The 53142-nt window shown below is 60.2% G+C and carries 45 protein-coding genes; 25 read left to right on the forward strand and 20 right to left on the reverse strand.

Features of this window, described 5'->3' with window-relative positions:
- Window positions 1-1924: retention module-containing protein (locus tag KGB07_RS18880; protein ID WP_223466230.1), on the reverse strand; the 1924-nt coding region annotated here is incomplete at its 3' end.
- A 588-nt stretch (window positions 1925-2512) separates the two neighbouring features.
- Here KGB07_RS18880 and KGB07_RS18885 point away from each other — a divergent pair.
- The 3 genes from KGB07_RS18885 to KGB07_RS18895 all read left to right on the forward strand — a co-directional run bounded on the left by KGB07_RS18885 (window position 2513) and on the right by KGB07_RS18895 (window position 7551).
- Complete coding sequence (locus KGB07_RS18885; RefSeq protein WP_223466232.1) at window positions 2513-3877, forward strand: TolC family outer membrane protein; 1365 nt, start codon at window positions 2513-2515, stop codon at window positions 3875-3877.
- 149 nt (window positions 3878-4026) lie between these two features.
- Window positions 4027-6186, forward strand: a complete 2160-nt coding sequence (locus tag KGB07_RS18890) for a type I secretion system permease/ATPase (protein WP_223466233.1) — start codon at window positions 4027-4029, stop codon at window positions 6184-6186.
- A 9-nt stretch (window positions 6187-6195) separates the two neighbouring features.
- Window positions 6196-7551, forward strand: coding sequence for an HlyD family type I secretion periplasmic adaptor subunit (locus KGB07_RS18895; RefSeq protein ID WP_046043728.1), 1356 nt, complete (start codon window positions 6196-6198; stop codon window positions 7549-7551).
- A 152-nt stretch (window positions 7552-7703) separates the two neighbouring features.
- On the opposite strand, the gene KGB07_RS18900 is transcribed toward KGB07_RS18895, so the two are convergent.
- Both KGB07_RS18900 and KGB07_RS18905 read right to left on the reverse strand, forming a co-directional pair.
- Window positions 7704-8297: a tRNA-uridine aminocarboxypropyltransferase gene (locus KGB07_RS18900; RefSeq protein WP_223466234.1), complete on the reverse strand. Its 594-nt coding sequence runs from the start codon at window positions 8295-8297 to the stop codon at window positions 7704-7706.
- A 5-nt stretch (window positions 8298-8302) separates the two neighbouring features.
- Window positions 8303-9196, reverse strand: coding sequence for a LysR family transcriptional regulator (locus tag KGB07_RS18905; RefSeq protein WP_007972518.1), 894 nt, complete (start codon window positions 9194-9196; stop codon window positions 8303-8305).
- 376 nt (window positions 9197-9572) lie between these two features.
- Here KGB07_RS18905 and speB point away from each other — a divergent pair, with 376 nt between their 5' ends.
- From speB to KGB07_RS18935, 6 genes are all read left to right on the forward strand, one after another.
- Entirely contained in the window at window positions 9573-10523 is a 951-nt protein-coding gene (gene speB, locus KGB07_RS18910; RefSeq protein ID WP_046043724.1) for an agmatinase, read from the forward strand.
- A 9-nt stretch (window positions 10524-10532) separates the two neighbouring features.
- On the forward strand, window positions 10533-10955 hold the full coding sequence (locus KGB07_RS18915) for a YybH family protein (protein WP_046043723.1): 423 nt from the start codon (window positions 10533-10535) through the stop codon (window positions 10953-10955).
- Window positions 10956-11010: 55 nt separating this feature from the next.
- Window positions 11011-12522, forward strand: a complete 1512-nt coding sequence (locus tag KGB07_RS18920) for a purine-cytosine permease family protein (RefSeq protein ID WP_223466235.1) — start codon at window positions 11011-11013, stop codon at window positions 12520-12522.
- 190 nt (window positions 12523-12712) lie between these two features.
- Window positions 12713-14092: a sodium:solute symporter gene (locus tag KGB07_RS18925; protein WP_046043720.1), complete on the forward strand. Its 1380-nt coding sequence runs from the start codon at window positions 12713-12715 to the stop codon at window positions 14090-14092.
- A gap of 84 nt (window positions 14093-14176) precedes the next feature.
- Window positions 14177-14902 carry an MBL fold metallo-hydrolase gene (locus KGB07_RS18930; RefSeq protein WP_223466239.1) on the forward strand — a complete coding sequence of 242 codons (726 nt, stop codon included), beginning with the start codon at window positions 14177-14179 and terminating at the stop codon, window positions 14900-14902.
- A 70-nt stretch (window positions 14903-14972) separates the two neighbouring features.
- On the forward strand, window positions 14973-15224 hold the full coding sequence (locus tag KGB07_RS18935) for an acyl carrier protein (protein WP_046043717.1): 252 nt from the start codon (window positions 14973-14975) through the stop codon (window positions 15222-15224).
- Between the two features lie 86 nt (window positions 15225-15310).
- On the opposite strand, the gene KGB07_RS29515 is transcribed toward KGB07_RS18935, so the two are convergent.
- Both KGB07_RS29515 and ptrR read right to left on the reverse strand, forming a co-directional pair.
- Window positions 15311-15439, reverse strand: coding sequence for a PA1414 family protein (locus tag KGB07_RS29515; RefSeq protein ID WP_007972508.1), 129 nt, complete (start codon window positions 15437-15439; stop codon window positions 15311-15313).
- Window positions 15440-15574: 135 nt separating this feature from the next.
- On the reverse strand, window positions 15575-16468 hold the full coding sequence (gene ptrR, locus KGB07_RS18940) for a putrescine utilization regulator PtrR (RefSeq protein WP_046043716.1): 894 nt from the start codon (window positions 16466-16468) through the stop codon (window positions 15575-15577).
- 104 nt (window positions 16469-16572) lie between these two features.
- Between ptrR and KGB07_RS18945 the strand changes: the two genes are divergently transcribed.
- Entirely contained in the window at window positions 16573-17754 is a 1182-nt protein-coding gene (locus tag KGB07_RS18945) for an MFS transporter (RefSeq protein WP_223466240.1), read from the forward strand.
- Here KGB07_RS18945 and KGB07_RS18950 read toward each other — a convergent pair.
- On the reverse strand, window positions 17705-18631 hold the full coding sequence (locus tag KGB07_RS18950; RefSeq protein WP_223466241.1) for a DMT family transporter: 927 nt from the start codon (window positions 18629-18631) through the stop codon (window positions 17705-17707). The two genes, KGB07_RS18945 and KGB07_RS18950, sit on opposite strands and share 50 nt — an antisense overlap.
- A gap of 197 nt (window positions 18632-18828) precedes the next feature.
- Window positions 18829-19665, reverse strand: a complete 837-nt coding sequence (locus tag KGB07_RS18955; RefSeq protein ID WP_223466242.1) for a S1 RNA-binding domain-containing protein — start codon at window positions 19663-19665, stop codon at window positions 18829-18831.
- 351 nt (window positions 19666-20016) lie between these two features.
- Here KGB07_RS18955 and KGB07_RS18960 point away from each other — a divergent pair, with 351 nt between their 5' ends.
- The 5 genes from KGB07_RS18960 (at window position 20017) to KGB07_RS18980 (ending at window position 23313) form a co-directional block, all read left to right on the forward strand.
- Complete coding sequence (locus KGB07_RS18960; protein ID WP_015096330.1) at window positions 20017-20205, forward strand: hypothetical protein; 189 nt, start codon at window positions 20017-20019, stop codon at window positions 20203-20205.
- Between the two features lie 208 nt (window positions 20206-20413).
- Entirely contained in the window at window positions 20414-21136 is a 723-nt protein-coding gene (locus tag KGB07_RS18965) for a TorF family putative porin (RefSeq protein ID WP_046043710.1), read from the forward strand.
- A gap of 77 nt (window positions 21137-21213) precedes the next feature.
- The gene (locus KGB07_RS18970) at window positions 21214-22083 is read left to right on the forward strand and encodes a DUF6279 family lipoprotein (RefSeq protein WP_223466243.1); all 870 of its coding nucleotides are present in this window, start codon (window positions 21214-21216) and stop codon (window positions 22081-22083) included.
- A 190-nt stretch (window positions 22084-22273) separates the two neighbouring features.
- The gene (locus KGB07_RS18975) at window positions 22274-23008 is read left to right on the forward strand and encodes a DUF899 domain-containing protein (RefSeq protein WP_046043708.1); all 735 of its coding nucleotides are present in this window, start codon (window positions 22274-22276) and stop codon (window positions 23006-23008) included.
- 71 nt (window positions 23009-23079) lie between these two features.
- A complete protein-coding gene (locus KGB07_RS18980) occupies window positions 23080-23313 on the forward strand; it encodes a hypothetical protein (RefSeq protein WP_223466245.1) in 234 nt (77 codons plus the stop codon).
- Window positions 23314-23359: 46 nt separating this feature from the next.
- Here KGB07_RS18980 and KGB07_RS18985 read toward each other — a convergent pair whose 3' ends face one another.
- The 3 genes from KGB07_RS18985 to KGB07_RS18995 all read right to left on the reverse strand — a co-directional run bounded on the left by KGB07_RS18985 (window position 23360) and on the right by KGB07_RS18995 (window position 26375).
- On the reverse strand, window positions 23360-24130 hold the full coding sequence (locus tag KGB07_RS18985; protein WP_223466246.1) for an IclR family transcriptional regulator: 771 nt from the start codon (window positions 24128-24130) through the stop codon (window positions 23360-23362).
- 95 nt (window positions 24131-24225) lie between these two features.
- Window positions 24226-25437 carry a CaiB/BaiF CoA transferase family protein gene (locus KGB07_RS18990; protein WP_223466247.1) on the reverse strand — a complete coding sequence of 404 codons (1212 nt, stop codon included), beginning with the start codon at window positions 25435-25437 and terminating at the stop codon, window positions 24226-24228.
- Window positions 25434-26375 (reverse strand): hydroxymethylglutaryl-CoA lyase, encoded by a 942-nt coding sequence (locus tag KGB07_RS18995; protein ID WP_046043704.1) that lies wholly within the window; start codon window positions 26373-26375, stop codon window positions 25434-25436. Before KGB07_RS18995 ends, KGB07_RS18990 begins: the two co-directional genes overlap by 4 nt.
- A gap of 268 nt (window positions 26376-26643) precedes the next feature.
- On the opposite strand from KGB07_RS18995, the gene KGB07_RS19000 reads away from it, so the two are divergent.
- The gene (locus KGB07_RS19000; RefSeq protein ID WP_046043702.1) at window positions 26644-27930 is read left to right on the forward strand and encodes a CitMHS family transporter; all 1287 of its coding nucleotides are present in this window, start codon (window positions 26644-26646) and stop codon (window positions 27928-27930) included.
- A 61-nt stretch (window positions 27931-27991) separates the two neighbouring features.
- Here KGB07_RS19000 and KGB07_RS19005 read toward each other — a convergent pair whose 3' ends face one another.
- Complete coding sequence (locus tag KGB07_RS19005; protein ID WP_046043701.1) at window positions 27992-29332, reverse strand: DEAD/DEAH box helicase; 1341 nt, start codon at window positions 29330-29332, stop codon at window positions 27992-27994.
- 192 nt (window positions 29333-29524) lie between these two features.
- Between KGB07_RS19005 and KGB07_RS19010 the strand changes: the two genes are divergently transcribed.
- Window positions 29525-30823, forward strand: coding sequence for a mechanosensitive ion channel family protein (locus tag KGB07_RS19010; protein ID WP_223466248.1), 1299 nt, complete (start codon window positions 29525-29527; stop codon window positions 30821-30823).
- Window positions 30824-31026: 203 nt separating this feature from the next.
- Here the strand turns inward: KGB07_RS19010 and KGB07_RS19015 are convergent, their stop codons facing one another.
- Window positions 31027-31671, reverse strand: coding sequence for a hydrolase (locus tag KGB07_RS19015; RefSeq protein WP_008018228.1), 645 nt, complete (start codon window positions 31669-31671; stop codon window positions 31027-31029).
- A 158-nt stretch (window positions 31672-31829) separates the two neighbouring features.
- On the opposite strand from KGB07_RS19015, the gene KGB07_RS19020 reads away from it, so the two are divergent.
- Window positions 31830-32717 carry a LysR family transcriptional regulator gene (locus KGB07_RS19020; protein WP_046043699.1) on the forward strand — a complete coding sequence of 296 codons (888 nt, stop codon included), beginning with the start codon at window positions 31830-31832 and terminating at the stop codon, window positions 32715-32717.
- A gap of 45 nt (window positions 32718-32762) precedes the next feature.
- Here the strand turns inward: KGB07_RS19020 and KGB07_RS19025 are convergent, their stop codons facing one another.
- From KGB07_RS19025 to KGB07_RS19035, 3 genes are all read right to left on the reverse strand, one after another.
- The gene (locus KGB07_RS19025; protein ID WP_046043698.1) at window positions 32763-33629 is read right to left on the reverse strand and encodes a carboxylate/amino acid/amine transporter; all 867 of its coding nucleotides are present in this window, start codon (window positions 33627-33629) and stop codon (window positions 32763-32765) included.
- Window positions 33630-33970: 341 nt separating this feature from the next.
- Complete coding sequence (locus KGB07_RS19030) at window positions 33971-34570, reverse strand: FMN-dependent NADH-azoreductase (protein ID WP_046043697.1); 600 nt, start codon at window positions 34568-34570, stop codon at window positions 33971-33973.
- Between the two features lie 228 nt (window positions 34571-34798).
- Window positions 34799-35113, reverse strand: a complete 315-nt coding sequence (locus KGB07_RS19035) for a hypothetical protein (protein WP_046043696.1) — start codon at window positions 35111-35113, stop codon at window positions 34799-34801.
- A gap of 49 nt (window positions 35114-35162) precedes the next feature.
- Here KGB07_RS19035 and KGB07_RS19040 point away from each other — a divergent pair, with 49 nt between their 5' ends.
- The 5 genes from KGB07_RS19040 to aqpZ all read left to right on the forward strand — a co-directional run bounded on the left by KGB07_RS19040 (window position 35163) and on the right by aqpZ (window position 40286).
- Window positions 35163-36086, forward strand: a complete 924-nt coding sequence (locus KGB07_RS19040; RefSeq protein WP_007972479.1) for a LysR family transcriptional regulator — start codon at window positions 35163-35165, stop codon at window positions 36084-36086.
- A 14-nt stretch (window positions 36087-36100) separates the two neighbouring features.
- A complete protein-coding gene (locus KGB07_RS19045; protein ID WP_046043695.1) occupies window positions 36101-36904 on the forward strand; it encodes an alpha/beta fold hydrolase in 804 nt (267 codons plus the stop codon).
- Window positions 36905-36907: 3 nt separating this feature from the next.
- A complete protein-coding gene (locus tag KGB07_RS19050; RefSeq protein ID WP_046043694.1) occupies window positions 36908-37471 on the forward strand; it encodes a peptidylprolyl isomerase in 564 nt (187 codons plus the stop codon).
- Window positions 37472-37565: 94 nt separating this feature from the next.
- A complete protein-coding gene (locus KGB07_RS19055) occupies window positions 37566-39398 on the forward strand; it encodes an ABC transporter ATP-binding protein (protein ID WP_223466249.1) in 1833 nt (610 codons plus the stop codon).
- Between the two features lie 189 nt (window positions 39399-39587).
- Window positions 39588-40286: an aquaporin Z gene (aqpZ, locus tag KGB07_RS19060; protein WP_046043691.1), complete on the forward strand. Its 699-nt coding sequence runs from the start codon at window positions 39588-39590 to the stop codon at window positions 40284-40286.
- A gap of 11 nt (window positions 40287-40297) precedes the next feature.
- On the opposite strand, the gene KGB07_RS19065 is transcribed toward aqpZ, so the two are convergent.
- The gene (locus KGB07_RS19065) at window positions 40298-41422 is read right to left on the reverse strand and encodes a GNAT family N-acetyltransferase (protein ID WP_046043732.1); all 1125 of its coding nucleotides are present in this window, start codon (window positions 41420-41422) and stop codon (window positions 40298-40300) included.
- 280 nt (window positions 41423-41702) lie between these two features.
- Here KGB07_RS19065 and KGB07_RS19070 point away from each other — a divergent pair, with 280 nt between their 5' ends.
- Entirely contained in the window at window positions 41703-43034 is a 1332-nt protein-coding gene (locus KGB07_RS19070) for a putative porin (protein WP_223466250.1), read from the forward strand.
- A 338-nt stretch (window positions 43035-43372) separates the two neighbouring features.
- Here KGB07_RS19070 and KGB07_RS19075 read toward each other — a convergent pair whose 3' ends face one another.
- The 3 genes from KGB07_RS19075 to aceK all read right to left on the reverse strand — a co-directional run bounded on the left by KGB07_RS19075 (window position 43373) and on the right by aceK (window position 50538).
- Window positions 43373-44494 carry a beta-ketoacyl-ACP synthase III gene (locus tag KGB07_RS19075; RefSeq protein ID WP_046043688.1) on the reverse strand — a complete coding sequence of 374 codons (1122 nt, stop codon included), beginning with the start codon at window positions 44492-44494 and terminating at the stop codon, window positions 43373-43375.
- 277 nt (window positions 44495-44771) lie between these two features.
- Complete coding sequence (hrpA, locus tag KGB07_RS19080; protein WP_223466252.1) at window positions 44772-48683, reverse strand: ATP-dependent RNA helicase HrpA; 3912 nt, start codon at window positions 48681-48683, stop codon at window positions 44772-44774.
- A gap of 136 nt (window positions 48684-48819) precedes the next feature.
- Window positions 48820-50538, reverse strand: coding sequence for a bifunctional isocitrate dehydrogenase kinase/phosphatase (aceK, locus tag KGB07_RS19085; protein ID WP_046043686.1), 1719 nt, complete (start codon window positions 50536-50538; stop codon window positions 48820-48822).
- A 159-nt stretch (window positions 50539-50697) separates the two neighbouring features.
- Between aceK and KGB07_RS19090 the strand changes: the two genes are divergently transcribed.
- Window positions 50698-51606 carry a DMT family transporter gene (locus KGB07_RS19090; RefSeq protein WP_046043685.1) on the forward strand — a complete coding sequence of 303 codons (909 nt, stop codon included), beginning with the start codon at window positions 50698-50700 and terminating at the stop codon, window positions 51604-51606.
- Window positions 51607-51722: 116 nt separating this feature from the next.
- On the opposite strand, the gene KGB07_RS19095 is transcribed toward KGB07_RS19090, so the two are convergent.
- Window positions 51723-52586, reverse strand: coding sequence for a DMT family transporter (locus tag KGB07_RS19095; protein ID WP_046043684.1), 864 nt, complete (start codon window positions 52584-52586; stop codon window positions 51723-51725).
- Window positions 52587-53142: the final 556 nt, after the last annotated feature.

A 53142-nucleotide genomic window follows, 5' to 3' on the forward strand; every position in this document is an offset into this window, starting at 1 on the left:
TGCCGTTGGCATTCAGCACCAGGGTGCCGTAGGTGCCGGTGAAGGTGCCGGGGGTGATCGGGCCGCTGTTTTCACCGAGCGGCACCCGATCGGCGCCTTGCACATCGTTGCTCAGCACGTTGCCGTTCAGCGTCAGCAGGGTTTCCGAAGCGGTACTGGCGTTGCTGTCGCCCACGGCGTTGGGCAGGTCGTCGACGATGCTCACGTCGAGTGAACCGGTCGCGGTGGTGCCGTTGTCGTCGACCACGGTCACTGCGAACTGTTCAGGCAGGGTGTTGGTGCCGTTGGCGGTCGGGTGGGCTTCGTTATCGTTCAGGGTGTAGCTGTAGCTCACCACGCCGGTCGCCGCGTTGAACCCGGTGATGGTCAGCGTGCTGCCCAACGGGGTGGTGATCGATTGCGGGAAGCCCGCCGCCACGCCAGCAGTGACCACGGCAATGCCGCCCACGGTCAGGGTCGTGACGCCGTCGAGGGCGGCGACGGTGAAGGTGCCGTTCTGGGTCAGCGCGGTGGCATCCGGTGCGCTGCCGTCGCTGAGGTTTTTCTCGAAGACGGTCAACTCGCCGCCCCCAGTATTCAAACCGCCAATCGTGATCGGGTCATCGTTGTTGTGGATTTGCAGTACCAGGTTCGCGGTGCTGCTATCGCCGTCCGAATCGGTGAGGGTGTAGGTGAAGGTTTCGGTGCCGTCACCGCCGCCATGCAATGCCTTGAAGTCCGCATCGCTGGTGTTGAGGGTGTAGGTGTAGGTGCCGTTGGCATTCAGCACCAGGGTGCCATAGGTGCCGGTGAAGGTGCCGGGAGTGATCGGGCCGCTGTTTTCACCGAGCGGCACCCGGTCCGCGCCTTGCACATCGTTGGTCAGCACATTGCCGTTGAGGGTCAGCAGGGTTTCCGAGGCGATGCCATTGTTGTCATCGACTGCTTTCGGTACGTCGTCGATGATGCTGATATCCAGCGTACCGGTAGTGCTGTCGCCATTGCTGTCAATGGCCACCACGGTGACGTGTTCGACAAGACTGTTGGTACCCTCGCCGCTCGCTTGGGATTCGGCACGGTTGAGGGTGTAGCTGTAACTGACCACGCCCGTGGCCGGGTTGTAACTGGTGACGGTCAGCGTGCTGCCCAGCGGGGAGGTGATCGTCTGCGGGAAACCTGCCGCCACGCCGCCGCTGATCAAGTTGATTGCGCCGATGCTGAGACTGGTCAGCCCGTCTGGCGCGTTGATGGTGAAGGTGCCGCTTCGCGTCAACGAGCCTTCGTTCCGCGCCGAACCGTCGGCCAGGTTGGCTTCATTGACGGTCCGCTCGCCGTTCTGCGCCGACAGGCCTTCGAAGGTGACCGGATTGTTCGGTACCTGCACAACCACCGGCGGAACCACAGGGGCATCGGCCGCTACAGCGTTGTCCGGATTAGCGTTCAGGCGTTCTTCGGGAAGTTCGGGAATGCCATTGAACCCGGCTGTGGGGAAGCCGATGATCGGATCGACACGCCCGCCCACTTCTTCGAGCAGGACAAAACTATGGCCGCTGCCCGCGATGCCACCCGGTACACCGGCAGTCGTGGCCGGCCCGGCAGCGGTGGCTTCAGCGGTTTGGGTCGGGTCGTCGCCCGCCGCAATGGCTTTTTGCAGCTGTTCGACATCGGTCAGTTGCGCTTCGCTCGGCGTCAGGGCTTCAGGCGAGTCCACATGGGGAATCTGATTGGCGAGCAACTGCGGTGTCATCTGCATGCTGCTGTCGCGCCCGAGGGTCAGTTCCTGGCCATTTTGCAGATGCACCGCCACCGCGCCTTCAGCGCCAGTGGTCAGTTGGTCGCCAGCGAACAGCCGGTCCCCCTCGACTAAAGCACGCCGGGTGCCGTCGCTCGCAACTGCGAACACCTGACCGATGACCTTACTGACGATTCCGATGAGCGTTGCCATGTGCACTTCCTCCGCTGCCAACCGCTGTCGGCACCTTGATTGTGCGAAGAACGTGCTCATGGCTCGAGCGGGTTGTCTGGCGGATCGTGTTCCGGGTGCCGGTTTACTTGAGTAAGCCGTGGCCCCGGCACCGATCTCGCCCAGCCAGTCGCTCACGGCGCTGTTTACGATTTCGGGAAAACCCCTCTGCAATCAATGGCATCGGATCCCTGTGCGCAACAACGTTGCCTGTGAGCGATGCGTAACGATCTTGAATCACTCGAGTGACAAAAAACCGTCACTACCAGATCGCTCGCGTCCCTCCCCTCCAGCACTTCTCCGCTCTTTGTCGATAAGTGGATTGGAACTTTCCTCAAGCCCTCGATGAGCGCCCTAGAGCTCGTAAAACAAGGGTTTTCGAGTTGAACAATGTGCTGGATTTTGCAGAGCGCATAAGTTTTTTTTGGCATAAGCGTTATGAAAAAAATTTCTTAGCTACGCTTCAAAATGTTCTTAGCTCTTGTGTTAAAGATGTGAAACAACTTTACCTATAAATGTCGTCAAATAATTGGCGACGGATAAGCACCATCAGGAATCAGGGAGATGTACATGCGCCTATTAACCCCCCTCTGCAGCGCGGTTCTTTTGGCCATGGCCTGCTCATCCCAGGCTCAGGCCATGACGCTGACCGAAGCGATCCAGAGCACCATTGCGACTCACCCGGAACTGGCATCCCGTGTGGACAGCCGACTGTCGGCGGATGAGGACGTGAAGGTCGCCAAAGGGGGCTTTTATCCATCGGTTGATTTGAACGCTGCCTACGGGCGCGGGTACAGCGATAACACCAATACCCGGGCGCTCACCCCCGGCGGGCACAACACCGAAACCTTGAACTACACCCAGTCGGAATTGCGCCTGCGGCAAATGCTCTTCGACGGGTTCAACACTTCCAATGAAGTCGAACGCACCAAAGGCGTGGTCAACTCGCGCGCCTATTACGCTCAGGGTACGGCTCAGGATCTGGCCCTGCGCACCACCGAGGTTTACCTGGATGTCCTCAAGCGCCGCGAACTGGTGACACTGGCCAAGAACAACCTGCAAGCGCACTTGCGGGTCAACGACCAGATCGGACTGCGCACCCAGCGCGGCGTGGGCAGCAACGCCGATGCCGACCAGTCCAGCGCTCGCCGGGCACTGGCGGAAAACAACCTCGACACTGCCGAAGTCGATCTGGCCGATGCCGAGTCGAATTTCTATGCCGTCGTGGGGCGCATGCCCGATGAACTGGAAGCCCCGCCGTCGATTCGCGGCGAAGTCCCTGCCTCCCTGCCGGAAGCCCAGCAGAGCATGGTGGAAAACAACCCTTACCTGAAATCGGCCCAGGCCGACGTGCAATCAGCCGAAAGCCAGTACGAAGTCGCCAAGTCGCCGTTCTACCCGCGTTTAGACGGCGAGGCGGCAGTGGGCGCCAACAACAACGTGCAGGGGGATGAAGGCCACGACAACGAATGGCGAGTCGGCGTGGTGATGAACTACAACCTGTTCCGCGGCGGCAGCGACAAGGCGCGCCTGGCCTCCGACGCGCACAAGATCAACCAGGCCATGGACATCCGTAACAATGCCCTGCGCCAGCTCAACGAGAACATTCACCTGGCCTGGAACGCCATGGTCAATGCCAAGAAACAAACCCCGACCGCCCGTGAATACGCCGACACCAGCAAGCGCGTACGCATCGCCTATCAGGATCAGTTCGGCCTCGGCCAACGGACACTGCTGGACCTGCTCGACAGTGAAAACGAGCTCTACAACGCCAACCGTCGCTACACCGAAGTGCGCTACACCGAAGAGTTCTCGATGTACCGTGTCCTGGCGAACATGGGCCAGTTGCTGAGCAAGCAACGGGTCGTACTGCCCGCCGACGCGATCGCCCAGACCGAAGTGAAAAACGAAGCCCGTCTGCCTGAAATGAAATAACGAAGTACCCGTGCAGGAGCTGCCGCCGGCTGCGATCTTTTGACTTTGCTTTTGAGCAAACAAGATCAAAAGATCACAGCCGGCGGCAGCTCCTACAGTGTGATACGCAGATATCTGTCAATTGCCGTAGAGCAACGGGAGCAATCAATTTGACCAGCATGGAACCCGGCAACACTGGTGTCGATCCGCGCCTGAGCTTCGATGACCCGCTTCTGGACGGTCTGTTGATCCTCTGCAAACTCCACGGCGCGACGGTCAGCCGCGCCAGCCTCAGTGCCGGGCTGCCAATGGCACACCAACGCCTGAGCCTGGACCTGCTGCCTCGTGCAGCGGCCCGGGCCGGTTTGCAGGCGCGCTTGCTGCGCCGCGACCTCAAAGACATCTCCGCGCTCAACCTGCCCGTGCTGCTGTTGCTCAACAACGGCCGCACGGCCGTGCTGCGCCGTTATGGCGAGGACGGCAAGGTGCTGATCCTGCCCAGCGAAGCCGACGGCGGCGAACAATGGCTCAGCCCCGAGGAGCTGGCCGAACACTACAGTGGCCAGGCGTTGTTTGCCCGGCCACGCCACGAACTCGAAGACTTGCGCTCGCCGCTGGTACCTCGGGTCCAGGCATGGTTTCGCGATACGCTGAAGCTGTCGAAATGGCTGTACAGCGATGCGATCCTGGCGAGCTTCCTGATCAACCTGCTGGGGTTGATGGTGCCGCTGTTCGTGATGCAGACCTACGACCGCGTGGTGCCGAACCAGGCCACTTCGACCTTGTGGGTGCTGGCGATCGGTCTGCTGATCGGCACCGTTTTCGAACTGGTGCTGCGGGTCGTGCGCGCGCACTTGCTCGATACCGCCGGCAAGAAAACCGATGTGATCCTGTCGGCCACCCTGTTCGAGCGCATCACCGGCATGGCGATGAAAGCGCGACCGGCGACCATCGGTGGCTTCGCCCAAAGCATTCATGACTTCCAGGGCCTGCGGGAATTTCTCACCGCCGTGACCCTCACCAGCCTGATCGACTTGCCCTTCTGCTTGCTGATGCTGCTGGTGATCGGCCTGCTCGGTGGCTGGCTGGTGGTGATCCCGATTCTGGCGTTTCCCATCACCATCATCTTCGCCATGGTGATCCAGGTGCGCCTGCGCGATACCGTACAGAAAAGCCTCAGCCTCGGCGCCGAACGCCAGGCACTGCTGATCGAAACCCTCAGCGGCCTGGAAACCCTCAAGGCCTGCAGCGCCGAAAGCGAACGCCAGCACAAATGGGAAAGCACCCACGGCGCCCTCACCCGCCTCGACAGCCACGCGCGCAACCTCTCGGCCCTCGCCACCAACGGCACGCTGTTCATCCAGCAACTGTCCGGCATGGCAACCATCGTCGCCGGGGTCTACAGCATCATCGCCGGCAACCTCAGCGTCGGTGCCCTGGTGGCCAGCTACATGCTGGGCAGCCGGGTGCTTGCACCACTGGGGCAGATCGCCGGCCTGATCACCCGCTACCAGCAAGCGCAACTGACCATGAAAAGCACCGACGCACTGATGGGCCTGCCCCAGGAGCGCGACGCCAGGCAACGGCCGCTGGAGCGCACCCAACTGCAAGGCGCGCTGGATGTTGTCGGCGTGACCTTCCACTACAACGGCCAGAGCTCTCCCGCCCTGGCCAATGTCAGCTTCAGTGTGAAACCCGGCGAGCGCGTCGGCATCATCGGCCGCAGCGGCTCAGGCAAAAGTACCCTGGCGCGACTGGTGATGGGCTTCTACGAACCGGATGAAGGCCAATTGCTTCTCGATGGCCTGGACCTGCGGCAACTGGACGTCGCCGACCTGCGCCATCAAATCGGTTACGTCGCCCACGACCTGCCGCTTTTGGCCGGCAGCCTGCGCGACAACCTGACCCTCGGCGCGCGCTACATCAGTGACTCACGCATGCTTGAAGTGGCGGAAATGACCGGCGTAACCGAACTGGCCCGACAGCACCCGCAAGGCTTCGACCGGCCCGTGGGCGAGCGCGGGCAACTGTTGTCCGGCGGCCAGCGCCAAGCCGTATTGATGGCCCGGGCGATGTTGCTCGACCCGCCCATCATGCTGCTCGACGAGCCCACCAGCGCCATGGACAACAGCAGCGAAGACGTCCTGCGGCAAAAACTTCACGGCTGGGTCCAAGGCAAAACCATCCTGCTGGTGACCCATCGCACCTCGATGCTGAGCCTGGTGGACCGGTTGGTGGTGCTGGACAACGGACGGGTCGTCGCCGACGGTCCGAAAGAAGCAGTCATCGATGCACTGCGCAAGGGCCGTGTCGGCTCTGCGGCCGTCTAGGAGTAGCCCATGTCTGCCGATCAAGGATCCCGTGGCTACTTCGACAGTTTCAACAAAAGTGCCGAAACCGAGTTCATGCCGGAAACCGCCGGCGCCTCCTTGCAGGACTCACCGCGCTGGTCGCGAATCACCGTGTGGCTGGCCGCCGGGCTGGTGGTCAGTGCGCTGGTCTGGGCCAAATTCGCCGTGTTGCAGGAAGTGACCATGGGCGAAGGCAAGGCGATTCCCTCGAGCAAGGTCCAGGTGATCCAGAACCTGGAGGGCGGCATCGTCACTGAAATTTTCGTCCGTGAAGGACAAATGGTGAACAAGGGCGACACCTTGCTGCGCCTGGATGACACCCGCTACCTGTCGAACAAGGGCGAAAGCGAAGCCGATCGCTATGCCTTGACCGCGCAGGTCGAACGGCTTTCGGCCGAGGCCGAGGGCCGGCCGTTCAAGCTGTCAGAAGAAGTGATCGCCAAGGCCCCGCAAGTGGCCGAAGACGAGCGCTCGCTGTACGACCAGCGGCAACGTCGACTGGCCAGCGAGCAGCGCACCCTGAGCGAGCAACTTCGGCAAAAAACCCAGGAACTTGCAGAGTTCCGCTCAAAACAGGGGCAGTTCAGTTCCAGCCTGGCGCTGCTGCAACAAGAGATGAACATGTCCACACCGTTGGTGGGCACGGGTGCGGTGTCACCGGTGGAAATCCTGCGGCTCAAACGCAGCGCGGTGGAGATTCGCGGCTCGCTGAACGCCACCACCCTGGCGATTCCCCGGGCGGAATCGGCGATCAACGAGATCAAAAGCAAGATCGACGAGTCGGAGCAAACCTTCCGCTCGGAAGCCGCCAAAGAGCTGAACGAGAAACGCACCGACCTGTCGAAAATCACAGCCTCAAGCATTGCTATCGACGACCGTGTCACCCGCACCACCGTCGTCTCGCCGGTACACGGCATCATCAAGGTGTTGAAGGTCAACACCATCGGCGGCGTGGTCCAGCCCGGCAGTGACATGGTGGAAATCGTGCCGCTGGAAGACAACCTGCTAATCGAAGCCAAGGTGCGGCCACAGGACGTTGCATTCCTGCATCCGGGCCAGAAAGCCATGGTCAAGTTCAGTGCCTACGACTACACCATTTACGGCGGCCTGAGCGCCAAGCTGGAATTGATCGGCGCCGACACCATCACCGACGACAAGGGCAACAGCTTCTATCTGATTCAGGTGCGTACCGACAAAAACCATTTGGGCGGGGATGTGAAACCGCTGCTGATCATCCCGGGGATGGTGGCGACGGTGGACATTATTACCGGGGAGAAAACGGTGCTGGATTACTTGCTTAAACCGGTGTTGAAAGCGCGGACCGAGGCGATGCGCGAAAGGTAAGCCTGACTCAATCTCTGTGGCGAGGGGGCTTGCCCCCGTTGGGTCGCGCAGCGGCCCCAAACCATTCTCGCCGGTGTATGAGGCAAACCGCATCAACCGCTTTTACGGCGGCTTCGCCGCCGAACGGGGGCAAGCCCCCTCGCCACAATTCATCATTGTTCGTGATTTTTGCGGTAAACCTCCTCCCCCATCGCCGCAATCTGCCCCTCGATCAACGCCTCGAACGGCTTCAGCAACGGCGCAAACGTTGCCGGCGCTTCGAGGGTTTCCAGCGCCTGCACAATCGCCTCCACCGTCGACAACGCTCCCGGCCCCGGCGCCTTGCGCAAGCGATAGCGGGACACACCGCCTTCGGCCAGCATCACCCTCGGCAACGCTGCCAGCAGCGGATTGAGGTGCAGCATCTTGCGCGCCTTGCGCCAGGTGCCGTCGGGGACCACCAGCAACAAGGGTTCGTCCGTCGCGGCACAAGCCTGCATCGGCTGGGCATCTTCGCCGGGAAACAGCAACCGCGCCCGATACCCCGGCTGGTTCAACAGCGTCGGCAAATCCTCGAACACCTCGCCGACGATCAACTCGGCATTCTTCAACCCAAGCGCCGCCAGGCGTGCGGTATTCAACGCATGATTCACTTCGCTCGGATGCTGCAACAACAGTACCCGGGTGCGGCTGTCGAGGCTCGGGATCAACGGGCACAGGCAGTGGCTTTGCGGGCGCAGGCAGCGCGGACATTGAACTCTGGACATCGTCTTTACGCCTGATTCAGTTGTGCTTTGAGCAGATCACGGAATGTCTGGATCAGCGGCTCGCGGCTACGACCCCGACGCACGATCATCGAGAACGGCGCCTGATAACCAAAGGTCGCCGGCAGCAACACTCGCAGGTCACCCTTGTCGGCCCAGGCCTGGGCGTAGTGCTCCGGCAGGTAGCCGATGTAGGCGCCGGACAGCACCAGAATCAACTGGGCCTCCATACTTTCTACCGTCGCGGCGCTGTGCTTGAAACCGTGGCGTGCCAGTTCGGCCTGGCTCCAGTAGCCACGACCGACCATGCGCTGCTGGGTAATGACTTGCTCGGGGATGCGCCGTTCGTTGAACAGCGGATGCCGCGTGCTGCAATACAACCAGTGTTGTTCACGGTACAGCGGCATGTACACAAGACCGCTCATGCGCGTGGAAAACGCACCGATGGCCAGGTCGAGGCGGTTGTCCTGCACGCCGAGTTGCAATTCGTAAGGGCTCATCACCGACAGGTGCAAGTGCACGGCCGGGTGTTCCTGGCTGTAGGCACCGATGGCTTCGGCGAACGGCAGGGCCTTGTCGCTGACGGTGGAGTCGATCACTCCGAGGTTCAAGGTGCCGCGCAACTCGCCCTTAAGGGCGGCGGCATACTGCTCGAAGCCTTCGAGTTCGCCCAGCAGACGCAGGGTTTCCTGATGGAACAGCTCGCCCTTGCTGGTCAGGCTGAAACCACCACGGCCGCGATGGCACAGGACCAGGCCGAGGGCGGCTTCGAGCTGGCTCATGTAGGTGCTGATGGCCGACGTCGAGAGATTGAGCTCCTGCTGGGCGTTGGCGAACCCCTGATGGCGCACCACGCTGACGAAGATGCGCAATAGTTTCAGGTCGGGTAAAGCGTTGGCCATCAGACACTCCAAATACAAAGGTCACACGCTGCTCTAGGTGGAATGCACATCACTGTGGCGAGGGGGCTTGCCCCCGTTGGGCTGCGCAGCGGCCCCAAACCCGTCATCCGGGATGCATCAGGCAAACCGCGTCAACGTGATTTACGGCGGCTGCGCCGCCGAACGGGGGCAAGCCCCCTCGCCACATTGGTTCTGCGGATGTCCGTGAGTCTATCGCTGTCCCAGCCATTAGTTTAGAAAAATCTGAACTAAGTATTTGCCCGTAGCGATTCTTCCCGGCCACTACATTTCGCAGAATCGGCGCCACAAGGTTCGCCCGTACTCCCGTGAATGGCGCAACCGACATAAATAAAACAACGACGATGAGGCCCTACCCGTGGACAAGATTCTTCACCAACCACTGGGCGGCAACGAAATGCCGCGCTTCGGCGGCATCGCCACCATGATGCGACTCCCCCATTTGAATACCGCTGCCGGCCTGGACGCTGCCTTCGTAGGCGTGCCACTGGACATCGGTACATCGCTGCGCCCCGGCACCCGTTTCGGGCCTCGCGAAATCCGCGCCGAGTCGGTGATGATCCGCCCGTACAACATGGCCACCGGTGCTGCCCCGTTTGACTCGCTGTCGGTTGCTGACATCGGCGATATCGCGATCAACACGTTCAACCTGCTGGATGCCGTACGGATCATCGAAGAATCCTACGACAACATCCTCGAACACGATGTGATCCCCCTGACTCTGGGCGGCGACCACACCATCACCCTGCCGATCCTGCGTGCCATCCATAAAAAGCACGGCAAGGTCGGCCTGGTACACATCGACGCCCATGCCGATGTGAACGATCACATGTTCGGCGAGAAGATCGCCCACGGCACCACCTTCCGTCGCGCCGTTGAAGAAGGCCTGCTGGATCCGGACCGTGTCGTGCAGATCGGTCTGCGTGCCCAAGGCTACACCGCTGACGACTTCAACTGGAGCCGCAACCAGGGCTTCCGTGTGGTTCAGGCTGAAGAGTGCTGGCACAAATCGCTGGAGCCTTTGATGGCTGAAGTCCGCGAAAAAGTCGGCGGCGGTCCTGTTTACCTCAGCTTCGACATCGACGGCATCGACCCTGCCTGGGCACCGGGTACCGGTACCCCGGAAATCGGCGGTCTGACGACCATTCAGGCAATCGAGATCGTTCGTGGCTGCCAAGGCCTCGACCTGGTCGGTTGCGATCTGGTAGAAGTCTCGCCCGCTTACGACACCTCCGGCAACACCTCGCTGCTGGCCGCCAACCTGCTGTACGAAATGCTCTGCGTACTGCCTGGCGTAGTCCACCGCTGAGGATTGGTCATGAACGAACGTGATCAGGTGCTCAAAGCCGCCGCCGATCTGGTGTCCGCTTTTGCCCGTAACGATCGCGAAGCCTACTTCGGCGCGTTCAGCGCCAATGCCAGCTTCGTCTTCTACACCCTCGAACAGCCCCTGCTGTCGCGCGACGCCTATCAGGCGATGTGGGACGGCTGGCGCTCTGAGGATGGCTTCGAGGTGCTCTCGTGCACCTCAAGCAACGCTTTCGTCAGCCTGCAGGGTGACGTGGCGATTTTCATCCATGACGTAGCCACCGAGTTGCGCATGCAAGGGGAGCAACACTTCAGCCAGGAGCGCGAGACGATTGTTTTCAAGAAACAAGCGTCTGGCCAAGAACAACAAGGCCTATGGCTGGCCTGCCACGAACATTTGTCCGCGATGCCGGAAGGGCTGCCAACCCCTTAGCCAACACAGGTGACGCTCACGCACGATGAGCGCGCCTTTATGATCGGAGCTGATCATGAATAACAACAACAACGACCAAAGCCTTACGCAAATTGAAACCTACGGGGTCGAACAGATCCCGGACAGCGAACGCACCGCAGGTCCGACGGACTTGTTCCGGATGATCTTCGGGGGTTCCAACACCTTTGCAACCGCCGTCCTCGGCAGCTTCCCGGTACTGTTCGGCCTGTCTTTCCAGGCGGGCGTCTGGGCGATTGTGCTGGGCGTATTGCTGGGTTCGCTGATCCTCGCGCCAATGGGCCTGTTCGGCCCGATCAATGGCACCAACAACGCCGTATCTTCCGGGGCGCACTTCGGCGTGCACGGGCGGATCGTCGGTTCGTTCCTGTCGCTGTTGACCGCCATCGCCTTCTTCTCGCTCTCGGTGTGGAGTTCGGGGGATGCGCTGATCGGAGGCGCCAAACGCCTGATCGGCCTGCCGGAAACCGACCTGACCCTGGGCCTGGCCTACGGTCTGTTCGCGATCCTGGTATTGACCGTATGTATCTATGGATTTCGCTTCTTGCTGTGGGTCAACAAGATCGCGGTGTGGAGTGCCAGCCTGCTGTTCCTGCTGGGCATCTTCGCCTTCGCCGGTCCCTTCGATGCGAACTACGCCGGCACCGTCAACATGGGGCAACCCGGTTTCTGGGCCGCGTTCATTGGCGCTGCGCTGGTGGCGATGAGCAACCCGATTTCCTTCGGTGCGTTCCTCGGCGACTGGTCGCGCTACATTCCGCGTGACACCTCCAAGCGCCGCATCATGGCGGCGGTGGTGATTTCGCAGATCGCGACGTTCATCCCGTTCCTGTTCGGCCTGGCCACCGCGACCATCGTGGCGATCAAGGCACCGGACTACATCGCGGCCAACAACTATGTCGGTGGTCTGCTGGCGGTATCGCCGAGCTGGTTCTTCCTGCCGGTGTGCCTGATCGCGGTGATTGGTGGCATGTCCACCGGCACCACCTCGCTCTATGGCACCGGCCTGGACATGTCCAGCGTGTTCCCTCGGGTGCTGTCGCGGGTCAAGGCCACGCTGCTGATCGGTGTGATGTCGATTGCCTTCATCTTCATCGGGCGCTTCGCGGCCAACCTGGTGCAGAGCGTGTCGACCTTCGCCGTGCTGATCATCACCTGCACCACCCCGTGGATGGTGATCATGATCATCGGCCTGCTGGTGCGTCGCGGCTTCTACTGCCCGGATGACCTGCAAGTGTTCACCCGCGGCGAGAAAGGTGGCCGCTACTGGTTCACCCACGGCTGGAACTGGCGTGGCCTGGGTGCCTGGATCCCGAGCGCGGCCGTCGGCCTGTGCTTCGTGAACCTGCCGGGTCAGTTTGTCGGGCCACTGGGCGAAATGGCCGGTGGTATCGACATCAGCTTGCCGGTGACCCTGGGCCTGGCCTCGCTGGTGTACCTGGCGCTGCTGAGCCTGTTCCCGGAGTCGAGCGCAGTGTTCGGTCCGAACGATTCACGCAGCCAGAGCACGGATTCGCTCGCTAAACCGGCGATGCGTCAAGCCGCCTGATTCAACGCATTACCTGTGGTCAACACATTACCTGTGGGAGCGTGGCTTGCCCGCGATGAACGATAACGCGGTCTGCCTGGTGGACCGCGGCGCTCCCTTCGCGGGCAAGCCACGCTCCCACAGGAATTGATGTTCCCACAGGGATTGATTTTCAGCCTCACATAAAAAAGACAATCGGAGACACGCAACAATGGCTTTGGATTTATTCGTCGTACTCATCTACGCCGCCGCGATGCTGATACTCGGCTACTACGGCATGCGCAAGGCCAAGACCAACGAAGACTTTTTGGTCGCCGGTCGCAACCTCGGCCCAAGCCTGTACATGGGCACCATGGCTGCCACCGTCCTGGGCGGCGCGTCCACCGTGGGCACCGTGCGTCTGGGCTACGTGCATGGCATCTCCGGTTTCTGGCTATGTGCGGCCCTGGGTTGCGGGATCGTGGCGCTGAACCTGTTCCTCGCCAAACCGCTGCTGAAACTGAAGATCTACACCGTTACCCAGGTCCTGGAAAAACGCTACAACCCGATGGCCCGCTCCGCGAGCGCGGTGATCATGCTGGCCTACGCGCTGATGATCGGCGTGGTTTCGATCCTGGCGATCGGCACCGTATTGCAAGTGCTGTTCGGCCTGCCATTCTGGGTGTCCGTTCTGCTCGGCGGTGGCGTCGTGGTGATCTACTCGGCAATCGGTGGCATGTGGTCCCTGACCCTGACCGACATCGTCCAATTCGTGATCAAGACAGTCGGCCTGATGTTCATCCTGTTGCCGATCTGCCTGTACCGCGTTGGCGGCTGGGATGAGTTGGTATTGAAACTGCCGGCAACCGCCTTCAGCTTCACCACCATCGGTTGGGACACCATCATCACCTACTTCATGATCTACTTCTTCGGGATCCTGATCGGTCAGGACATCTGGCAACGGGTGTTCACCGTCAAGACCGCTAAAGTGGCTCAGGTTGCCGGTACTGCTGCCGGTATCTACTGCATCGTTTATGGTCTGGCCTGCGCCCTGATCGGCATGGCCGCTCACGTGCTGATCCCGGATCTGGATAACGTCAACAACGCCTTCGCCGCCATCGTCAAACTGTCGCTGCCGGACGGTATCCGTGGTCTGGTGATTGCTGCTGCACTGGCCGCCATGATGTCCACCGCCAGCGCTGGCCTGCTGGCCGCTGCCACCACCCTGACCGAAGACCTGCTGCCGAAACTGCGCGGCGGTAAACAGTCGAGCCTGGGCCTGAACCGCCTGGTCACCATGCTGACCGGTATTGTGGTGCTGGGTATCGCTCTGGTCGTGAACGACGTGATCAGCGCCCTGACCCTGGCGTACAACCTGCTGGTAGGCGGCATGCTGATCCCGCTGATCGGTGCGATCTTCTGGAAACGTGCCACCACCGCCGGCGCCATCGCCAGCATGGGCATGGGCTTCGCCACTGCCCTGCTGTTCATGTTCAAGGATGGTCTGGATGCCAATACCCCGATCTACTACAGCCTCGGTGTAGGCCTGGTGAGCTTTGTTGCAGTCAGCCTGCTGTCCCGTCGCCCGGTGACTGTGGCCAGCGCGGCCTAAGCTGAACATAACGACTTGATGCTTTCTTCGACGAGTGTGGCGTCGGTTGCCGCACTCGTTTTTTTCGTCTGGAGAAAACTGCTCATGAAGATCGTCAGCCGCGATCATTGGTTCGAAGTCAAACATCTCAGCGACGGCATCCGCTTGATTCACGAGCCGTACATCCGCCCCTTCTACCGCTGCAACCTCTGGCACATCCAGGGCCGTAACAAAGACCTGCTGCTGGATAGCGGTTCGGGGCTGGTCAGCCTGCGCGAACAACTGCCGTGGATCACCGAACGGCCGCTGGTGGCCGTGGCCAGCCACTGCCATTTCGATCACATCGCCGGTCATCACGAATTCGCTGAACGGCTGGTGCACCCGGCCGAGGCGGACATTCTCGCCGCCCCCGATGGCGACAACGACCTGAGCAAAGCCTTCGTCGGCGACGACATGTTCGAGGCGCACCCCGATTGCCCGCTGTGCTACGCCGAATACCGGGTCAAGGCCGCACCGGCCACGGGGTTTGTCGAAGATGGGGATGTGCTGGACCTGGGTAATCGGGTGTTGCAGGTCGTGCACACACCGGGACACTCACCGGGTGGCATCTGCCTGTACGAAGCCGAGACCGAGACCCTGTTCAGCGGCGACATCATCTACGACGGCCCGCTGATCGAAGACGCCTACCACTCCAACCTCGATGACTACGCCCGCAGCCTGCAACGCTTGCACGCGCTATCGATCCGCACGGTGCATGGCGGGCATTTCGGCAGTTTTTCCGGGGAACATTTGCGCAGCATGATTGACGAATGGCAGCGCTCACACGCCTAAAGCCTGCTGTACTCAACGGCAGGAACTGCACCGGCAGGAAGAACTACACCCACTTCCTCGAAGAACGATCATGAAAGAAGCTGCCCTTCGTGCTGTCGTACATCGCTACATCAGCCGCCTGCTGGAAGGCCGGGATGACTTCGACGACAACGCCAGCCTGGCGCAGTTGGGATTGGATAAAAAAGATATCGAAGAGCTGATCTTCCATCTGGAAGATGAACTGGGTGTCACGGCGTTTACGGTAGAGGAAGACCGGATGCTCAAGACCGCCAGGACGGCGAATGATTTGAGCCGGTTTTTGCTGGAGATCGGGCGGTACTAAGGCTGGTGATCAAACGTACACGAAGCGGCAAGGGAGCTTGCTCCCTCGCCACGGGAAACCTTTCACCTGTCAGATGATATCTGCCATTACCGGCGTCGCTGCTGGCGCCGACGTTGTTCGTCATCAGTACGAACAGGCACGGGTTGCAGAGGCGGTTCGATCAAACCGAGAGCCACGCCCAGGTCATGCAGCCAGTTTTGGATTTTCTCTTTCATGGTGCCCCCTTCAGGGTAGTGCCGAGCGGCCAAAGTTCTGTAGCCCCTTCGTACAGATAATAGTCCGAAGTCCTACGCAATGCTCGCGCAAAGTCACAAGGATCTGTTACTGAATCCATCACAATCAGCCTGTGTTCAGGCAATGTCCTGTGCCCGCACTCGTGCCGGCGGAAAAACCACCTGTTGCTGCTCGATCCAGGCATTCAGGTTGGCCCCGACCATGCCCTTGCGCCACATCAGCCAGGTGGTAGCACTGGCGAACGGTTCGGCCAACGGATGCACGGCCACACTCTCACGACCCGGCAGACTGGCGAGCATCGACTCCGACATAAGCGCCACGCCGGAACCGGCAATCACACATGCCAGCATCCCCGGGTAGGACTCGATCTCCATCGCCCGGCCCATGGCCGCATGGTCATGGGCGAACCAGGCCTCCAGGCGCATGCGGTAGGAGCAGCCCTGGCGAAAGGTGAACACCGAACGCCCCTCCACATCCAGCGCGCTACGCACTGGAGGATGGTCGGCCTCGCTGATCAGCACCAGGCGCTCGTCACACAAGGGCACACCGTCAAGCCCGGCCAGTTCCAGGGGCCCATCCACCAGCGCCGCATCGAGTCGACCGGTGAGCAGGCCTTCGAGCAATTCACCGCTGGGGCCGGATTGCACTTGCAGGTTCACCGCCGGATACAAACGGTGGTAGTGCGCCAATAGCCCCGGAAGATGAATCGCCGCTGTGCTGTACATGGTGCCGAGCACGAAGTCGCCCGCCGGTTGCCCGCCCTGCACTGCCGCACTGGCTTCATCGCGCAAGGCAAAAAGCCTGGCGGTGTAGTCCAGCAGGACTTTTCCCGCAGGCGACAACTGCAAGCGCTGACGTTCGCGCAGGAACAGTTCGACGCCCAGTTGCTCTTCCAGCTGTTTGAGCCGGGTCGACAGGTTCGACGGTACTCGATGCAGCCGTTCGGCGGCCCGGGTGATGGACCCTTCTTCCGCCACTGCCTGGAAGATGCGCAATTGGCTGAATTCCACGACACTCTCCAAAAAAGAACAAGTTACTCACTATTATTCATTTTTAAAGAAAGTCAATCAGTCCTAGCCTGACGGTCATTGATCCTCCAGACGGAATCCAGACCATGTCTCCCCTGATCCGCTTATCCGCCAGTTTCGTTGCCCTGATGATGGCCATGGGCATCGGCCGTTTTGCCCTGACACCGCAACTGCCGCACCTGCTCAGCGAAGGCCAGATCGACCTGACCGCCGCCGGGCTGATTGCCGCCGCGAACTACCTCGGTTATTTCATTGGTGCGGTGGACGCCATGTTTTTCCGGCGTTCCGCGCAAGTGCGCCGGCGCTTGCTCGGCGGATTGTGGCTCTGCGTGCTGCTGACCCTGGCGTCGTTCTGGGCCAATGGTTTCTGGTCGCACTTGCTGCTGCGCTTCGGCACCGGCGTGGCCAGCGCCTGGGTGCTGGTGATGATTACCGCCCTGAGCCAGCCACTCGCGGCAGAGGCCGGTCGTCCTCGGCTCGGCGCCCTGGTCTTCGCTGGACCGGGTTTGGGGATTTTTCTGACAGGTTTGTTGGCCCTGGGCTCGAATCTGCTGGGCCAGACTTCCGCCACCTTGTGGCTGGTGTACGCCGCCGCAGGACTGGTGATGCTGCTGGGTATCCTGCCGTTCCTGCCACAACCGGGGGTCACCGCGACTGCTGCGCCCAGCGCCAGCGCGTCGGGCAATCAAGGCATCGCTCGCCTGGGTTGGATCTATGCCTTGTATGGATTGGGCTACATCATTCCGGCGACATTTTTGTCACAAATGGCCAACGCGCAATTCCATGGCCAATGGCAGGCCGACCTGTTCTGGCCATGCTTTGGCTTGGCGGCAGCAATCGGCGTGGTGCTGGTGAGTCTGCGGCGGCAAAAACCCGGCGCCACGGGTCACTGGCTGATGGCGACATTATGGCTGCAAGCCGCTGGCGTGTTCGCCTGCCTGCTGGGCAACGGGCCAGGCCTGGCGTTGGGTGTGATCCTGTGCGGCACGCCGTTCCTGGCCTGCATGCAACTGGTGATGCAACGCTCCCGGGAACTGGCGCCCCATGCCACCCAGCGCAATGCCGGCCTGCTGACAGCCTGCTTTGCCGTGGGCCAGCTCAGCGGGCCATTGCTGGCGGCGCTGAGCAGTCATTTCAGTGGCGGTTTGCAACCGGCATTGGTGGTCGCCGGCTGCGGCTTGTTGATCGCCGGCAGTCTGTTGCTCGCGCCGGTCAATGCTACCCGAGGGCTTTGCGCAAACGACGGCGCAACCACTGCTCGGCGCTGACAAAAGTGATGCCCGCCAATACCAGCACGGCACCGATGACGAAGTTCAGGCTCAGCTCCTCGCCGAGCAGCACCACACCGAAGGTGACGCCGAACAACGGCGTCATGAACGAAAACACCGCGAGGTTGGCCGCCAGGTAACGGCGCAGCAGCCAGAACCAGATCAGGTAACTGAAGAACGACACGACCACACCCTGAAACAGCACACTGGCCACCGCCACGCTGGTCAGGCTGACATGGGTGATCTGGCCGCTGAGCAGCGCAATCAACAACAAGCCGAAGAAGCCGACGATCAACTGATAGAACAGCGTCAGGGTCACCGGCGCTTCCGAAAGTCGCGAGGCGCGCACCACCACCGTGGTCGCACCCCAGGCGGCACCCGCCAGCACCCCCAAGGCATCGCCCATCAACATGCGGTAATCAAGGTTGTCCCAGGACACCCCGCCGGCAAACGCAATGGCAATCCCGATAAAGGCCAGGACAATCCCCAGCCATTGCAGCGGCCGCAATCGCTCACTGGGCAGCAACCAGTGCACACCCAATGCGGTGAAGATCGGCGCGGTGTAGAGGAACACCGACATGTGCGCCGCCGTGGTCAGTTGCAGGCCTTCGGAAATGAAGAAGAACTCCAGGCCGAACAAGGCACCGGCCAACAGACCGCCACGCCAGGTCGCACCCACCTGGTTCCAGCCACCCTTCCAGCAGATCAGCAGCCCGACCAGCAACGCTGACATACCGGAACGTCCGGCTGCCTGCATCACTGGCGCGATATCAGTCGCCGCCCACTTGATCATCACCTGCTGAACGCCCCAGACCAGGCACAACCCGACCATCACTTGCAGGGCAAACCCGTCGGCGCTGCGCCGGGTGGCGCTCACCGGAACACCTCGAAGACACAATCCATGGCAAAGACTCGGCAGAATAAAAAGCAAAACCCCGGCCTTCTCGTTGAAAAGAAATCACCGGGGCAATGAATCATGTTGTCGATTATTAACCAGAAGGCCAGAAAATGCCGCCCGCCAGAGACCTCTACTTCTCTGCTTGCGCCATCCTGGCCCTCTGTCTTGTCAGCGCATCAACTGAGTTCGATGCGATCGGCATGAATGACAATCTGGCCATTCTTGTACAACGCACCAATGGCCTTCTTGAAGTTGCCCTTGCTGACACCGAACAAGCTGCTGATCAACACCGGATCGCTCTTGTCGCTCACCGCCAGGCTGCCATTGTTTTCGCGCAACTTGGCGAGGATCTTCGAGTTCAGGCTGGTGGCCGCTTCCTGGCCGACCGGTTGCAGGCTCAGGCTGATCTTGCCGTCGGCGCGAGCTTCCTTGATGAAGCCCTTTTCTTCTTTACCGGCGCGCATGAACTTGAAGATTTCGTTCTTGTGGATCAGGCCCCAATGCTTGTTGTTGATGATGGCCTTGAAGCCCATATCCGTGGCTTCGGCCACCAGCAGATCCACTTCCTGGCCCGCGGTGTAGTTGGCCGGGGTCTTGTCCAGGTAGCGGTCCAGACGCGCGGTCGCGGTGATGCGACGGGTGTGCTTGTCGAGATAGACATGCACCACCACATACTCGCCCGCCGTCATCTGGCGCTTCTCTTCGGAGAACGGCAGCAACAGGTCTTTCGGCAACCCCCAGTCCAGGAATACGCCGATGCTGTTGACTTCAACAACTTTCAAACTGGCGAATTCACCGACTTGAACTTTCGGTTTTTCAGTAGTTGCGATGAGTTTGTCATCGCTGTCCAGATAAATAAAAACGTTGAGCCAGTCTTCATCTTCGGTAGGAATATCTTTTGGAATATAACGATTAGGCAGAAGGATTTCGCCATCCGCGCCACCGTCCAGATATAAACCGAAGTTAGTGTGTTTAACCACTTGCAAACTGTTGTAACGCCCGATTAAAGCCATGTCCAATACCCTCATTGCGTGGGCGGCATTCTACCCGGTTTTAAGCGTCGCGTTCGGCAGCCGGCCCGGTGGCGCGAGAAAATCCTCTGAAACCCTTAATTTTCCCGGGGTTTCATCCAACGCCTGGCCGCTCGTCAGGCCGTTCCGGGCATTTACGCCATGCCCAGGCAAGCGTGACGCGGTATTTTTCCAGGCAATGTTCTTAGTTAAAACAGCGGCTTAGGTGCATATTTCGAATATTGGCCGGTGACTAATTACCCCGTCCTCAGGAATATGCCGAGGGGATATTTGCCAAGCAATTATCAGGCAATTCCTGTACGATGCCTGGCCAAGTTAATTTTCTACAGGTTAATGGCCGCCATGCGCGTAAAAGCATCCACCAGCAAAGCAAAGCCAGCTCCAGCCGTCGAAACCAGCGAGTCGATCAACAGCCAGATCGCTGCGTTCCTCAAGTCCGGCGGTGAAATCCAGCAAATTGCCAAAGGCGTCAGCGGCCAGACGTTCGGCCCGTCCAAGCAGATCACCTTGGGCAAAAAGTAATCCCCTCGCGTCACCTGGTCCCAAAGCGCTTTGAGCTTCGAAGCGCTTGGACTGGAACCCTCGATACTCCCCTGCGCCACACCATCAAATCCTTTGGAAATCGACGAACGGCCTTCATTGCCGATCATTCGCCGGTATCCTTGCACACGTCTGGATCAAGCGTTTCAGCGGGCCCGCCAGCCTGTCCTCGCTGTTCATGGAGTGACGCATGTTCAAACCTTTCTATCTATCGGCATTGCTCGCCAGCCTGTTGGCCTGCTCTGTAGCACACGCACAAATCTTTCAGCGTGAGCTGGGGGGCTTCGACCTCAAGCTCGGCACCACCCCCACCCGCAGCATGGCCCAAGGCCTGGTCAAACCCTCGGCCGTCGGCTCGTTCCACGGCGGCCTGGACCTGAGCCACGACAGTGGTTTCTATGTGGGCCAATGGTCGCCCAGCATGGGCATCAGCCCGGGGAAAGACCTCGAGATCGATTCCTACATGGGTTTTAAGCAACCCTTCGACCAAACCCTCGGCTACGAAGTAGGCCTGATCCGCTACAGCTACCCCGAAGTCACGACCCCTGCCAGCCAGGAACTGTTCGGCGGCCTGACCTTGCTCGGCAGCCGTTTCGGCATCGCCTTCAGCAATGACCCGGACAAACAGAACAACACCCTGTTCGCTGACTTGAGCGGCAATCAACCGTTCGGTGTCGGCATCAGCCTTAAATACACCACCCACCAATTCAATACGCCAGTGGCGGTGGATGGCGGGTATGTAGGCAGTTTTACCGATTGGTCGCTGAAATTGTCCCGCCCGTTCATGGGCATCGACCTCGACCTGATCTACAGTGACTCCAACCTGAGCGGCAGCGGTTGCTCGGCCTATGCCGGGCACAACAGCCAATGCGACGGACTGGTTACACTCAAGGCCGAACACGCGTTCTATTGATCGGCTGAACTGCCGGACTCCTCCTGGGTTCACATGAGAATCAGCCCCCGAAGACTGGCTTTCGCAAGGATTCGCCCATGTCCCGCTGGTTCAAACATATCGCCGTTGTGTTGACCGTTACCCTCGCCCTCGGCGCGTGCAGCCGCGTGGGCCTGGCCTACCGCAATCTCGACGTGATTATCCCGTGGACGCTCAGCGACTACCTGGACATGAACGGCGAGCAAAAAAGCTGGCTGAACGAACGCCTGAAGGAACACCTGAGCTGGCACTGCACCACCCAATTGCCCGGCTACCTCGACTGGCTGGACCGCCTGCAAACCATGATCGCCACCAACCAGGTCACCGATGCCGCCTTGCAGGCCCGCGCCCGCGAAGCCGAACAGGCGATCGCCGAGACCGCGCGTGAAATCACCCCGTCGGCCATCGAGTTGCTGCAAGGGCTGGATGACAAGCAAGTTGCCGAGATGAACGATGCCTTTGCCAAGGACCAGCGCAAACGCCAGGAGGAATATCTCAAACCCTCCCTCGACCAGCAGATCAAGGAGCGCGGGGCGCGCATGGAGAAACGCCTGAACGACTGGCTCGGGCCACTGAACGCTACCCAGCAACAGCGGGTAACCACATGGTCCAACGCCCTGGGTGAGCAGAACACCCAGTGGCTTGCCAACCGGGTCCATTGGCAGAAGCAGTTCAGCGCGGCTGTTGCGCAACGCCAGAGCCCCCAATTCCCACAACGCATCGAGACACTTCTGGTCAATCGCGAGAGCTTGTGGACACCCGCCTATCGTCAGGCCTTTGCCAACACCGAGACCCAGGCACGCTCGCTGTTCGTGGATCTGATGGCTGAAAGCACGCCGAACCAGCGCGCACGACTACTGAAGAAAGTTGAAGGTGTGAGGAAGGACTTCAGCGACTTGAAGTGCCTGAAAGCGGCGAAACAAGGCTGACTGCAACACAAGTCCCATGTGGGAGCGAGCCTGCTCGTCCGGCACCTGCTGCGGGTGATCATTGCCGGGAATACTGCTGTCGATCAGACGGGCATTTGCTGACGACCGACCGGCGGCATGTCGAAATCCATGCAAGCCAAACGACTAGGCTGTGTAAGTCACCTCCCCGCCCCACGCAGGAGAAAACACCATGAACATTCAGAATCATCCCGTCGTGTCGCGGGAAGAATGGCTCGCCACCCGCAAACAGCACCTGGCCCGCGAGAAAGCCTTCACCAAGGAAAGGGACAGACTCAGCGCCGAACGCCGCGCCCTGCCCTGGGTGAAAATCGACAAGGACTACCACTTCCAGGGCCCCGACGGCGAACTGAAACTGGCGGACCTGTTCGGGGGGCGCAGCCAGTTGGTCATCTACCACTTCATGTTCGCCGAGGGCTGGGACGAGGGTTGCCCCGGTTGCTCGTACCTGAGCGATCACATCGACGGCGCCAACCAACACCTGGCTCATCATGACGTGGCCGTGGTAGCGGTTTCCCACGCACCGTTCGCCGAATTCCAGGCCTTCAAACGGCGCATGGGCTGGAAGTTCGACTGGGTATCGTCCGAAGGCTGCGATTTCAATTACGACTTTGGCGTCACCGCCCGAGCCGAAGAGGTCGCCGCCGGAAAGGCTACATACAACTACGAAAAAACCGACGGTTCCGAGGAAGAACTCCCCGGTCTCAGCGTGTTTTATCGCAATGACGCCGGCGAAATTTTCCATACCTACTCCACCTATGCCCGGGGCCTGGACATGCTGGTCGGCGCCTACAACTACCTCGACTTGACGCCCAAAGGTCGCAACGAAGAGGAAATCATGGAGTGGGTGCGGCATCACGACAAATATGAGGAACAGGAGAAGTCGAGCTGCTGCCATGGTGGTTAGCCCCGGACACCGAGGCGCGGCCTTCGCGGGCAAGCCACGCTCCCACAGTTTCTGTGGCGTTCACAAAACCTGTGGGCTTGCCCGCGAAGGGGCCCACCCCCGACGAAGCCACTGCCAAGCGCGAACAACTGGCCCGGGAAGTGGCCCGGCTCACCGAGCAGAACCCGGCCAAGGCCAAGGAGATCAACGACGAGTTGCAGAAAATGGATCTGGGCACCGCCGCCAAAGACTTGCCGGATAAGTGCCAATTGATCGACCAGCGACTCAAGGAACTGGCAACGGCGGAGAAAAAAGCCGAAAGCTGAATACAAAAAGCCCGGTCACCGACCGGGCTTTGAGGTTTCAGGACTGTTAACCCTGCGGGGCTGCGCGCTCAAGGGCTTTAAGCAACTCCCGATTGTCCCCGCCTAACGCGAGGGTCGCCTTGGCCGCTGCTTCGAGCAACAACCCACACGCTGTCGCCACTTTTTCCTGGCTGAAACGCTCTGCCGGGCCGGACAAGGTCATCGCTCCGGTCAGGTCATAAGCCGCGTTGAATACCGGCACCGACACAGCTGCGGTCTCGGCGTCGCGCTCGCCGAAGGACGTCGCCCAGAATTGCTCGCGGACAATACTGAGCATCGGGTCTGATGTGCCGGCAAAAGCCCGCAGGACTTTTCCCGATGCGCCCACATTCAGTGAAAATCGCGCTCCCTCATGCAGGGCAACACGCACCGCGCGTTTTGGTTCCACGCGAAACAGCACCACACGGCTGTCGTTTTCTCGCACATAGAACGAAGACGTTTCGCCGCTGGCTAGCGACAGGGATTCCAGCAACGGGTAGATCACATCCCGCAGGCGGAACGACGTCTGATAAACCTGCGCCAGCCGCAATGGTTCGGGGCCGACGGCGTACTGGCCGTCTCCAAGGCGACGGATGAAACCGGCACGCTCGAGCGAGCTCATCAGGCGCAGGATGGTGCTTTTATACAGCCCCGTGCGCCGGGCGATTTCCGCCAGTGGCAGGCTGTTGCTGCCGACATCAAACGCCGCGAGGATCGCGAACGCGCGATCCACGGCCGCTACACCACCTTCGGCAGCAGGCGTGGAGGATTCGTCTTCCGATAGGGATTGTTTGCTCATGTTCGCTCGTGACAAAACTTCAGGACGGCGCCAGCTCCGGGCTGCGCAGAGGCTACCTTAACCGTTGCTCGAAGCGGCGGCCACCCTGAGTGAGCTCAGGCCTGAGACTTGATGACACCAGCACCGTGCAGTGCCGTTACATCGGCAGCGGTGTAACCCAGTTCAGCCAACAACTCATCACTATGGCTACCCAATTGCGGTACGTTCAAACGCGTACCGAAACGCTGGCCGTCCATTTCGAACGGCAGCATGGGCACCTTGACCGACTGACCGTCGGGCATTGTCACTTGAGCCATGCCACCAGACTCGTTCAGGTGTTTATCGTCGAACAGATCCTGTGGACGCTGGATTGGTGAGAACGGCAACCCGGCCTCTTCGCACAGGGCCATCACTCGTTCCTTGCTCATCCGTGCCAGGCACTCACGCACGTGCGGCAGGATCTCTTTACGTGCAGCCACCCGCTGATTGTTGGCGGCCAACTGCGGATCGCTAGCGAACGTGTCGAAGCCAAACACCTCGCAAAAGCTTTTCCACTGACTGTCACTGACCACGCCGAGGAAGATCTGCTCTTCACCGGCACAACTGAACACGTCATAGATGGCCCATGCCGAGACGCGGCTCGGCATCGGTGCCGCGGGTGTGCCGGTCACCACGTTCTGCATCATGTGCTGGGCCACGAGGAATGCCGAATTTTCAAACAGGCCGGTTTGCACGAACTGACCTTGAGCATTTTGATTGCGTTGCAACAGCGCTGCGAGAATCGATATCGCGCTGAACATCCCGCCCATGACATCGTTGACCGAGGCCCCAGCGCGCAGCGGCTGGCCGACCGGGCCGGTCATGTAAGCCAGGCCTGTCATCATCTGCACCACTTCGTCGAGGGCCGTGCGATGTTCGTAAGGGCCGGGCAGGAAACCTTTCATGGAGCTGTAAATGATGTCCGGTTTGATCGCCTTGATGTCGGCATAACCCAGACCGAGTTTATCCATGGTGCCAGGACGAAAGTTCTCGGTGACCACGTCGGCGGTGGCAATCAGCTTTTTCACCGCCGCAATGCCTTCGCTGGTTTTCAGGTCAACGGCGAAACTTTTCTTGTTGCGGTTGTAGGTGGTCCAGTAGCCGGCGCCAGACCCCATCAAGCGCCGGGTATTATCGCCTTGCGGAGTCGGTTCGACCTTGATCACCTCGGCCCCCAGATCCGCCAGCACCAGACCGCAGGCCGGCCCCATGACCATGTGCACGAACTCGATGACCCGAATACCGGCCAGCGGTAAAGGCTTTTGTTGTTGGCTGAGGCCCATGTTCATACCGCCTTCTTTGCATAGTGAAAATTCTTGCCCACACCGGCGTCCGGAATGAAGCCGTACAGCGGCTCTCCCGGCAGGCCTTGGTAGAGCCATTCGCGGGCCGCCACCAACCGATCGATGTCGATGCCGGTGCGCAGGCCCATCGATTCGAGCAGGTAAACCAGGTCCTCGGTGACGATGTTGCCTGACGCACCGGGAGCGTAAGGGCAACCACCAATCCCGCCTTGCGAGGCATCGATGGTGGTCACGCCCACGTCCAGCGCCGCCAGCACATTGGCCAGGCCCTGGCCACGGGTGTTGTGGAAATGCGCACTGCCAGCAACGCCCGGCAACTCCTGACGCAAGCGGGTGAACAACCGACGGACCTGCGTCGGGTTGGCGTAGCCGACGGTATCGGCCAACCCCACTTCATTGACACCCAGTTCGGCCATGATCGCGGCCATACGCAATGTGTCGTCATCCGGCACTTCCCCCTGAATCGTGCAACCGAATACGGTCGATAACCCGGCCTCGATTTCGATGTGCGGGTATTGCTCGTTACGCAAGGCAACCACGGTGCGCACTTCCTGATAGACCTCGGCGTGAGTCTTGCGGATGTTGGCCAGGGAATGGGGTTCGCTCACCGAAATCGGCATCGTGATTTTCTGCACACCGGCCCTGAACGCCGCTTCGGCGCCCTTGAGGTTGGGCACCAACGCCGTCACAAACAGGTTGGGCAAGGTCCGCGCATGGGCCACCAACTGCGCCGCGTCGGCCATCTGCGGCAGCAGTTTGGGTGACACAAAAGAGCCCACTTCAATCTCCCGCAACCCGGCGGTCGCCAGGGCGGTGATCCATTTCAGTTTCAGTTCAGTCGGCATGGTGGCGGCGACGCTTTGCAGACCGTCACGTGGCCCGACTTCGCTGACCAAAATATCGATTTCGTTCGAATGACCCATCACCAGCTCTCCTGAAACGCTACGGGAGCCCCTGTTTTCAGGGGCTTCAGCATGAGTTCTACCTGACAGAATAATGTTCTATTTTTAGTATCGGCCGGGTTTCGATGCCTTGTCAACGAGTGGACAAAAACTTGACAGCACAAAAAATTGATCGGAAAGTTGTTCCACCAAAAGGAATGACGTTCTATCTGGTAGAACGATATAGGCGACAAGCGTTTGCTTAGGCCGCCGTGACACCCGGACAAAACCTATAAAAACGAGGGAACCCATGCTGACTCTACTCAGCTATTCGATGATCACCTGCTTCATGTACCTGGTCATGAGCAAACGCCTGTCGCCGCTGGTTGCGCTGTTGCTGGTCCCGGTCGCCTTTGCCTGCCTTGCCGGATACACCACGACGCTCGGACCGATGATGTTCGACGGTTTGAAGATGCTGGCCCCGACCGGAGTGATGCTGACCTTTGCCATCCTGTATTTCTGCATGATGACCGACGCAGGGCTATTCAACCCACTGGTCAAATTGATCCTCAAGGCGGTGAAAGGCGATCCGCAAAAAATCGTGCTGGGCACGGCGATTCTCGGGATCTGTGTCGGTCTGGATGGCGATGGCGCCACGACTTACATCATTACGTGCGCAGCGCTGCTGCCGCTCTATCGCCGCACCGGCGTGCGCCTGCAAGTCATGGCCACGGTGTTGCTGCTGGCCATTGGCGTGATGAATATTCTGCCGTGGGCCGGTCCGTTTTCCCGTGCGGCCAGCGCCATGCACGTCGATATCACCGAACTGTTCGTGGCGATGTTGCCGTTGATGGCTTTCGGTCTGGTCTGGGTGATGTTCGTCGCCCTTTACTTGGGCCGCCTGGAACGACGCCGGTTGGGGGTGGTGCAGCTCAATGGCGATGAAGGCCTGGATCACGCCACTGAATTTCGTTTGGGCGACTGGCGCTTGCTGTTCAACGCTGCGCTCACCATCGCCCTGATCGCGCTGATGATGCTCGCCGTGATGCCACCAGCAGTACTGTTCATGCTCGCGTTCGGCATTGGCCTGGTGGTGAACTTCCCGAACCTCAAAGAGCAGAAAGCCGTGATCGCCCGCCATGCCGACAACGTGATGGCGGTGACCTTGCTGATCTTTGCCGCCGGGATTTTCGTCGGCATCATGAGCGGCACCGGAATGACCAAAGCCATCTCCGAGAGCCTGATCCACGTCATCCCTGAGTGGGCCGGCAGCTCGATGTCGATCATCACGGCGTTCATCAGCATGCCGTTCACCTACGTGCTGACCAACGATGCGTTTTACTTCGGCGTTCTGCCGATCCTCGCGCAAACCGCCAGCCACTATGGCATCAGCGGCAAGGAAATGGCGATCGCCGGTTTGATCGGCCAGCCGGTGCATTTGCTCAGTCCGCTGGTGGCGTCTACCTATTTGCTGTGCGGATTGCTGGACCTGGATTACGGCGACAACCAGCGCATGACTTTGAAGTGGACCATCGGAACAGTGGGGGTGATGTTGCTGGCGGCGCTAGCGCTTGGTTCCATATCGATTGTCAGGTAGTTGTTTTGACGTAAAAAAACCCGGACGCTGTCCGGGTTTTTCATAGGTCGACTACAACGACTTACTCAGCCGCCGGCGCTTCCGGCTTGCGGCGCTTGAGCGGGGCCATGCCGTCCTTGCTGACCAGTGAATCGCTCTTGGGCCGGTTGGCGCTCTTGCGCTTGGTCGGGGTCTTGGCGGCAGTTTTCTTCTTGTCGCCCTTGGCGTCGGTCTTTTTCTTCTTCACGCCGACGGCCTTGCCCGAGGCCTTGACCTTTTTCGGTCCGCCGTAGGTGCCTTTGACTTCCTTGATGGTACGGCGCTCGAAGCTCTGCTTGAGGTAGCGCTCGATGCTCGACATCAGGTTCCAGTCGCCGTGGCAGATCAGCGAGATGGCCAGGCCATCGTTACCGGCGCGGCCGGTACGACCGATGCGGTGCACGTATTCGTCGCCGCTGCGCGGCATGTCGAAGTTGATCACCAGGTCCAGGCCATCCACGTCCAGACCGCGAGCGGCGACGTCGGTGGCCACGAGGATTTTCACGCCGCCCTGCTTCAGGCGGTCGATCGCCAGTTTGCGATCCTTCTGGTCTTTCTCGCCGTGCAGCACGAACGCTTTGTATTCCTGCGCCACCAGGCGGCCGTAGATACGGTCGGCCATGGCCCGGGTGTTGGTGAAGACGATGGCCTTCTGGTAGGTCTCGTTGGCCAGCAGCCAGTTGACGATCTGTTCTTTGTGCTGGTTGTGGTCAGCGGTGATGATTTGCTGACGGGTGGTTTCGTTCAGCTGGCTGACTGCGTTGAGCTGCAAGTGCTCAGGGTTGTTCAGGACCTTGGCGATCATCTCGCGCAGGCCCGAACCACCGGTGGTGGCGGAGAACAGCATGGTTTGCTGACGGTTGGTGCACTCATCGACCAGACGCTGAACGTCATCGGCGAAGCCCATGTCGAGCATACGGTCGGCTTCGTCGAGCACCAGTACTTCAACTTCTTTCAAGTCGAGGTTGCCGGCGTTCAGTTGCTCGATCATCCGGCCCGGCGTACCGATCAGGATGTCCGGTACCTTGCGCAGCATCGCGGCCTGGACCTTGAAGTCTTCGCCGCCGGTGATCAGGCCGGACTTGATGAAGGTGAACTGCGAGAAGCGTTCAACTTCCTTCAAGGTCTGCTGGGCCAGTTCGCGGGTCGGCAGCAGGATCAGGGTCTTGATGCTGACGCGGATTTTCGCCGGGCCGATCAGACGGTTGAGGATGGGCAAAACGAATGCAGCGGTTTTGCCGCTACCGGTTTGCGCCGTCACCCGCAGGTCACGCCCCTGGAGCGCCAGCGGGATGGCCGCGGCTTGCACAGGCGTTGGCTCGACAAATTTCAGCTCGGCCACGGCTTTGAGCAGGCGTTCGTGCAGGGCGAATTGGGAAAACACGGGTGCTACCTCGAAGAAATGCAAAAAAACAGCTGCATAGGGTAACGGTTTCGAGCGCTCAGGCCGAGTTTCTTTATACAAATGGCGGTAAACAGTTGGTTTTTTGTTGCCTGATTTTTCCCGAAACGTAATACAAAGCGTCTTAAATGCTCTAATCCCCTCTCGCGCCTTACAGAAGAATCGTTTTCGACCATGGATATCAAACAGCTCTGGATCAACATCCTGGACCTTTGGGGTGCCCTCGACCAGCACCCGCTCGTGCACTCCAGCCTGTCGCTGTTGTTGCTGCTGGCAATTGCGCTGTTCCTCGGACGGGTGGCGCGCTACCTCATTCTGCACGCGGCCAAAATGCTCGGCCGCCAGCCGGCCTTGCACTGGGTCAATGATTTTCTACAGAACAAGGTGTTCCATCGCCTGGCGCAGATCGCGCCTTCGCTAGTGCTCCAGTTCGGTCTCAATCTGGTGCCGGACCTGAGCAAAACCAGCCTGAACTTCCTCGGCAACGTCGCCCTGTCCTTCACCTTCCTGTTTCTGCTGCTGGCGGTCAGCGCCCTGCTCAACGCCCTGCTGGACATCTACGCCCGCACCGAGCACGCCCGCACCCGCTCGATCAAGGGCTATGTGCAACTGGCGAAAATGGTGTTGTACGTGTTTGGCGCGATCGTCATCGTCGCCACGCTGATCGACCGCTCGCCGCTGTTGCTGCTGTCGGGTCTGGGTGCCATGTCGGCGGTGATTCTGTTGGTCTACAAGGACACGCTGCTGTCGTTCGTCGCCAGCGTGCAGTTGACCAGCAACGACATGCTGCGGGTCGGCGACTGGATCGAGATGCCCCAGGTGGGCGCCGACGGCGATGTGGTGGACATCACGCTGCACACGGTCAAGGTGCAGAACTTCGACAAGACCATCGTCTCGATCCCGACCTGGCGCCTGATGTCCGAGTCGTTCAAGAACTGGCGCGGCATGCAGGCTTCCGGTGGCCGCCGGATCAAACGCAGCCTGTTCATCGACGCCAGCGGCGTACGCTTTTTGCGTGACGACGAAGAGCAGAAGCTGTCCCAGGTGCACTTGCTCACCGACTACATGACCCGCAAACAGGCCGAACTCAAGGCCTGGAACGAAGCCCAGGGCAACGTCGCCGCCATGTCGGCCAACCGCCGGCGGATGACCAACATCGGCACCTTCCGCGCCTATGCACTGGCCTACCTGAAGAGTCACCCGGGGATCCAGCCGAACATGACCTGCATGGTGCGCCAGATGCAGACCACAGCCCAGGGCATTCCGCTGGAAATCTACTGCTTCACCGGGACCACGGCGTGGGCCGACTACGAGCGGATCCAGGGGGATATTTTCGACTACCTGCTGGCGGTGCTGCCGGAGTTTGGGTTGAGTCTTTATCAGCAGCCGAGCGGAACGGATTTGCGTGCGGGGATATTGCCGGCGGTACTGGGCGCGAGCCACATTCCCGAAGCTGAAAAGCGCAGGGTGTAACACCACAAAAAAACTGTGGGGTTTGTGTGGCGAGGGAGCTTGCTCCCGCTGGACAGCGAAGCTGTCCCAATGACTGCAGTCCGGTTCCTTCAGACAACCACGGTCGGCTGGTACTACGACTGCTGCGCAGCCGAGCGGGAGCAAGCTCCCTCGCCACAAGAGCCTGCTCCCACAAGGGTTACATCGCTTTCAGAAATTGCGAGTTACTTGACCTGCCGCTGCGGTGCCTTGTGCACCATGGTGTAGGCGTAATCCACGCCCATGCCGTACGCGCCGCTGTGTTCCAGCACCAGCTCCATCACCGCCTCGTAAGTGTCCTTGTGTGCCCAGTCGCGCTGGTATTCGAGCAACACTTGCTGCCAGGTCACCGGTACCGCGCCGGCCTGAATCATCCGTTGCACCGACATATCGTGGGCTTCCTTGCTGGTGCCGCCGGAAGCGTCGGTAACGATGTACACCTCGTAGCCTTCAGCCAAGGCTTCCAATGCCGGGAAAGTCAGGCAGACCTCGGTCCACAGCGCGGCAATGATCAGCTTCTTGCGGCCGGTGGCTTTCACCGCGTCGACCAGTGCCTTGTCTTCCCAGGAGTTCATCGAAGTGCGTTCGATCGGCTTCTGATCCGGGTGCACCGCCAGCAATTCGGGCCAGATGTAACCGCTGAAGCTTTCGGTTTCGACCGAGGTGTAGATGGTCGGCACGTTGAAAATCTTCGCTGCCTTGGCCAGGCCCACGGTGTTGTTCTTCAGAGTCTGGCGGTCGATGGACTGCACGCCGAATGCCATTTGCGGCTGGTGGTCGATCAGGATCAGTGCGGAGTTGGTTGGGTTGAGCAGTTCACGAATAGACATGGCGCGTTCCTTTTGATGTCGATACTTCGAATGGGTCAGGGGTTAGTCGACGATGCCTTCAGCGGCGTTGTTGTCGGCTTGGATGTCACTTTAGGGGCTGGCGATTAAAGGGACAATTACCTAAAATTGAGAATCATTGATTCTAAAATAGGGACAATATGGATCGCATCGAATGCATGCGCGCGTTCGTCGTCACGGTCGGCGAGAACGGCTTCGCCGCAGCCGCCCGGGCCATGGACGTACCGCGCTCGAAAGTCAGCAAACAGATTCAGGCGCTGGAAGAAGCCATCGGCGTGCAATTGCTGCAACGCACCACCCGCAGCCTGCACCTGACCGAGGCCGGAGCCGAGTATTTCGACGCAGCACGGGAGGTGCTGGCGGCACTTGACGAGGCCGAGCAACGCGCCCGTGACGGCATCGGCGAGTTACGCGGTGTGTTGCGGGTCAATGCGCCGATGTCGTTCGGTCTTCGGCGGCTGGGGCCGTTGATTCCGCTGTTTCATGAACAGCACCCGAACATCGAGCTGCAACTGGTGCTCAGCGACCAGCAGGTCGACCCGGTGCGGGGCGGCTTTGACGTGACCATCCGTATCGCCAGCATGCCCGACTCGACGATGATCGCCCGGCAACTGGCACCCGCGCCGCGCATCATGGTGGCGTCCCCGGCTTATCTCGAGCGCGCGGGCGTTCCGCAGACTCCGCAGGATCTGCGCACCCATCAATGCCTGAACTACGGGTATCTGCAGAGCGGTGTCAGCCTGCAACTGTGCAATGGCAAGGAAACCCAGCGGGTGAACGTCACCGGCCCACTGCACGCCAACAACGGCGACCTGCTCGCACAGGCCGCCGAAGCCGGCATGGGCATCGCCCTGCTGCCCGACTTCATCGTCGAGGATGCGCTGGCGGCTGGGCGGCTGGTGCCGGTGCTTTGCGAATGGCAGGCCCCGGCAATCACCATCAACGCGGTGTATTCATCAGCACGGCGGGTGCCGCAGAAGACCCGGGCGTTTATCGAGTTTCTGGTGGGGCAACTGGCGCCGAAGTGATTTTCGGAGATCACGCGCCCACAGGGATATCGGGTTACCCAGGGTTTAGTGAACGGCCAAAGGCTTGCGTATACCCAACCGACTGATCCACACCGCCAGCAAAATCACCGAACCACCGAGCAACAGCCGCCCCAGTTCTTCGTGCTGGTTCCAGATCAGCAGGTTGATCAGCAACCCCACCGGCACATGCAGATTGTTCATCACCGCCAGCGTCCCGCCGCTGACCAGGCATGCGCCTTTGTTCCACCAGTACAGCCCCAAAGCAGTCGAGACCAGGCCGAGGAACAGCAGCACGCCCCATTGCAACGGTGCTTCGGGCAGGAAGTTCTGTTTGCCGAACAATAGAAACGCTGGCAGCGCCACGGCCAGTGCGCCGAGGTAGAAGTAGCCGAAGCGCCGGTAATGCGGCAGATCGCTCGGGTGGCGCGCGACCAGGTGTTTATAGAGCACCTGCCCGGCGGCGTAGGTGAAGTTGGCCAGTTGCAGCAACAGGAACCCCATGAAGAAGTCCGGGTTGATCCGGTCAAAGCGAATCACCGCCGCCCCAGCCACTGCCACCAGCGCCGCGATCAGGGCCCAGGGATTGAAGCGACGATTCAGTGCATCTTCGATCAGGGTCACGTGCAGCGGCGTGAGGATGGTGAACAGCAACACTTCCGGCACCGTCAGTACGCGAAAGCTCAGGTACAGACAGACGTACGTCACGCCGAACTGCAACGCGCCGATCAGCAGCATGCCGCGCATGAACGCCGGTTCCACCGAGCGCCAGCGGGTCAGCGGGATGAACACCAGCCCCGCCAGCAGCACTCGTACCAAGACTGCAAAATAACTGTCGACATGACCGGCCAGGTATTCGCCGATCAAACTGAAAGAAAACGCCTGGATCAGCGTGACAAAAAGTAGATAGCCCATGCTCGCCTCATTTCGAATGGCGGCGACGATAGCGGGTTTTGCTGCTGATCGCGAACGCTAAACCAACACAAAACCTGTGGGAGCGAGCCTGCTCGCGAAGACGGCGCGTCAGACACATAGAGGCTGGATGTGCCGACGCTTTCGCGAGCAGGCTCGCTCCTACAGGGGTGCGTGGGTGTCTATAAAATCGCAGGCAAAAAAAAGCCCGATCTCGCTAAAGCGTTCAATCGGGCCAGGGCACTCAGGAGCAACAAGTGCGAAGGGAGGTTCGATGCGCGTACAGGCTTGAAGGGTTGCGCCAGGTCACTAGACCATCCAGCGATTATCTGGCGATTAACCGGTCAGGCCACTTGCGAAAGCTTGGCGTTCGCCTGGTTCAGGCCTTTCTCCTGGAAGTCACCGCCCAGGTTCATGCCTTCGGCGTGGATGAACGTCACGTCGTGGATGCCGATGAAGCCCATGACCTGGCGCAGGTACGGTTCCTGGTGATCGGCGGTGCTGCCGGCATAGATGCCGCCACGAGCCGTCAACACATAGGCACGCTTGCCGCTGAGCAGGCCTTGCGGACCGGTCTCGGTGTACTTGAAGGTCACGCCGGCACGCAGCACATGGTCGAGCCAGGCTTTCAGGGTGCTGGGAATTGCGAAGTTGTACATGGGCGCGGCCATGACCAGAACATCGGCGGCGAGCAATTCGTCGGTCAACTGGTTGGAGCGTTCCAGGGACGCCTGCTCGATGTCGCTGCGCTGCTCGGCGGGTTTCATCCAGCCACCCAGCAGGTTGATGTCCAGGTGCGGCACCGGCTTTACGGCCAGGTCCCGGACGGTGATCTGGTCATTCGGGTGAGCGGCTTTCCACTGGCTGATGAAGGTCTGGGTCAGTTGACGGGAAACCGAGTCTTGCTGACGGGCACTGCTTTCGATGATCAGAACGCGGGACATGGGATGTAGCCTCCATCTGAGAATGCGGTAGGTCGATGGAGTGAAGGTTAAACAGAGTCATATCGATGAAAAAGCGCAAATAACTGCTACAACCCATCAATAAATTCGTTTATAAGCAAACGATGCCCCTGTAGGAGCGAGCCTGCTCGCGAAGCGGTGGGTCAACAAAAGAGATATCGACTGACACGACGCCTTCGCGAGCAAGCCCGCTCCGACAGGAGATTGCTGTTATTTCGGGGTGCAGGACAGCTCGATGCGCAGCTTGATGATGCTGCGGGTGAACTTGGCGGTGGCATTTTTGTGCTTGCCGGCCGGTACGTCGATCTTGCGGGTACGCGGTGCTTCCGGGCCATTGATGAAAACGGCCTTGCAGCTGGCATCGACGTCGCCGTAGTTGGCCACCTGAATGGAGCCGATGTCGTTATCCGTGTCGTAGGTCTGGTAATCGATCTTCATGCCGTTGAGGTCTTTTTTCACATCGATCGGGTAAGCCATCGCCGTCAGCGGCAGCAGCGCCAGCAGCACATAACAGAATTTTTTCATTCAGCAGCCTCCAATAGGGGCTGCCAGCTTAGGACAAGAGGAGCTCAACATGAAAGCGCCCCGCGTGACCCTTGATCAATGGCGAACGCTGCAGGCCGTGGTCGATCACGGTGGTTTCGCTCAGGCCGCCGAGGCGCTGCATCGCTCGCAATCGTCAGTCAGCTACACCGTGGCCCGCATGCAGGATCAACTCGGTGTGCCGTTGCTGCGCATTGACGGACGCAAAGCCGTGCTGACCGAAGCCGGCGGGGTGCTGTTGCGCCGTTCCCGGCAACTGGTGAAACAGGCCAGCCAACTCGAAGACCTGGCCCATCACATGGAGCAGGGCTGGGAAGCCGAAGTGCGCCTGGTGGTCGATGCCGCCTACCCAAGCGCCCGCCTCGTCCGCGCCTTGACCGCGTTCATGCCGCAAAGCCGTGGCTGTCGGGTGCGCCTGCGTGAGGAAGTGCTGTCGGGGGTGGAGGAAGTCCTGCTCGAAGGCGTGGCCGACCTGGCCATCACCGGGTTCAGTATTCCCGGTTACCTGGGCGCGGAATTGAGCGACGTCGAGTTCGTCGCGGTCGCCCATCCGGAGCATCCCCTGCACCGCCTCAACCGCGAACTGAGCTTCCAGGACCTGGAAAGCCAGATGCAAGTGGTGATCCGCGACTCGGGCCGCCAGCAGCCACGGGACGTCGGCTGGCTCGGTGCCGAACAGCGCTGGACCGTCGGCAGCCTGGCCACTGCCGCGACCTTCGTCAGCAGCGGTCTGGGTTTTGCCTGGCTGCCCAGGCACTTGATAGAACGGGAACTCAAGGAAGGCACGCTCAAGCTGCTACCGCTGGATCAGGGTGGCAGCCGCAACCCGAGCTTCTATCTGTATTCGAACAAGGACAAACCGCTCGGGCCGGCCACGCAGATTCTCATCGAACTGCTGCGTACGTTTGACACCGCACCACTGGACGCACCGTTCGCCGCCCCCGAACAAGCCTGACACGGAGTGTATGCATGGCCTATTTCGAACACGAAGGTTGCAACCTGCACTATGAGGAATACGGCCACGGCACGCCGCTGCTGCTGGTCCACGGCCTGGGCTCCAGCACCCTGGACTGGGAAAAACAGATCCCGACACTTGCCACCCGCTACCGGGTGATCGTCCCGGATGTGCGCGGTCACGGCCGTTCGGACAAACCCCGGGAGCGCTACAGTATTGCCGGATTCAGCGCTGACCTGATTGCACTGATCGAACACCTCAATCTCGGTCCGGCACACTATGTCGGCCTGTCCATGGGCGGCATGATCGGCTTCCAGCTAGGCGTGGATCAGCCGCAACTGCTCAAGAGCCTGTGCATCGTCAACAGCGCGCCCGAGGTCAAACTGCGCAGCCGCGACGACTATTGGCAGTGGTTCAAGCGCTGGAGCCTGATGCACGCACTCAGCCTGCGCACCATCGGCAAGGCGCTGGGCGGCAAGCTGTTCCCGAAACCCGAGCAGGCCGATTTACGACAAAAGATGGCCGAGCGCTGGGCAAAAAACGACAAACATGCTTATCTCGCCAGCTTCAATGCCATTGTCGGCTGGGGGGTCCAGGAACGACTTTCGAAGGTCGCCTGTCCAACCCTCATCGTCAGCGCCGACCGGGACTACACACCGGTGGCGCTGAAGGAAAATTACGTAAAACTGCTGCCCGACGCGCGACTGGTGGTGATCGACGATTCACGCCACGCCACGCCTCTGGACCAGCCGGAACACTTCAACCAAACACTGCTGGAGTTTCTGGCCGCAGTCGACACCACCACTCAGGATCACTGACCCATGCTGAAAAAAATCGCCCTCGCCGCAGGCTCCGTCCTGTTTGCCGCCAACCTGATGGCCGCGACGCCGGAAAAGGCACCGCATGTGCTGCTGGACACCACCAACGGCCAGATCGAAATCGAACTGGACCCGGTCAAGGCCCCGATCAGTACCAAGAACTTCCTTGAATACGTCGACAGCGGCTTCTACAACAACACGATTTTCCACCGGGTGATCCCGGGTTTCATGGCCCAGGGCGGTGGTTTCAGCTCCTCGATGCAGCAGAAACCAACCAAGGATCCGATCAAGAACGAAGCCAGCAACGGCCTGCATAACGTACGCGGCACGCTGTCGATGGCGCGCACCTCCGATCCTGATTCGGCCACCAGCCAGTTCTTTATCAACGTCAAGGACAACGACTTCCTTGATCCGGGTCGCGACGCCGGCTATGCCGTATTCGCCAAAGTGGTCAAGGGCATGGATGTGGTCGATATCATCGTCAATGCACCGACCACCACCAAAAACGGTATGCGCGACGTACCGGCCGATCCTGTGTTCATCAAGTCGGCCAAGCGCATCGACTGAGACTAAGCTGGACAAGGATGTCCGAGCCGTTGCCGGTGTTTGCCGGCAACGCTCAACACGTTAAAAGGAGAGCCCGCTCGCGGGCAAACAACCAATGCTTTATCGCCGCTTTGAAAAACTGATCGATGTTTTCCGTGAAGCACCGACGGCGTCTCCGCCGGACCGGGTTTTCCCTTTCTACACTTATTACCTCAAGCAGGTCTGGCCGAGCTTCGCCGCCCTGCTGATCGTCGGCCTGATTGGTGCCTTGATCGAGGTGGCGTTGTTCAGCTACCTGAGCCGCATCATCGACCTGGCCCAAGGCACGCCGAACGTCAGTCTGTTCCAGGATCACGCCCTCGAACTGACCTGGATGGTGGTGGTTGCGCTGGTGCTGCGCCCGATCTTTGTCGGCCTGCATGACCTGCTGGTGCACCAGACCCTGAGCCCCAGTATGACCAGCATGATCCGCTGGCAAAACCACAGCTACGTGCTCAAGCAGAGCCTGAATTTCTTCCAGAACGACTTCGCCGGGCGCATCGCCCAACGCATCATGCAAACCGGCAACTCGCTGCGTGATTCCGCCGTGCAGGCCGTAGATGCGTTGTGGCATGTGCTGATCTACGCCATCAGTTCCCTGGTGCTGTTCGCCGAAGCCGACTGGCACCTGATGATCCCGTTGCTGACGTGGATTTTCGCCTTCATCGGCGCCCTCTGTTACTTCGTGCCACGGGTAAAGGACCGCTCTGTGGTGGCGTCCGATGCGCGCTCAAAACTCATGGGGCGGATTGTCGACGGCTACACCAACATCACCACCCTGAAACTGTTCGCCCACACCAACTTCGAGCAGCAATACGCCCGCGAAGCCATCAAGGAACAGACCGAGAAGGCGCAACTGGCCGGCCGCGTGGTCACCAGCATGGACGTGGTCATCACCAGCATGAACGGCCTGCTGATCGTCTGCACCACCGGCCTTGCCCTGTGGTTGTGGACGCAGTCGTTGATCAGCGTGGGGGCGATTGCCCTGGCCACCGGCCTGGCGATCCGCATCGTCAACATGTCCGGCTGGATCATGTGGGTGGTGACCGGCATCTTCGAAAACATCGGCATGGTGCAGGACGGTCTGCAGACCATTTCGCAACCGGTCAGCGTCACCGACCGCGACCAGGCCAAACCCCTGGCGGTGGCCCGTGGCGAAGTGCGCTTCGAACAGGTGGATTTCCACTACGGCAAGCAGAGCGGGATCATCGGCGACCTCAACCTGACCATCAAGGCTGGCGAGAAAATCGGCCTGATCGGACCGTCCGGTGCCGGTAAATCGACCCTGGTGAACCTGCTGCTGCGCCTGTACGACGTCGAAGGCGGACGCATCCTGATTGACGGCCAGAACATTGCCGACGTCAGCCAGGAAAGCCTGCGCGAACGCATCGGCATGATCACCCAGGACACCTCGCTGCTGCACCGCTCGATCCGTGACAACCTGCTGTACGGCAAGCCCGACACCACCGACGCCCAACTCTGGGAAGCGGTGCACAAGGCCCGGGCTGACGGGTTCATTCCGTCGCTGTCGGACGCTGAAGGCCGCACCGGTTTCGATGCCCACGTCGGTGAGCGCGGGGTGAAACTCTCCGGCGGCCAGCGCCAGCGCATCGCCATCGCACGGGTACTGCTAAAGGACGCGCCGATCCTGATCATGGACGAGGCCACCTCGGCACTGGATTCGGAAGTCGAATCGGCGATCCAGGAAAGCCTCGAAACCCTGATGCAGGGCAAAACCGTGATCGCCATCGCTCACCGGCTCTCGACCATCGCCCGGATGGACCGGCTGGTGGTTCTGGAAAACGGCAAGATCGCCGAAACCGGAACCCACGCCGAACTGCTCGCCCATGGCGGTTTGTATGCGCGGTTGTGGCAACACCAGACCGGTGGGTTTGTCGGGATCGATTGATCCCCTGAACAACACACCAATAGTCCACAAAAAACCGCCAGCCCCCGCCAACAACGGGGCCTGGCGGTTTTTTATGCCTGCTGGAATTCTGAAAAAACCGTGCTGTACTCACTCCAACGTTCTGGAGATGGTTCTGCAGTCCATCGGCTGGATGCTCAAGGCAGCATAATCTCGAAAGGGCACTCTCTTATGTCTCTGTTAAAACGTTCGGCGACTGAGTTGGTAGGTACGTTCTGGCTGGTGTTGGGTGGTTGCGGCAGTGCGGTGTTGGCGGCAGCTTTCCCGGAGGTGGGGATCGGTCTGCTCGGGGTGTCCTTCGCGTTTGGCCTGACAGTGCTGACCATGGCTTTCGCCATCGGCCATATTTCCGGCTGCCATCTCAATCCTGCGGTGTCCCTCGGCCTGGTGGTAGGTGGGCGGTTTCCGGCCAATGAATTACCGGCCTACATCGTTGCCCAGGTCATTGGCGGCGTGATTGCGGCCGCCCTGCTGTATTTCATTGCCAGCGGCAAACCCGGTTTCGAACTGGCGGGGGGCCTGGCGTCCAACGGCTACGGCGAACACTCGCCTGGCGGCTATTCGATGGCGGCGGGGTTTGTCTGTGAACTGGTGATGACCGCGATGTTCATCCTGATCATCCTCGGCGCCACCGACAAACGAGCACCGGCAGGACTGGCACCGATTGCCATCGGCCTGGGGCTGACGCTCATCCACCTGATCTCGATCCCGGTCACCAACACCTCGGTCAACCCGGCGCGCAGCACCGGCCCGGCGCTGATCGTCGGCGGCTGGGCGATTCAACAACTGTGGATGTTCTGGGTCGCACCGTTACTCGGTGCAGTGGTCGGCGGCGTGCTGTATCGCTGGCTGGGTAAAGAAGAAAGCTGAAACGCTGAAGATCAGCCTTGTCGATAAGGCAAGGCTGACTTCGCCTCCTCTGCATAAGCCAGTACTCCCAACCGCTCCTGCTCCAGGAAGTCTTTCACCGCAGCTTTCAATCCAGGATGCCGCAGGTAGTGCCAGGAATGGGTAATGACTGGCTCGAATCCGCGAATCAGTTTGTGCTCGCCCTGGGCACCGGCATCGAAACGCTGGAAACCGTTGGCAATGGCATAGTCCATGCCTTGGTAGAAGCAGGTCTCAAAATGCAGGCGATCGAACTCCGCCAGGCATCCCCAGTAACGACCATAAAAGCTGTCCCCCCCCACCAGACTGAACGCCATCGCCACCGGCCGTGAACCTTGCTTGGCCAGCACCACGCGAATCGACTCTGGCATGCGTTCGGCCAGCAGGCTGAAAAACTCTCGTGTCAGATACGGCGCTTGCCGACGCACCGCGTAGGTATTGGCGTAGCAGGCATAGACGAAATCCCATTGTGCCTCGCTCAGTTCCCGACCTTCGAGCCATTCGAAATCGAAGCCCTGCCCGGCCACCTGCTCGCGCTCCTTGCGCATCTGTTTGCGCTTGCGCGAACTGAGCACGTCGAGGAAGTCCTGGAAATCCCGGTAGCCGCGATTCTGCCAGTGGTATTGACAGCCAACGCGCTGCAGCCAGCCCGGTTGCTCGCTCAGTGCCGCGTCGGTGAACGGATCGGTGAAGTTGATGTGTGCGCTGGAGAGCCCTTCAAGCTCAAGGTAGCCCGGCAGGCTTTTCAATAACTCAAAACCGTCTTCGACCGTGGCCGCCAACAGCCGCGGCCCGGTGACCGGACTGAACGGCACCGCGGTCAACAATTTGGGGTAGTAGTCGATGCCGGCACGTTCACAGGCATCGGCCCAAGCGTGATCGAACACGTACTCGCCGTAAGAATGCCACTTGCGGTAACCGGGCAGTGCGGCGATCAGTCGATCCCCTTCGACGTGCAATAAATGCTCGGGCTGCCAGCCGGTATGGGGTCCGACGCTGCCGCTGTCTTCCAGTGCGCTCAAAAAGGCGTGACGCAGAAAAGGCTGAGTTTCGGGCACCAGTGCGTCCCACGTCTGCGGGGAGATTTCTGACAGTTTTTGCAGGCGTTGCAACGGCATCACCATCCTCACTCTTTATGGCGTGAAAGCCCCGCGAGTATCGCCTATCGCTCTGCAATGCACACGGGCAAAACGACGACAGTGCTCTAACTCAATAGTTCACGGCGACTTTGTATCGTCATGGACATGACATCACATTGCCACTGCTCTGTAATAAACCATCGCGATACTGGCGCCTGTTTTTAGAGCGCCGGGTTATACCCGGCCACAGTTTTCCGCCCCTTATGGTCGGTTGTGTCCCGGATGGCTCTGTCATCCCCTCTCATCTTCGGAGATTGATATGCGTCTTGCTTCCACGAAAACTGCGGCGGCCTTGTGTAGTGGCCTGTTGCTGGCCATGAGTGTTCCGGCCAGTGCCGCAGTCGACGCCAAACTGCTCGACATGCTCAAGGCTAACGGCTCGATCACCAACGCGCAGTACAGCGAACTGCAAGCCGAGCTGGCCAGGGATCAGAAAGACCAGCAGATCGCCCGTCAGGCTCAGCAAGAGACCAACGAGCAAATCGCAGCCACCGCGAAGAAAACCGACGCTCTGAGCACCTTCGACCAGAAGCTGGCATGGGCCGCCAAGACCCAGTTCAAGGGTGACGTGCGCTTCCGCGAAGAAACCGTGCACAACGATGGCGTGCCGAACAACAAGGACCAGGACCGTCAGCGCATTCGTGCCCGCCTGGGTGCCTACAGCGAAATCAACCCGCAGGTCGACACCGGTATCCGTATCGCCACCGGCAATAACGACGACGCTCGCTCGACCAACCAGGACCTGAACAACTACTTCGACAAGAAGCAGATCTGGCTGGACCAAGGTTACATCGACTACCACCCGGACGCGATCAAGAACCTGCACCTGGTTGGCGGCAAGATGCCACAACAATGGGTGAGCATGGGCGACATCATCTGGGATAGCGACATCAACCCGGAAGGTCTGGCCGTCACCTACAAATACCCACTGAGCGGCACCACCGAGCTGTTCGGTAGCGCCGGTCACTACACCCTCAAGGACAACGTCGACGGTGAAGGCGTGCAGTTCAAACACGACCTGCGCCTGTACGCTGGCCAGTTGGGTGGTCGCTTCGCCATCACCGACAGCATGAAAATGACGTTGGGCGGCAGTATCTACTCCTACGACAACGACAGCAGCAGTGCCTGCCCTACCTCCGGCACCGTCACCACGCCATGCGCACTGGCCGTCAACGGCAACAGCCCGGGCGAAACCTTCAAACTGTACGAAGGCTTTGGTCAGCTCGACTTCTCCAACCTGCCAGTTCCGCTGTCGATCTACGGTCAGTACGTCAACAACACCGATGCCAGCAACGACCAGGACACTGGCTGGTTGGCCGGTGTGAAGTCCAAGGTCTACGGCTTCAACCTGGACTACAACTACCGCGACGTGCAGCGTAACGCTGTGGTGGGTGCCTTCACCGACTCCGACTTCGCCAACGGCTTCACCGGTTCGCGCGGCAGCAAGATGAAAGTGAGCTACGATCTGGACAAGAACTTTGCCTTGGGCGCGACCTACTTCATGGCGACTTCGGACCAGACCAACGCCAACATCAAGAAAACCGACTCGGACATCAACACCCTGCAACTGGATGCCGAAGCGAAGTTCTGATTCACCCCGCTACACGACTCGGGCAAGGAAGCCCGGGCTCCTTTTACAGCCTGGCGTTGGTGTGTCGGTCCCCATCATCCTCCGATGCATCAACGCGAGACTGTTTTCTCTCCCCTACCCATCGAATCAGCTTTATGTGGCGAGCGAGCTTGCTCGCGCTGGACTGCGAAGCGGTCCCAGAACCAACCACCTCGATTTGCCAGACATGCCGCATTAGCTTGTTTACGACGACGTCGTCGCCGAACGGGAGCAAGCTCCCTCGCCACAAAAGCCCCGCCAAAAAAAAATCGCAGCTTTCGGCTGCGATCTTTTCTTCTGCTGCGACAGCTAATTCAAAATCAGCGCTTGCGCAGCAACACACTACCAATCGAATAACCGGCACCGAACGAACTGAGCACCGCCAGCGAACCGGCGGCCAGGTCGTCCTGGTTCTTGTGGAACGCAATCACGGAACCGGCGGAACTGGTGTTGGCGTAGGTGTCGAGAATCACCGGAGCTTCCTGTTCGGTGGCGTCGCGACCCAGCAGTTTCTTGACGATCAGGTGGTTCATGCTGAGGTTGGCCTGGTGCAGCCAGAAGCGTTTCACATCGCTGACGTTGAGCTGGTTCTCTTGCAGATGCTCACTGATCAGTTCGGCAACCAACGGGCAGACTTCCTTGAACACCTTGCGGCCTTCCTGCACGAACAGTTTGTCCCTGGCACCGATGCCCTCTTGCGCCGCGCGGTTGAGGAAGCCGAAGTTGTTGCGGATGTTGTTGGAGAACTTGGTCAGCAGCTTGGTGCTGACGATGTCGAACTGGTACTTGGACGTCGCCAGGTCAGCACGCTCGATGATCATCGCAGTGGCGGCATCGCCGAAGATGAAGTGGCTGTCGCGGTCACGGAAGTTCAGGTGGCCGGTGCAGACTTCCGGGTTGACCAACAGGACTGCCCGGGCCTGGCCCAGTTGCACGCTGTTGGCGGCGGTCTGGATGCCGAAGGTTGCGGACGAGCACGCCACGTTCATGTCGAAACCGAAACCCTGGATGCCCAGCGCTTCCTGGACTTCGATGGCAATGGCCGGGTAGGCACGTTGCAGGTTGGAGCAGGCGACGATCACGCCATCGATGTCCGCGGCGGTCTTGCCGGCGCGCTGCAAGGCTTGCTCGGCAGCGCCGATGGCCATCTGGCAGAGCACCGACCACTCGTCGTTGGAACGCTCCGGCAGGCGTGGGGCCATGCGTTGCGGGTCGAGGATGCCGTCCTTGTCCATGACAAAGCGGCTCTTGATGCCCGAGGCTTTTTCGATGAATGCGGCGCTGGACTCGGTCAATGCTTCGATTTCGCCGCGCGCAATGGCGTCGGCGTTGTCGGCGTTGAATTGCGCCACATAAGTATTGAAAGACTGCACCAGCTCTTCGTTGGAGATGCTGTTGGCCGGGGTGTACAGGCCGGTGCCGCTGATGACGACGTTATGCATGGTCGTGTCTCTAATCTGTTCAGGCAGAAAGCATTGGCACAGTCGTACCAATACACAAAGGGTCTATTCCCGTCCGGGGGACGAAAACCTGGCATCGCTTTATTCCGACCTGCCCGAGACCGTGAAGGCTCAAAACCGCGGGGCCGGCGTTTATAGGCGCGAAGTTTGCCATAAACGTGGGCATTTCGCCCCTTTTGCTGGATCAAACTCCCACTGACACACCACCTGACCTGTGGGAGCGGGCTTGCTCCCACAGGGTATTGCACCAGCCTCCGGCCTACGGCTCGACTTGCGACCACTGCTTGTTCAGGCGCTTGTCGGAGATCGGCACCTTGGTTCCCAACTGTTGTGCAAACAGCGAAACCCGGTATTCCTCCAGCCACCAGCGATACAACTCCAGTTGCGGATCGCGTTTGCCTTCCTGGGCGTGTTTGTTGGCGCGGGTTTGGTATTGCGTCCACAGCCCGCTCAACTCGCCGCTCCAGACCCGGTCACGCTGCACTTGGGCACCGATTTTTTCAAAGCGCTGCTCGATCGCCTTAAGGTAACGCGGCAACTCCTTGAGCCATTGCATCGGCGTTTCCCGGACAAGTCCCGGATAGACCAGGTGGCTGAGCTGCTGCTTGATGTCGTTCAGGGCCACGGCTTGCGCCAGGTCAATCTTGCCTTTGAAGCGTTTTTGCAGGCCATGCCAGAGCTTGAGTATTTCCAGGGTCAATTTCGCCACACGCTCGGCGTGCTCAGTCCAGGCACCACGCTTGCGCTCGGCCAGGGACGCCAGACCCGCACCGTCACGGGGCAGCGGGTCTTCGCCCTCAAGAATGCAGCTGTCGAGGCTGGCCAGCAGAATGTCCTCCACCAGCGCATCGACGCGCCCCATGTCGCGGTACAGCAGGCCCAGTTCGGTCAGGCCCGGCAACTTGCCACGGAGGAACTTGGCAGGTTCGGCCAGTTGCTGCATCAGCAAGCGTTGCAGGGCACGGCGATGCTGGAACTCGGCCTCGGCCGGGGTCGAGAAACGCCCTTCCTTGACCGTGCCGGCCTCTTCCACCAGCGCCGGGTAGACCGTCATCGACAGCCCGGCGATCTTCTGTTGGGTTTTCTCGGCCACGGCGGCGAACACTTTCGGTTCAACCGGCTGCTGGCTTTTCGCGGTTTGCGGCACCGCCAATGCTGCCTGGCTGGCCTCGGCGAAACGCGCCGTCAGTTCGGCCAGATCGCGACCTTCGCCGAGGAACTTGCCCTGGGCGTCGACGATTTCCAGGTTCATGCGCAGATGGCTTTCGACCTGCTGCGCGGCCTCGGCCCAGGCTTCATCGCTGACCCGCGCACCGGTCATGCGCAGCAACTCGCGCCCCAAGGCCTGGGGCAGCGAGCCCTCGGCAAAGGTCATGCGCTGCAAGGCTGCCTTGACGAAGTCCGGCACCGGTACGAAATTCTTGCGCAAGGCCTTGGGCAGGTTGCGCACCAGGGCAATGCACTTGGCTTCGATGACGCCCGGCACCAGCCATTCCAGGCGTTCCGGTGGCAGCATCGGCAACAGCGGTGCCGGCACGCGCAGGGTCACGCCGTCGCGCGGGTGATTCGGTTCGAAGTGGTAGCTGAGGGCCAATTCCAGATCGCCGATGTGCAGCGTATCCGGGTAATGCTGGGCGGTGACTTCACTGGCTTCACGGGCCAGCACGTCTTCCTCGCGCATGATCAGCAGTTGCGGGTCTTTCTGGCTGTTGATCCGGTACCAACTGTCGAAGGTCGCGGTCTGGTGGATCTCCGCCGGCAGTCGCGCGTCGTAGAAGGCGTACAGGGTTTCTTCGTCGGCGAGGATGTCGCGACGACGGGCCTTGGCTTCCAGTTCGTCGAGTTGTTCCAGCAATTGCTTGTTGGCCGTCAGGCACTTGGCCCTGGACTGAATCTCGTCGCGCACCAGCGCTTCGCGGATGAACAACTCGCGGGACACCACCGGGTCGACCGGGCCGTAATGCACCGGCCGGCGCCCGACCACGATCAGCCCGAACAGGGTGATCTGCTCGAACGCCACGACCTGCCCACGCTTCTTCTCCCAATGGGGCTCGAAGTGGTTTTTCTTGATCAGGTGCCCAGCCAGCGGTTCGATCCAGTCGGCATCGATTTTCGCCACCATACGCGCGTAGAGCTTGGTGGTTTCCACCAGTTCGGCAGTCATCAGCCACTGCGGGCGCTTCTTGCCGATGCCCGAGGACGGATGAATCCAGAAGCGCCGCTGACGGGCGCCAAGGTAATCGCCGTCTTCGGTTTTCTGCCCGATCTGGCTGAGCAACCCCACCAGCACGGCTTTGTGCAGCTTCGGATAATCCGCCGGCTCTTTGTTGAGGCTCAACTGCATGTCGCGGCAGATCAGGCTCAGTTGGCGATGGGAGTCGCGCCACTCGCGCAGGCGCAGGTAATTAAGGAAATTCTTGCGGCACCAGTTACGCAGCGGGCTCGCGGTCAGCGCCTGACGCTGTTCTTCGAAACCGCGCCACAGATTGACCAGCCCGGCGAAGTCCGAGTCGACGTCTTTCCACTGGGCGTGGGCCTGATCCGCCGCTTGCTGACGCTCCGGCGGACGCTCGCGCGGGTCCTGGATCGACATGGCGCTGGCGACGATCAGCACTTCCTGCAAGCTGCCGAGCTTCGCCGCTTCCAGCAGCATGCGGCCCATGCGCGGATCCACCGGCAGCCGTGCCAATTGACGACCAAGCGGGGTCAACTGGCTATTGCGATCCACCGCCGAGAGTTCCTGCAGCAGGTTGTAACCGTCGCTGATGGCCTTGCCATCCGGCGGCTCGATGAACGGGAACGCGCTGACCTCGCCGAGGCGCAGATGCAGCATCTGCAGAATGACCGCCGCGAGGTTGGTGCGCAGGATTTCCGGATCGGTAAATTCCGGGCGCCCAAGAAAATCTTCTTCGCTGTAGAGGCGGATGCAGATACCCGGCTCGACCCGCCCGCATCGACCTTTACGCTGGTTGGCGCTGGCTTGGGAAACCGCTTCGATCGGCAGGCGCTGGACCTTGGCGCGATAGCTGTAGCGACTGATGCGCGCAGTGCCGCTGTCGATCACATAGCGAATGCCCGGCACGGTCAGCGAGGTTTCCGCGACGTTGGTCGCCAGTACTACGCGACGTCCAGGGTGCGACTGGAAAATCCGCTGTTGCTCGGCTGGCGACAGCCGCGCGTACAACGGCAGGATTTCGGTGTGCTTGAGCTGGGCCTTGCGCAGCATGTCGGCGGCATCGCGAATCTCGCGCTCGCCGGGCAGGAACACCAACACGTCACCGGGACTGCGGCGTTCACTGCGCTCATAAGCGGCGATTTCATCGAGGGTGGCGAGGATCGCCTGATCCACCGTCAGGTCGTCCTCGACGCGGTTGCCCTCTTCGTCCTGCTCCAGGGTCAGCGGGCGATACCAGGTGTCCACCGGGTAGGTGCGGCCGGAGACTTCGACAATCGGCGCGTCATCGAAGTGCTTGGAGAAACGCTCCAGGTCGATGGTCGCCGAAGTGATGATGACCTTCAGGTCGGGACGACGTGGCAGCAGGGTTTTCAGATAGCCAAGCAGGAAGTCGATGTTGAGGCTGCGTTCGTGGGCTTCGTCGACGATGATCGTGTCGTAGCGTTCCAGATACCGGTCGTTCTGGGTTTCCGCCAGCAGGATGCCGTCGGTCATCAGCTTGATCAGGGTGCTGGAATCGCTCTGATCCTCGAAGCGCACCTGATAGCCGACCAGCGCACCGAGCGGCGTGCCGAGCTCTTCGGCGACCCGGCTGGCGACGCTGCGCGCAGCGATCCGGCGTGGCTGGGTGTGGCCGATCAGGCCATGCTGGCCGCGACCGATTTCCAGGCAGATCTTCGGCAACTGGGTGGTTTTACCCGAGCCGGTCTCACCGGCGATGATCAGCACCTGGTGCTTTTCCAGCGCCTTCTTGATTTCGTCGCGCTTGGCGGCAATCGGCAAACTGTCGTCGTAACGAATCACCGGCAGACTGGCCTTGCGCGCCAGCACCTGCTCGCAGGACGCCTGCATCCGCGTCACCCACTGGCCCAGCCTGGCCTCGTCGGGTTTCTTGCGCAGCTCAAGCAACTGCCGCCGCAGCCGGTGGCGGTCGGCAAGCATGGCGTGATCGAGGTTTTTCAGCAGTTTGTCGATGGAGGGCGATTCGTCGGTCATCGGGTACGCAATTCAGTCGTCTAGTGGCGCAGGGTGCCGATTGTCGCAGAAAAGCAGCTTCAAGCGGCAAGCTACAAGCCGCAAGTTAAAAGCGGCTTCTAACTTGCCGCTTGTAGCTTGCCGCTTGCAACTGTTCCTATTCGTTATCCAGCCCTTTACGCCGATACGGGAATACATCAATCACCTTCCCCGCCCGAATCGCTTCCTGCAGGCTTTTCCAGTAATCGGCGTTGTACAACTCGCCATGCAGCTGATCGAACAACTTGCGTTGCCGGAAATCGGCAAACAGGAACGGCGGAAATTCCTCGGGGAACACGTCCAGCGGCCCGATCGAGTACCACGGTTCGGACGCCATTTCATCTTCCGGGGTGCGCGGTAACGGGATGTGGCGAAAGTTCGCCTCGGTGAGGAAGCAGATCTCGTCGTAGTCGTAGAACACCACCCGACCGTGACGGGTCACCCCGAAGTTCTTCAGCAGCATATCCCCGGGAAAGATGTTGGCCGCCGCCAGTTGCTTGATCGCCAACCCGTAATCTTCCAGCGCTTCGCGCACCTGCGCCTCGTTGGCGTTTTCCAGGTAGAGGTTCAGCGGGGTCATGCGGCGCTCGGTCCAGCAGTGACGGATCAGCACCGTATCGTCTTCCACCGACACTGTGGACGGCGCGACTTCCAGCAATTCCTCCAGGCACGCCGGATCGAACTTGCTCAAGGGGAAACGGAAATCGGCGAACTCCTGGGTATCGGCCATGCGCCCGACGCGGTCGACGCTTTTTACCAGACGGTATTTTTCGATCACCGTGGCGCGGTCGACGTTTTTCGACGGCGAGAAACGGTCCTTGATGATTTTGAACACGGTGTTGAAACCCGGCAGGGTAAACACGCTCATCACCATGCCGCGCACACCGGGGGCCATGATGAACTGGTCGTCGGTGTTGGCCAGGTGATTGATCAGCGCCCGGTAGAACTCGGACTTGCCGTGCTTGTAGAAACCAATCGAGGTGTACAGCTCGGCAATGTGCTTGCCTGGCAGGATACGCCGCAGGAAGCCGATGAACTCCGCCGGCACCGGCACATCCACCATGAAATACGAGCGGGTGAACGAGAAGATGATCGACACCTCCGCCTCGTCGGTGATCAGCGCATCGATCTGGATGCCGCGACCCTCCAGGTGCAGCAATGGAATTGCCAGCGGCCATTGCTCATCGGCGGTGTAGATACGCCCCACCAGGTACGCGCCTTTATTACGGTACAACACCGAGGAAAACAGCTCGACGCTCAGCTCCGGGTCCTTGCACACCCAATCCGGCAGGTTCTCGCGCAGTTGCGCTTCGAGGCGCTTCAGGTCACCGGACAGGTCGGCGTAATCCTCGCTGAAGCGGTAGTCGGCGAAGATGCTGGCGAGCATCGCCGACAATTGACCTTGCGGCTTGTAGGTTCGGGTTTGCGCGGCCCGGGCACGGCGCAGGCTCGGCCGGGTGGTGTGGATGAACATGCAACCGTCGCTGATCAGGTCATGGCTGAACAGCCCGCAGAAAATCGAGTTGTACCAGGTCTCGGACAGTTCGTCGTCGAAGCGCAGGTCGATCAGGCTGATGTAGGCGCTCTTGACCAGTGGCCAGCAGCTGACGTCCAGGGTGTCAGCGTCAAACGCGGTGCGCAGTCGCTCCACCGTTTCACCGACCTTGTCTTCGTACAGATTGATCCGCGCCGCCGACGCCGACTGCGTCTCTTGCCACCGGGCCTGTTCGAAGCGGGCCCGGGCGCCGTCGGTGATCTGGCGAAAATGCTCGCGGTAATCGTCAAAGCCATCGAGGATCAAGCGGGCGATGTCGGCGGCTGGCCATTGCTGCGGCATGGTGAGACCTCTGCGGGAATTCGGGAGGCTTGAGCTTAGCCAGTGAACCGGGTGCAGGAGAAGCGCAATTTTCCAGCCGAATTAAATGCCCGGTTTTCGGTTGCCATCGGTCACACACTCAGCAACACTTTCGCCCCTCCCCCAAGGAAGGACCGCGCTGTGAACCCCGTCGATATTTTCCGTTTACTGTCACTGGCGGCCATTTGGGGTGCGAGTTTTCTGTTCATGCGCATCATCGCCCCGGTGATTGGCAGCATTCCTACCGCTTTTTTCCGTGTATCGATAGCCGCTGCCGGACTGCTGGTGATTCTTGGGCTGATGCGCATCAGTTGGGATTTCAAGGGCAAACTCAAGACCGTGATGCTGCTTGGTGTGATCAACTCCGGCATCCCGGCGACGCTCTATTCGGTGGCCGCGCAGGTGCTGCCAGCCGGTTACTCGTCGATTTTCAATGCCACGACACCCTTGATGGGCGTGCTGATCGGCGGCCTGTTTTTCCATGAAAGGCTCACTGGCGCCAAACTCGGCGGCGTGTTCCTGGGGCTGTTCGGCGTGGGCGTGCTGACTCGTGCCGGTCCGGTGGCGTTCGATATGCAATTGCTGATGGGCGCCGTCGCCTGCCTGCTCGCGACCACTTGCTACGGATTTGCAGGGTTTCTGGCCCGCCGCTGGCTCGATCAGGCCGGGGGTCTCGATAGCCGTCTGTCCGCGTTGGGCAGCATGCTCGGCGCGACGCTGTTCCTGCTGCCGCTGTTCGGCTACAGCGTGATCAGCCAACCACCCGCGAGCTGGGGCGGCTGGAGTGTCTGGCTCTCGTTGCTGGGGTTGGGTCTGGGATGCACAGCGTTTGCGTACATTGTTTACTTCCGGCTCCTGAGCTCGATCGGTCCGGTGAAATCGATGACTACGACCTTTTTGATCCCGCTGTTCGGCGTGTTGTGGGGGGCGCTGTTTCTCGATGAGCCGCTGTCGATGGCGCATATTTATGGCGGGTTGTTGATTGCGCTGGCGTTGTGGCTGGTGTTGAAGCCGGCTGCTGTGAAACCAGGCTTGGTGGCTGACCGGTAGAATTGTTGCGTTGCGGATGACGCCTTCGCGGGCTTGCCCGCGAAGGCGTCTGATCAGACGCCAAAAATCACAAAGACCCAGAGTATTGCTCCAGGCCTTCTCGGGTTTACCCGCAATCAAGCGGTTTTACGGAACACAAACACCAGACCGACGATGATCAACAGCATACCGAACAGGCTCAACATCGCCAGGCGATTGCCGAAGATCAGATAGTCCATCACCGCCGTTACCGCCGGCACCAGGTAAAACAGGCTGGTGACGTTCACCAGATTGCCCCGGGCGATCAAGCGGTACAGCAACAGCGTCGCCAGCACCGATACCACCAGCCCCATCCACAGCACCGGCAGAATGAATCCGCTGCTGTGCTCGAAGTGAAACGGCTGAAAGGGAACGAAAACCCCGCACAACAGCAGTCCGGCCAGATACTGCACCGGCAGTGTACCGAGGGGATTGTCGGTGATGCGTTTCTGCATGATCGAACCGAAGGTCATGCTCGCCAGCGCCAGCAGACCGAAAAGCATCCCGGCCAGCGACATCCCGGCCAGCCCGATGCCCTGGTAGACCACCATGACCAACCCGGCCAGCCCCAGGGCCAGACCGAACATCCGGCGCCAGGAACGCTGGCGCTCCATCAGCACTACGGTGAGGATCGGCTGCACGCCCATGATGGTCGCCATCACCCCGGGCGTGACTTTAAGGTCCAGGGCCAGCAGATAGAAAATCTGATACGCCCCCAACAACACCACGCCGGTGGCCATCGCATACAGCATCGGTTTGCCGCCCTTGGGCAACTTCAGCTTGAGCAACGGCACCAGCAGCACCAGGCCGCATAGGGCGATGACGAAACGAAACATCAGGAAGGCAAAGGGCGACGCGTGAGCCAGCCCCCATTTGGAGAAAATCGCCCCGCTGCTCCACAGCAGAACGAACAGGCTCGTGGACGCCGCCGCGAGCGCGGACTTTTTCGAAAGGACAAACATGAATACCACCTGTAGTCAGGCAAAAAGCCAACTCAGCAAAAAGCTGAAATCCAGTAGTTTTTCAGGCAGGCATGGGGAACAGCAGAAGGCAGCTGATCAGCCCGAAATGCCAACGCCTGGCGGTGATGCAACTGCGCACACCGACGTGCTACTGACAGGTGGGGGGTAATGACTGATCTGCCCGGGCTGCTGATTCCCGCACGGCACGACGCCAGCGTTGACCGCTGAATCGACTACCGCGTTGATGAGGGATGCAGGCATTGGGCTGATCTTTGATTGAGGGATGAAAAGGTGAGTCCTGAAACTCACTGTGCGCCGACTATAACCAGCCCTCGACATGGATTGCAACGACTTGGTCAAAAGGCCAGTAATGACAGCTGGCACAGAATCAGCATTGTGCGGTTGGAGGGGTTGCCTGGGATTCCCCGGATCGAGTAGGAGGCGGATTTACATCCGCCGTCCTCTCACACCACCGTACGTACGGTTCCGTATACGGCGGTTCAGGTTAAGCGGTTAAGCCGGGTTATCGTATCCAGTATTGAGACCAGCCCGAGTC

Origin of the sequence: Pseudomonas sp. GL-RE-26, from assembly GCF_019956275.1 — a bacterium.
Taxonomy (GTDB): Bacteria; Pseudomonadota; Gammaproteobacteria; order Pseudomonadales; family Pseudomonadaceae; genus Aquipseudomonas; species Aquipseudomonas grandcourensis.

Coding starts and splice junctions, on each gene's coding strand:
- KGB07_RS18885 (WP_223466232.1), top strand. CDS start 2,513: ATGCGCCTATTAACCCCCCTCTGCAGCGCGGTTCTTTTGGCCATGGCC.
- KGB07_RS18895 (WP_046043728.1), top strand. CDS start 6,196: ATGTCTGCCGATCAAGGATCCCGTGGCTACTTCGACAGTTTCAACAAA.
- KGB07_RS18900 (WP_223466234.1), bottom strand. CDS start 8,297: ATGTCCAGAGTTCAATGTCCGCGCTGCCTGCGCCCGCAAAGCCACTGC.
- KGB07_RS18905 (WP_007972518.1), bottom strand. CDS start 9,196: ATGGCCAACGCTTTACCCGACCTGAAACTATTGCGCATCTTCGTCAGC.
- KGB07_RS18915 (WP_046043723.1), top strand. CDS start 10,533: ATGAACGAACGTGATCAGGTGCTCAAAGCCGCCGCCGATCTGGTGTCC.
- KGB07_RS18920 (WP_223466235.1), top strand. CDS start 11,011: ATGAATAACAACAACAACGACCAAAGCCTTACGCAAATTGAAACCTAC.
- KGB07_RS18925 (WP_046043720.1), top strand. CDS start 12,713: ATGGCTTTGGATTTATTCGTCGTACTCATCTACGCCGCCGCGATGCTG.
- KGB07_RS18930 (WP_223466239.1), top strand. CDS start 14,177: ATGAAGATCGTCAGCCGCGATCATTGGTTCGAAGTCAAACATCTCAGC.
- KGB07_RS18935 (WP_046043717.1), top strand. CDS start 14,973: ATGAAAGAAGCTGCCCTTCGTGCTGTCGTACATCGCTACATCAGCCGC.
- KGB07_RS29515 (WP_007972508.1), bottom strand. CDS start 15,439: ATGAAAGAGAAAATCCAAAACTGGCTGCATGACCTGGGCGTGGCTCTC.
- KGB07_RS18945 (WP_223466240.1), top strand. CDS start 16,573: ATGTCTCCCCTGATCCGCTTATCCGCCAGTTTCGTTGCCCTGATGATG.
- KGB07_RS18955 (WP_223466242.1), bottom strand. CDS start 19,665: ATGGCTTTAATCGGGCGTTACAACAGTTTGCAAGTGGTTAAACACACT.
- KGB07_RS18960 (WP_015096330.1), top strand. CDS start 20,017: ATGGCCGCCATGCGCGTAAAAGCATCCACCAGCAAAGCAAAGCCAGCT.
- KGB07_RS18965 (WP_046043710.1), top strand. CDS start 20,414: ATGTTCAAACCTTTCTATCTATCGGCATTGCTCGCCAGCCTGTTGGCC.
- KGB07_RS18970 (WP_223466243.1), top strand. CDS start 21,214: ATGTCCCGCTGGTTCAAACATATCGCCGTTGTGTTGACCGTTACCCTC.
- KGB07_RS18975 (WP_046043708.1), top strand. CDS start 22,274: ATGAACATTCAGAATCATCCCGTCGTGTCGCGGGAAGAATGGCTCGCC.
- KGB07_RS18985 (WP_223466246.1), bottom strand. CDS start 24,130: ATGAGCAAACAATCCCTATCGGAAGACGAATCCTCCACGCCTGCTGCC.
- KGB07_RS18990 (WP_223466247.1), bottom strand. CDS start 25,437: ATGAACATGGGCCTCAGCCAACAACAAAAGCCTTTACCGCTGGCCGGT.
- KGB07_RS18995 (WP_046043704.1), bottom strand. CDS start 26,375: ATGGGTCATTCGAACGAAATCGATATTTTGGTCAGCGAAGTCGGGCCA.
- KGB07_RS19000 (WP_046043702.1), top strand. CDS start 26,644: ATGCTGACTCTACTCAGCTATTCGATGATCACCTGCTTCATGTACCTG.
- KGB07_RS19010 (WP_223466248.1), top strand. CDS start 29,525: ATGGATATCAAACAGCTCTGGATCAACATCCTGGACCTTTGGGGTGCC.
- KGB07_RS19015 (WP_008018228.1), bottom strand. CDS start 31,671: ATGTCTATTCGTGAACTGCTCAACCCAACCAACTCCGCACTGATCCTG.
- KGB07_RS19020 (WP_046043699.1), top strand. CDS start 31,830: ATGGATCGCATCGAATGCATGCGCGCGTTCGTCGTCACGGTCGGCGAG.
- KGB07_RS19025 (WP_046043698.1), bottom strand. CDS start 33,629: ATGGGCTATCTACTTTTTGTCACGCTGATCCAGGCGTTTTCTTTCAGT.
- KGB07_RS19030 (WP_046043697.1), bottom strand. CDS start 34,570: ATGTCCCGCGTTCTGATCATCGAAAGCAGTGCCCGTCAGCAAGACTCG.
- KGB07_RS19035 (WP_046043696.1), bottom strand. CDS start 35,113: ATGAAAAAATTCTGTTATGTGCTGCTGGCGCTGCTGCCGCTGACGGCG.
- KGB07_RS19040 (WP_007972479.1), top strand. CDS start 35,163: ATGAAAGCGCCCCGCGTGACCCTTGATCAATGGCGAACGCTGCAGGCC.
- KGB07_RS19045 (WP_046043695.1), top strand. CDS start 36,101: ATGGCCTATTTCGAACACGAAGGTTGCAACCTGCACTATGAGGAATAC.
- KGB07_RS19050 (WP_046043694.1), top strand. CDS start 36,908: ATGCTGAAAAAAATCGCCCTCGCCGCAGGCTCCGTCCTGTTTGCCGCC.
- KGB07_RS19055 (WP_223466249.1), top strand. CDS start 37,566: ATGCTTTATCGCCGCTTTGAAAAACTGATCGATGTTTTCCGTGAAGCA.
- aqpZ (WP_046043691.1), top strand. CDS start 39,588: ATGTCTCTGTTAAAACGTTCGGCGACTGAGTTGGTAGGTACGTTCTGG.
- KGB07_RS19065 (WP_046043732.1), bottom strand. CDS start 41,422: ATGCCGTTGCAACGCCTGCAAAAACTGTCAGAAATCTCCCCGCAGACG.
- KGB07_RS19070 (WP_223466250.1), top strand. CDS start 41,703: ATGCGTCTTGCTTCCACGAAAACTGCGGCGGCCTTGTGTAGTGGCCTG.
- KGB07_RS19075 (WP_046043688.1), bottom strand. CDS start 44,494: ATGCATAACGTCGTCATCAGCGGCACCGGCCTGTACACCCCGGCCAAC.
- hrpA (WP_223466252.1), bottom strand. CDS start 48,683: ATGACCGACGAATCGCCCTCCATCGACAAACTGCTGAAAAACCTCGAT.
- aceK (WP_046043686.1), bottom strand. CDS start 50,538: ATGCCGCAGCAATGGCCAGCCGCCGACATCGCCCGCTTGATCCTCGAT.
- KGB07_RS19095 (WP_046043684.1), bottom strand. CDS start 52,586: ATGTTTGTCCTTTCGAAAAAGTCCGCGCTCGCGGCGGCGTCCACGAGC.